The 57,671-nt window shown below is 48.4% G+C and carries 58 protein-coding genes, 1 riboswitch and 1 other annotated feature (2 of these 60 only partly in view); of the genes, 53 read left to right on the top strand and 5 right to left on the bottom strand.

The features are described 5' to 3' along the window. The 6 genes from M3202_RS06105 to M3202_RS06080 form a co-directional block, all read left to right on the top strand. Positions 1-242 carry the 3' portion of a class I SAM-dependent methyltransferase gene (locus M3202_RS06105; protein WP_251222455.1) on the top strand. 529 nt of this gene lie to the left of the window's left edge, so only the last 242 of its 771 coding nucleotides appear in the window; its start codon lies off the left edge, out of view; its stop codon occupies positions 240-242. 144 nt (positions 243-386) lie between these two features. Beyond that, entirely contained in the window at positions 387-1,880 is a 1,494-nt protein-coding gene (locus M3202_RS06100) for a spore germination protein (RefSeq protein WP_251222454.1), read from the top strand. Beyond that, the gene (locus tag M3202_RS06095) at positions 1,873-3,006 is read left to right on the top strand and encodes a GerAB/ArcD/ProY family transporter (protein WP_251222453.1); all 1,134 of its coding nucleotides are present in this window, start codon (positions 1,873-1,875) and stop codon (positions 3,004-3,006) included. Before M3202_RS06100 ends, M3202_RS06095 begins: the two co-directional genes overlap by 8 nt. Continuing rightward, positions 2,984-4,084: a Ger(x)C family spore germination protein gene (locus M3202_RS06090; protein WP_251222452.1), complete on the top strand. Its 1,101-nt coding sequence runs from the start codon at positions 2,984-2,986 to the stop codon at positions 4,082-4,084. The genes M3202_RS06095 and M3202_RS06090 overlap by 23 nt, the downstream gene beginning before the upstream one ends. Positions 4,085-4,200: 116 nt before the next feature. Continuing rightward, positions 4,201-5,115: a peptidoglycan DD-metalloendopeptidase family protein gene (locus M3202_RS06085; RefSeq protein ID WP_251222451.1), complete on the top strand. Its 915-nt coding sequence runs from the start codon at positions 4,201-4,203 to the stop codon at positions 5,113-5,115. An 85-nt stretch (positions 5,116-5,200) separates the two neighbouring features. Further along, positions 5,201-5,575, top strand: coding sequence for a hypothetical protein (locus tag M3202_RS06080; RefSeq protein ID WP_251222450.1), 375 nt, complete (start codon positions 5,201-5,203; stop codon positions 5,573-5,575). 173 nt (positions 5,576-5,748) lie between these two features. Here M3202_RS06080 and serA read toward each other — a convergent pair whose 3' ends face one another. Further along, positions 5,749-7,371, bottom strand: a complete 1,623-nt coding sequence (gene serA, locus M3202_RS06075) for a phosphoglycerate dehydrogenase (protein ID WP_251222449.1) — start codon at positions 7,369-7,371, stop codon at positions 5,749-5,751. Positions 7,372-7,465: 94 nt separating this feature from the next. Then, positions 7,466-7,691: a binding site (T-box leader), on the bottom strand. Positions 7,692-7,882: 191 nt separating this feature from the next. Here serA and M3202_RS06070 point away from each other — a divergent pair. Beyond that, positions 7,883-8,935, top strand: a complete 1,053-nt coding sequence (locus tag M3202_RS06070; protein WP_251222448.1) for a M14 family metallopeptidase — start codon at positions 7,883-7,885, stop codon at positions 8,933-8,935. Between the two features lie 123 nt (positions 8,936-9,058). On the opposite strand, the gene M3202_RS06065 is transcribed toward M3202_RS06070, so the two are convergent. Next, a complete protein-coding gene (locus tag M3202_RS06065) occupies positions 9,059-9,307 on the bottom strand; it encodes a ferredoxin (protein ID WP_251222447.1) in 249 nt (82 codons plus the stop codon). 230 nt (positions 9,308-9,537) lie between these two features. Here M3202_RS06065 and M3202_RS06060 point away from each other — a divergent pair, with 230 nt between their 5' ends. The 5 genes from M3202_RS06060 to M3202_RS06040 are packed head-to-tail and all read left to right on the top strand — an operon-like array spanning position 9,538 to position 13,448. After that, positions 9,538-10,596, top strand: a complete 1,059-nt coding sequence (locus M3202_RS06060) for a YpbB family protein (protein WP_251222446.1) — start codon at positions 9,538-9,540, stop codon at positions 10,594-10,596. Continuing rightward, positions 10,586-12,085, top strand: a complete 1,500-nt coding sequence (locus tag M3202_RS06055) for a RecQ family ATP-dependent DNA helicase (RefSeq protein WP_251222445.1) — start codon at positions 10,586-10,588, stop codon at positions 12,083-12,085. The genes M3202_RS06060 and M3202_RS06055 overlap by 11 nt, the downstream gene beginning before the upstream one ends. Positions 12,086-12,138: 53 nt before the next feature. Beyond that, entirely contained in the window at positions 12,139-12,738 is a 600-nt protein-coding gene (locus M3202_RS06050; RefSeq protein WP_251222444.1) for a CPBP family intramembrane glutamic endopeptidase, read from the top strand. Position 12,739: 1 nt separating this feature from the next. Continuing rightward, the gene (locus M3202_RS06045) at positions 12,740-12,955 is read left to right on the top strand and encodes a hypothetical protein (protein ID WP_251222443.1); all 216 of its coding nucleotides are present in this window, start codon (positions 12,740-12,742) and stop codon (positions 12,953-12,955) included. 52 nt (positions 12,956-13,007) lie between these two features. Then, entirely contained in the window at positions 13,008-13,448 is a 441-nt protein-coding gene (locus M3202_RS06040; RefSeq protein WP_251222442.1) for a DUF2663 family protein, read from the top strand. Between the two features lie 186 nt (positions 13,449-13,634). Here M3202_RS06040 and M3202_RS06035 read toward each other — a convergent pair whose 3' ends face one another. Beyond that, positions 13,635-13,868, bottom strand: a complete 234-nt coding sequence (locus tag M3202_RS06035) for a hypothetical protein (RefSeq protein ID WP_251222441.1) — start codon at positions 13,866-13,868, stop codon at positions 13,635-13,637. Between the two features lie 467 nt (positions 13,869-14,335). Between M3202_RS06035 and M3202_RS06030 the strand changes: the two genes are divergently transcribed. The 9 genes from M3202_RS06030 to M3202_RS05990 all read left to right on the top strand — a co-directional run bounded on the left by M3202_RS06030 (position 14,336) and on the right by M3202_RS05990 (position 22,926). Further along, complete coding sequence (locus M3202_RS06030) at positions 14,336-15,559, top strand: M20 family metallopeptidase (RefSeq protein WP_251222440.1); 1,224 nt, start codon at positions 14,336-14,338, stop codon at positions 15,557-15,559. A gap of 362 nt (positions 15,560-15,921) precedes the next feature. Beyond that, complete coding sequence (locus M3202_RS06025) at positions 15,922-16,452, top strand: RNA polymerase sigma factor (protein ID WP_251222439.1); 531 nt, start codon at positions 15,922-15,924, stop codon at positions 16,450-16,452. Then, positions 16,449-17,399 (top strand): hypothetical protein, encoded by a 951-nt coding sequence (locus M3202_RS06020; protein WP_251222438.1) that lies wholly within the window; start codon positions 16,449-16,451, stop codon positions 17,397-17,399. The genes M3202_RS06025 and M3202_RS06020 overlap by 4 nt, the downstream gene beginning before the upstream one ends. 252 nt (positions 17,400-17,651) lie before the next feature. Next, positions 17,652-18,047, top strand: a complete 396-nt coding sequence (locus M3202_RS06015; protein ID WP_251222437.1) for a hypothetical protein — start codon at positions 17,652-17,654, stop codon at positions 18,045-18,047. A 23-nt stretch (positions 18,048-18,070) separates the two neighbouring features. Continuing rightward, on the top strand, positions 18,071-18,835 hold the full coding sequence (locus M3202_RS06010; RefSeq protein ID WP_251222436.1) for a metallophosphoesterase: 765 nt from the start codon (positions 18,071-18,073) through the stop codon (positions 18,833-18,835). Positions 18,836-19,024: 189 nt separating this feature from the next. Continuing rightward, positions 19,025-19,921, top strand: coding sequence for a MerR family transcriptional regulator (locus M3202_RS06005; RefSeq protein ID WP_251222435.1), 897 nt, complete (start codon positions 19,025-19,027; stop codon positions 19,919-19,921). Positions 19,922-20,043: 122 nt separating this feature from the next. Continuing rightward, complete coding sequence (locus M3202_RS06000; RefSeq protein WP_251222434.1) at positions 20,044-20,655, top strand: genetic competence negative regulator; 612 nt, start codon at positions 20,044-20,046, stop codon at positions 20,653-20,655. 126 nt (positions 20,656-20,781) lie between these two features. Further along, positions 20,782-21,699 (top strand): D-alanine--D-alanine ligase family protein, encoded by a 918-nt coding sequence (locus tag M3202_RS05995; RefSeq protein WP_251222433.1) that lies wholly within the window; start codon positions 20,782-20,784, stop codon positions 21,697-21,699. 255 nt (positions 21,700-21,954) lie between these two features. Beyond that, positions 21,955-22,926 carry a YpdA family putative bacillithiol disulfide reductase gene (locus M3202_RS05990; RefSeq protein WP_251222432.1) on the top strand — a complete coding sequence of 324 codons (972 nt, stop codon included), beginning with the start codon at positions 21,955-21,957 and terminating at the stop codon, positions 22,924-22,926. A gap of 143 nt (positions 22,927-23,069) precedes the next feature. Here the strand turns inward: M3202_RS05990 and M3202_RS05985 are convergent, their stop codons facing one another. Further along, positions 23,070-24,035 carry an asparaginase gene (locus M3202_RS05985; RefSeq protein ID WP_251222431.1) on the bottom strand — a complete coding sequence of 322 codons (966 nt, stop codon included), beginning with the start codon at positions 24,033-24,035 and terminating at the stop codon, positions 23,070-23,072. A 284-nt stretch (positions 24,036-24,319) separates the two neighbouring features. Here M3202_RS05985 and prsW point away from each other — a divergent pair, with 284 nt between their 5' ends. The 15 genes from prsW to fni all read left to right on the top strand — a co-directional run bounded on the left by prsW (position 24,320) and on the right by fni (position 42,557). Next, positions 24,320-24,967, top strand: coding sequence for a glutamic-type intramembrane protease PrsW (gene prsW / locus M3202_RS05980; RefSeq protein WP_251222430.1), 648 nt, complete (start codon positions 24,320-24,322; stop codon positions 24,965-24,967). Positions 24,968-24,988: 21 nt separating this feature from the next. Beyond that, the gene (locus M3202_RS05975; protein WP_251222429.1) at positions 24,989-25,150 is read left to right on the top strand and encodes a hypothetical protein; all 162 of its coding nucleotides are present in this window, start codon (positions 24,989-24,991) and stop codon (positions 25,148-25,150) included. A gap of 83 nt (positions 25,151-25,233) precedes the next feature. Then, positions 25,234-25,339: riboswitch (SAM riboswitch) on the top strand. Between the two features lie 89 nt (positions 25,340-25,428). Next, positions 25,429-26,541, top strand: a complete 1,113-nt coding sequence (locus tag M3202_RS05970; protein ID WP_251222428.1) for a methionine biosynthesis PLP-dependent protein — start codon at positions 25,429-25,431, stop codon at positions 26,539-26,541. A gap of 16 nt (positions 26,542-26,557) precedes the next feature. Next, positions 26,558-28,396, top strand: coding sequence for a bifunctional homocysteine S-methyltransferase/methylenetetrahydrofolate reductase (locus tag M3202_RS05965; RefSeq protein WP_251222427.1), 1,839 nt, complete (start codon positions 26,558-26,560; stop codon positions 28,394-28,396). 28 nt (positions 28,397-28,424) lie between these two features. Next, entirely contained in the window at positions 28,425-31,877 is a 3,453-nt protein-coding gene (gene metH, locus M3202_RS05960) for a methionine synthase (RefSeq protein ID WP_251222426.1), read from the top strand. A 168-nt stretch (positions 31,878-32,045) separates the two neighbouring features. Beyond that, on the top strand, positions 32,046-34,001 hold the full coding sequence (locus tag M3202_RS05955; RefSeq protein WP_251222425.1) for an aconitate hydratase: 1,956 nt from the start codon (positions 32,046-32,048) through the stop codon (positions 33,999-34,001). 15 nt (positions 34,002-34,016) lie between these two features. Then, the gene (locus tag M3202_RS05950) at positions 34,017-34,190 is read left to right on the top strand and encodes a hypothetical protein (RefSeq protein WP_251222424.1); all 174 of its coding nucleotides are present in this window, start codon (positions 34,017-34,019) and stop codon (positions 34,188-34,190) included. 211 nt (positions 34,191-34,401) lie between these two features. Further along, a complete protein-coding gene (locus M3202_RS05945) occupies positions 34,402-35,322 on the top strand; it encodes a VanW family protein (RefSeq protein WP_251222423.1) in 921 nt (306 codons plus the stop codon). Positions 35,323-35,532: 210 nt separating this feature from the next. Next, on the top strand, positions 35,533-36,510 hold the full coding sequence (gene sleB / locus M3202_RS05940) for a spore cortex-lytic enzyme (RefSeq protein WP_432805964.1): 978 nt from the start codon (positions 35,533-35,535) through the stop codon (positions 36,508-36,510). A 20-nt stretch (positions 36,511-36,530) separates the two neighbouring features. Then, entirely contained in the window at positions 36,531-37,880 is a 1,350-nt protein-coding gene (ypeB, locus tag M3202_RS05935; RefSeq protein ID WP_251222422.1) for a germination protein YpeB, read from the top strand. A gap of 310 nt (positions 37,881-38,190) precedes the next feature. Next, positions 38,191-38,862, top strand: coding sequence for a flagellar brake protein (locus M3202_RS05930; protein ID WP_251222421.1), 672 nt, complete (start codon positions 38,191-38,193; stop codon positions 38,860-38,862). Positions 38,863-39,002: 140 nt separating this feature from the next. After that, a complete protein-coding gene (gene cmk, locus M3202_RS05925) occupies positions 39,003-39,677 on the top strand; it encodes a (d)CMP kinase (protein ID WP_251222420.1) in 675 nt (224 codons plus the stop codon). A 1-nt stretch (position 39,678) separates the two neighbouring features. Beyond that, positions 39,679-40,260, top strand: coding sequence for a lysophospholipid acyltransferase family protein (locus tag M3202_RS05920; RefSeq protein ID WP_251222419.1), 582 nt, complete (start codon positions 39,679-39,681; stop codon positions 40,258-40,260). 99 nt (positions 40,261-40,359) lie between these two features. After that, positions 40,360-41,508, top strand: coding sequence for a 30S ribosomal protein S1 (gene rpsA, locus M3202_RS05915; protein WP_251222418.1), 1,149 nt, complete (start codon positions 40,360-40,362; stop codon positions 41,506-41,508). 14 nt (positions 41,509-41,522) lie between these two features. Continuing rightward, positions 41,523-42,557, top strand: coding sequence for a type 2 isopentenyl-diphosphate Delta-isomerase (fni, locus tag M3202_RS05910; RefSeq protein WP_251222417.1), 1,035 nt, complete (start codon positions 41,523-41,525; stop codon positions 42,555-42,557). 170 nt (positions 42,558-42,727) lie between these two features. Here fni and M3202_RS05905 read toward each other — a convergent pair whose 3' ends face one another. Continuing rightward, positions 42,728-42,862, bottom strand: a complete 135-nt coding sequence (locus M3202_RS05905; protein ID WP_251222416.1) for a YpzI family protein — start codon at positions 42,860-42,862, stop codon at positions 42,728-42,730. A 106-nt stretch (positions 42,863-42,968) separates the two neighbouring features. Here M3202_RS05905 and M3202_RS05900 point away from each other — a divergent pair, with 106 nt between their 5' ends. The 17 genes from M3202_RS05900 to aroC form a co-directional block, all read left to right on the top strand. Further along, positions 42,969-43,580, top strand: a complete 612-nt coding sequence (locus M3202_RS05900) for a YphA family membrane protein (protein WP_251222415.1) — start codon at positions 42,969-42,971, stop codon at positions 43,578-43,580. A 129-nt stretch (positions 43,581-43,709) separates the two neighbouring features. Then, positions 43,710-45,023, top strand: a complete 1,314-nt coding sequence (gene der, locus M3202_RS05895) for a ribosome biogenesis GTPase Der (RefSeq protein WP_251222414.1) — start codon at positions 43,710-43,712, stop codon at positions 45,021-45,023. 116 nt (positions 45,024-45,139) lie between these two features. Further along, on the top strand, positions 45,140-45,769 hold the full coding sequence (plsY, locus tag M3202_RS05890; protein ID WP_390188838.1) for a glycerol-3-phosphate 1-O-acyltransferase PlsY: 630 nt from the start codon (positions 45,140-45,142) through the stop codon (positions 45,767-45,769). Between the two features lie 19 nt (positions 45,770-45,788). Further along, the gene (locus M3202_RS05885) at positions 45,789-46,838 is read left to right on the top strand and encodes an NAD(P)H-dependent glycerol-3-phosphate dehydrogenase (protein WP_251222413.1); all 1,050 of its coding nucleotides are present in this window, start codon (positions 45,789-45,791) and stop codon (positions 46,836-46,838) included. A gap of 92 nt (positions 46,839-46,930) precedes the next feature. Continuing rightward, the gene (locus M3202_RS05880) at positions 46,931-47,197 is read left to right on the top strand and encodes a stage VI sporulation protein F (RefSeq protein ID WP_251222412.1); all 267 of its coding nucleotides are present in this window, start codon (positions 46,931-46,933) and stop codon (positions 47,195-47,197) included. Between the two features lie 239 nt (positions 47,198-47,436). Then, positions 47,437-47,640 (top strand): DUF2768 domain-containing protein, encoded by a 204-nt coding sequence (locus tag M3202_RS05875; RefSeq protein ID WP_251222411.1) that lies wholly within the window; start codon positions 47,437-47,439, stop codon positions 47,638-47,640. A 19-nt stretch (positions 47,641-47,659) separates the two neighbouring features. Next, on the top strand, positions 47,660-48,388 hold the full coding sequence (locus tag M3202_RS05870; RefSeq protein WP_251222410.1) for a YphF family lipoprotein: 729 nt from the start codon (positions 47,660-47,662) through the stop codon (positions 48,386-48,388). A gap of 232 nt (positions 48,389-48,620) precedes the next feature. Continuing rightward, positions 48,621-50,099 carry a stage IV sporulation protein A gene (gene spoIVA / locus M3202_RS05865; RefSeq protein WP_251193928.1) on the top strand — a complete coding sequence of 493 codons (1,479 nt, stop codon included), beginning with the start codon at positions 48,621-48,623 and terminating at the stop codon, positions 50,097-50,099. 408 nt (positions 50,100-50,507) lie between these two features. After that, positions 50,508-50,726, top strand: coding sequence for a trp RNA-binding attenuation protein MtrB (gene mtrB / locus M3202_RS05860; protein ID WP_251222409.1), 219 nt, complete (start codon positions 50,508-50,510; stop codon positions 50,724-50,726). A 112-nt stretch (positions 50,727-50,838) separates the two neighbouring features. Continuing rightward, positions 50,839-51,627 (top strand): heptaprenyl diphosphate synthase component 1, encoded by a 789-nt coding sequence (locus M3202_RS05855; RefSeq protein ID WP_251222408.1) that lies wholly within the window; start codon positions 50,839-50,841, stop codon positions 51,625-51,627. A gap of 5 nt (positions 51,628-51,632) precedes the next feature. Continuing rightward, the gene (menG, locus tag M3202_RS05850) at positions 51,633-52,343 is read left to right on the top strand and encodes a demethylmenaquinone methyltransferase (RefSeq protein ID WP_251222407.1); all 711 of its coding nucleotides are present in this window, start codon (positions 51,633-51,635) and stop codon (positions 52,341-52,343) included. Between the two features lie 27 nt (positions 52,344-52,370). Beyond that, the gene (locus tag M3202_RS05845) at positions 52,371-53,234 is read left to right on the top strand and encodes a UbiA-like polyprenyltransferase (protein WP_251222406.1); all 864 of its coding nucleotides are present in this window, start codon (positions 52,371-52,373) and stop codon (positions 53,232-53,234) included. Positions 53,235-53,310: 76 nt separating this feature from the next. After that, on the top strand, positions 53,311-54,183 hold the full coding sequence (locus M3202_RS05840) for a menaquinone biosynthesis protein (protein WP_251222405.1): 873 nt from the start codon (positions 53,311-53,313) through the stop codon (positions 54,181-54,183). Between the two features lie 70 nt (positions 54,184-54,253). Further along, positions 54,254-55,225, top strand: coding sequence for a heptaprenyl diphosphate synthase component II (hepT, locus tag M3202_RS05835; RefSeq protein ID WP_251222404.1), 972 nt, complete (start codon positions 54,254-54,256; stop codon positions 55,223-55,225). A 165-nt stretch (positions 55,226-55,390) separates the two neighbouring features. Continuing rightward, positions 55,391-55,834, top strand: a complete 444-nt coding sequence (gene ndk / locus M3202_RS05830; protein ID WP_251222403.1) for a nucleoside-diphosphate kinase — start codon at positions 55,391-55,393, stop codon at positions 55,832-55,834. Between the two features lie 168 nt (positions 55,835-56,002). Beyond that, a complete protein-coding gene (locus M3202_RS05825; protein ID WP_285890222.1) occupies positions 56,003-56,791 on the top strand; it encodes a CheR family methyltransferase in 789 nt (262 codons plus the stop codon). A gap of 225 nt (positions 56,792-57,016) precedes the next feature. Then, a protein-coding gene (aroC, locus tag M3202_RS05820; protein ID WP_251222401.1) for a chorismate synthase crosses the window boundary here: on the top strand, positions 57,017-57,671 show its 5' portion. 518 nt of this gene lie beyond the right edge of the window; the window shows 655 of its 1,173 coding nt (coding positions 1-655); it begins with the start codon at positions 57,017-57,019; its stop codon lies beyond the right edge, outside the window.

The following is a 57,671-nucleotide window of genomic DNA, read 5'->3' as shown; positions in this document are numbered from 1 at the left end:
AGGAGGCTGGCTTTTTCGTTACGTTCGCCGAGCATATTGACCGGCCTACTCCGCTCGAAGGAGAGGAGGGACTACGCAACTGGCTTGTGATGTTTGCCGCTTCCTTTTTTGAAGGAATTGAGGAAGGGCTAAGGCAGGAGATTGTAAAAGCAGTTGAACAAAATTTGCGGGCGACGCTTTATCAGGAAACAGGCTGGGTCGCTGATTACAAGCGAATCCGGGTGATTGGAAAGAAGCAATAAAAAATGGAGGCTCGGGGAAAAGGTTGTTATTTACCTTTCCCCGAGCCTCTTTATGTTTTTCCTGGAAACAAAGGTGAATGATGATACATAATTCCACGAGCTGTATTTCATACTACATAACAGGAAATGACAGGAGGTGAGAGAATGCTTGGAAAATGGCTGATGCATAAAGTGAAACATCGGGAAGATGAAACGATCCCAAGCATTCTCGAGTTATTTCGGCAGTCGAGTGACTTTGTCGAGTATGATTTTGAGCTGGAGTCAGCCTGTTACAAAATCGCTTATTTCCGGACGATGGTTGACTCGGATCGCCTGAATCGCGACATCTTGGCCTATTTGCCAAAAGCGAAAAAACAAAGCTTGGATGCGCTGCTTGAAGCAGTTCCGATTACTGATAAACAGCTTGTATATTCAGGAAACGAATTACGGAATAAGGCGATGGCCGGTTTTGTCATTCTCTATGAAAAAGACAATCCCTCCGCTTGTGGTGTCATTGAAGTATCGATGGAATCTGATCGGCAGGTTTCTCCTCCTGAAAATGAATTTAGTGTTGCCGGTCCACGAGAGTCCTTTATTGAATCACTGGACACGAATATCAATTTAATCCGGAAAAGGCTGCCTTTGCCGCAATTGGAAGTAAAAGAAATGAAGATTGGGAAAATCACCCAAACGCGTGTCTGCCTTCTTTATATTCAGGGTCTGGTCGACCAGGATAATTTGCAAACGATGCAGCAAAGGCTCGAAAAAGTAGAATTTGATCAGGTGATTGACAGCAGTTCCCTTGCGCAAATGATTACCGATAATACGATGTCGATGTTTCCCCAGCTGATCAATACTGAAAGACCGGAAAGGGTCGCGGCGGTTCTGGCGGAAGGGAAAGTAGCGTTTATGTGTGACGGGTCGCCGGAGGCTGTTTTCGGTCCGACGACTTTAATTGAGTTTTTTTCGTCATTGGAGGACTATTTCCTCCCATGGCAGATTGCTTCCGCCGTCCGGCTGCTACGCTTTGTGGCGGTAGCTTTTTCGATTTTGGCGACGCCGATTTATGTCGCCGTGCTAACCTATCATTATGAACTCATTCCACGTGATTTACTGGCAACGATTATTGCCTCGCGCAGTAATCTGCCGTTTCCTCCTATAATTGAAGCGGTATTTCTTGAGCTGACCATTGAGCTGTTACGAGAAGCCGGGGCGCGGTTGCCGACTAAAGTCGGACAAACGATCGGTATCGTTGGCGGAATTGTGATTGGGCAGGCGTCGGTGGAAGCGGGGCTGACAAGTAATATTTTATTAATCATCGTCGCGCTGGCGGCATTAGCTTCCTTTACGACGCCTGTCTATCAAATGGGCAATACGATCCGTCTGATCCGCTTTCCGTTTATTATTGCCGCAGCCATTGCCGGCGGAGTCGGCGTCGTCGTTTGCGGCCTCTATACACTTGTTCATCTGCTTCATCTTACATCGCTCGGAAGACCGTATTTGGCTCCGCTCTTTCCGCCACGGTTTAAAGATTGGAAGGATGCTTTTATCCGGCTGCCTTTCAGCTGGATGTCCTCGCGACCGGTTTATTTAAGACCGCGTGATAAAGGCCGCTTTAATTTCAGCAGAGCGACGAGGAAGGAAGATATCGATGAGTAAAGGGTCGACAATTGGTGATAAACCGATAAAAGAGCAATATTTAGTATCTGGATTTTTAGTGCTGTTTTTGATTCACAGCACGCAAATTGGCGTCGGTGTGCTAAGCTTTCAGCGCTCGGTTGTAAAGTCAGCCGGTTATGACGGCTGGATCTCTGTCCTGCTTGCCGGTGTCGTCGTCTCGCTCATTATCAGTTGTATGTATATCCTCCTTAAAAGGGCGAATGGGGATATAATTACGATTCATCGGCAAATTTTCGGAAAGTGGATCGGAAATGGCTTCAGCATCCTTGTCGGCGTTTATTTTATGGCGCTGGCGATCCTTGTCTTGAGGTCGTATATCGAAATCGTTCAAGTGTGGATATTTCCTGATCTGCCGACCTGGGTTGCCCTTTCTTTCGCTATGTTGTTTTTTTATTATGTGGTCGCAGGAGGGTTCAGAACCGTCGTCGGTTTGGCCTTTTTAGGAGTCGTGATTCCTTCTCTTTTATTCCCGTTGCTTCTTTTGCCGCTTGAATATGCGCATTTTCTCAATATCCTTCCAATCTGGAAGCATACTTTCACGGAAATTGCGTTAGGCGCGCGTGATACGACGCTGAGCTTTCTCGGATTTGAGCTGTTGCTCATGTACTATCCATTTTTAAAGCAAAACGAATTTACGCAAAAATGGGCTCAACTGGGAGCGATCTTGACGACGGTCACCTATACGATCATTATGGTTGTCAGTTTGGTCTTTTACAGTGAAGAACAGCTTAACCGGACGATTTGGGCAACGCTGACCTTATTTAAGGTGATTGAGCTTCCCTTTCTTGAACGATTTGAATATATCGGCATCTCTATTTGGCTGATTTTAATCACGCCTAATATTGCGCTAAGCTTATGGGCGGCAAGCAGATGTGCGAAGCGGGTTTTTCATATGAATCAACGACTTGCTTTAGTGCTGGCGCTTATCATCGTTGCAGCTGCGATCGCCTTTTTGCCGACGAGACAGGAAATCAACCTTTTTAACGAATGGATGGGAACCGTTGGCTTTTATTTTTGCTTTCTTTATATCCCGCTTTTAGTACTTCTTCAAACGATCGTCTTGAAAGTAAGGAGGAATAAACATGGCCAAACGATGGATGTCTAGCGTCTGTTTGGCAGTACTTTTCCTAACGGGCTGCTTACAAACAAATGTGATTGACGAAGTCTCCCTCATCCGCTCAGCCGCCTATGATCTCGATGATGAACAACAGCTGAAAATCACGGTCAGTTTTCCGACTTTTATTGAGCAAGGGGGGAAAAACGTGCTTGAAAAGGGGATTATTGAGGCCAGTGGGGATACGGCAAAAGGAACGAAAGTCATGTTAAATAAGCGGGCCCAGCGGCCATTGGTGCTTGGCCAAATCAGGGTCATTTTATTTAGCCGGGAGCTGGCTGAACAAGGGATTGAGGATTTAGTCGATTCCCTCTACCGTGATCCGTCGGTAGGAAATCGGATTTTGCTGGCGGTTGTTGATGGTCGGGCCGAGGAGGTTCTGAAGACCGAGTTGGGCTCAGGGGAGCAGGCCGGTGTTTTTCTGTCCGATTTGTTGCGGCAAAATATGGAGCAGAATATGATCCCTTCGACTAATTTGCACAACTTTTTATTCAGCTTTTATAGTGATGCGCGTGATCCGTATCTCCCACTTATTAAAAAAGCCGGAGATACTGTCCGTGTCGCAGGAACGGCATTATTTAAGGCCGATGTCGTCCATACGACTTTATCGGGTGATGATTCTTTCTTGCTTAAACTGCTCACGACTCCGGCCCGGCAGGCGACGCAGCAGTTTACGCTTAATGGAGAAGGAGCAACTAGTCATGTCGTAATTGAGAAACTGAATAGTGAATTAAAAAAAGAAGTAGAGAAAACGGAGACGGGGCCTATCTTTCGCTATAATATGACAATCGACGGGGAAATCATTGATTATACAGGAGAGATGAATTTGGATGAACCTGGGGTTGTGAAGGAGGTGCAGGAAAAAATAGAAGAGGAAATCACGAGGCGGCTGACAGATATGCTATACCAATTTCGCGATGAAGGAATTGACCCGGTCGGCGTCGGCGAGCTTTACCGCAGCACGACACGTGACTGGCGTCCGGAAGAATGGGAAAACAGCATTTATCCAGCGGCGACCTTCGAATTGGATATTGAGTTAAACGTAATCCAGTCTGGGGCGATTGAATAAATCAGGAATATTTTTTAACGGATTTCCATATGATACTGATATCTGTGAATAAATCAAATAGACCAGCTTCGCTTTAAAGGGAAAGACTGGTTGTGATATCGGAATGGGAGGACGTTATGGTTGATTTAATAAAACGAGTCTGCATTGCGCTTGCCTTAGCTGCTTTTATTAGCATGTTATTTATTACATCGACAACTTCATTTGCGGCAGAATACGAATCAGGTTTCAGCGATGACCTCATTTGGCCAACGGTTGGCGAAGTGACGGATTCTTTTGGGACAAGGGAGGGCAAGCATTATGGGATTGATATTGCCGCCCCCGAGGGCACGCCGGTAGTGTCAGTAGCGAGCGGGACGGTTTCCCGCTCCTATGTTTCTCATACATATGGACAAGTCGTGTTTATCGAGCATGATAATGGCTTGGAAACGGTATACGCGCATCTACACGAACGCATCGTCGATGAAGGAGAGCAGGTAGAAGAGGGAGAAAAAATCGGTTCCGTCGGCAATACGGGCCGCTCGTCCGGCAACCATTTGCATTTTGAGGTTCATCACGGCAGCTGGAATCCGGAAAAGTCAGATTCGATTGACCCGCTTCATGTACTTTCAACGGACACTGGTGCGATGTATGCGGCGATTGGCGGCGTCTTTGAAGAGGAAGAGGAAAGAAAAACAGTGGCGACGCTAAGCATCCAGTCGGAACATACAGCCCGGGGAGAACAGGTGAATGATGAAACAGCAGTCTATGTCGAGGTGGAGTCCGGAGATACACTATGGGGAATTGCGTCTGATTTTAAGGTGACCGTAGAGCATTTGCAGCAGTGGAACGAGCTTGAGACCGATTTGATTACTGTCGGTTCGGTGCTCGTTGTATACCCTGAACGGGTCGATGGTGCTCATGTCATTGAGCAGGGAGAGACGCTCTCGGCGATTGCCGCCAAATACGAGCTGACGGCGGAGCAAATCATTGAACTGAATCAGCTTTCTTCCGATCTTATTTATCCGGGGCAGCTTCTGACAATTAAAGAATGAGAGGCGGAGCAGTCTATAATTCGCCTGTGAAATATGGTAAAATAGGAGGTAGCTCGACGGGTACGTAGAACGGGGAAATGGTGAAATGAACATAGATATCGAGCTGTTTCAATGGCTCAACCGACAAACGGATTTGAATAGCTCCCAAATTGATTTAGTCGATGGGTTTGTTTTCATGCTGCGTAAAATCAAGCAGCATGGTTCTATTCGTATGGTCGGAAACAGAGAGTTTCATTCCCGCTTTTGGCGCTCTCATGACCGGGCGTTCGGCTATCAACTTATGAAGAAGAAAGGCAGGCAGCAACGGGCCCACCTCTATCAATTTTATTGCGACATCGCCTTTGAGGAAGCGCTGCTCAAAACGGATGGAACGATCGTCACGCTGACCGAAGCCGGCGAGGCTTATTTGCGTCAGAGCAAGGACAAGCAGCTCGACCTGCTGTTTTCGTATATATGGTAGGAATGAGGCTGTGACAAAAGGTTGTTTTTTAAACCTTTTGTCACAGCCTTTAAGCAATGAGCGGAACCGCCACGATCTTTTAAAGCCCGTTGTGAGTGGGTTTCTCACAACGGGCTTGTGGCGTGTGAAGCCATTGCCAGTAGGTCCAAAGCTAGCTTTGTCTCAAGCTCTTTTTAACATTCAATCTTATCGGCGATGTGGATGTCCTCCATTTTGAGAAGGGCGTCGATGACCGTGTCATCGACGAGCTTATCGACAGCGACCATCATAATCGCTTCTCCGCCTTCTTCTTTCCGGCCAACTTGCATCGTCGCGATGTTGACATTATGCTCAGCAAGCAATTGTCCCATACGGCCGATGACGCCTGGACGGTCATTGTGCTGGATGTAGATGAGGTGTCCTTCCGGAATGAAATCAACTGTGAATCCGTTGACGTTGACAATTCTTGGACCGTATTCCTTCACGTATGTTCCTTTAATTTCAAACGTACGGTTTTCGCCGCGGACAACAGCGTGAATCATATTGGAATAGCCGTACGTTTTGTTTAAGTGCTTCTCGCCGAAACTGATGCCGCGTTCTTTGGCGATCAGGCTCGCATTGACATCATTGACCGCAGCGTCAACACGCGGCTGGAGAAAGCCGGCCATCAAGCTTCTTGTCGTAATCGACGTTTCCAGCTCTGTTACCGTTCCGCCGTAAAACACATCGATTTCCTGAACAGGAGTCATCATGACCTGTGACAGGATGTTCCCCATTTTCTTTGTTAATTCATAGAATGGTTTCACCTTTTCGTACACTTCCTTGGAAAGTGTCGGTAAATTAATAGAGTTGCTCGCTGGCTCGCCTTGAAGGAAATGGAGCACTTCTTCGGACACTTGGGCAGCGACATTGAGCTGCGCTTCTTTCGTAGAAGCAGCGATATGCGGAGTGGCAATCACTTTTTCAAATGATAGCAGCTCCTGATCGGCAACCGGCTCTTCTTCAAATACGTCAAGCGCCGCACCGGCAATATGACCGTTATTTAAGTAGTGTTTTAACGCTTCCTGATCGATAATTCCTCCGCGGGCACAGTTAATGAGAAAAACGCCCGGCTTTGTTTTGGCGATGTTTTTCATCCCGAGTAAGCCTTTTGTTTCTTTTGTCAGCGGTGTATGAACCGTAATAATATCAGCGTTTTCAAGGACTTCATCAAGCGAAGCTGTCTCGACGCCAACCTTTTGCGCGCGCTCTTGCGTTAAGAACGGGTCGAAGACGAGCAAGGACATTTCAAATGCTTTTGCCCGTTGAGCGAGCTGTGTGCCAATCCGGCCAAAACCGATAATTCCAAGCGTTTTTCCTCTAAGCTCGAAGCCCTGGAACGCTTTGCGGTTCCATTCTCCGGCTTTGATGGAAGCATTGGCTTGCGGAATGTTTCGCATGACGGCCATCATCATCGCAAATGTGTGCTCCGCAGTTGAAATCGTATTCCCGTCCGGTGCGTTCACGACGACAACCCCGCGTTTCGTTGCAGCATCGAGGTCGATATTATCGACGCCGACCCCCGCTCTGGCAATGATTTTCAGCTTCGGCATCTTATCAAGCAGCTCACCTGTCACAGTTGTTGCACTGCGGACAAGTAGCGCGTCGAAGATCGATAAGTCTTCAACATCATTGACATTTTTCTCGACACAGCGGACCTGGTCACTTTCCAGTAAAGGCAGAAGCCCTTCCTTGCTCATGCTGTCTGAGACAAGAATGTTAAATTGTCCCTCTTTTGCTGCAGTTTCAGGATGATCAATGACAACTTGCTTGTTCATACTCTCTACACTCCTTTAAAAATCTGTTTTCTTTACTATGCGTAAAAATGAAAGCGGTATAACAAAAAAACCTTCTGCCCACACGACGGGAGTCGTGAGGGGCGGAAGGTTCAAACCGCGGTGCCACCCTCATTCATGCGCAACGCGTGCGCATCTCAGGGAGAGATACTCTCCAAGATAACGGATTTATCCGAATACATCTACTGACCTTCAATGTATGAACTCCGAAGGGCTCTGGAGGATGAAGCCAAACTAGTTCACAGCACCCACTAGCTCTCTGAATTGGCTTTTCATGCTCCCATCTTCATCATCGTTTTTCTAATGTGTAATTGTTCGTGAATAATAGTATTAATTGTTTGATAATTTATCATATCAAATGGCTTCTGTCAATCAGAAAATGACGAACAAAAGAAAAGATTTTTTCGTTTTTCTTCGTGAATAGCGTGATTGACGATAATTTTGTATCAAAAGAAGTCCGTTATCATATATATCGACTAGAGGAGGGGAGGCTTTGAAACATGTCGTAGGACCGGGAGAGACAGTGGCCATCATTGCGGCCAGCTATCAGATTCGGCCAATTGATCTGATCATGCTCAATCCGATCATTTACGCGGAAAACAGTTATGTTCCTCGCGGAGTCGAGCTTACACTTCCGCAAGAGGCGAAGTATTGCCCAGACACGTTCATTGATGACGTAAGGACAGAGTTTGGCCACGAACAGCTGGTGGCATTGCTGCCTGTCTGGAAAGAAAAAGGGATTCGCAGTGAAATCATTGGCTATTCGGTCATGAAAAAACCGATTTACGCATTTTTTATCGGCAGCGGGAAGAAGAACGTTTTTTATTCGGGAGGCTGGCATGCGAACGAGTGGCATACAGCAAAGCTGCTGGCTCGTTTCCTCGACCGGCTTGCCTCATACAAGCAAAAAAAAGAAGCATGGTTTGAGTACGACATCGAAGCGATATTGCAGCAAGTGACACTTGTCGTCGTTCCACTCGTCAACCCGGATGGTGTTGAGCTTGTGTTGCAGGGAATTTCCCCTGAGCATCCTTATTATCAGGACGTGCTTGCCATCAACAAAGGGATGACCAGGTTCGATCACTGGTCGAGCAATATTCGCGGCGTCGATTTGAATCATCAATGGCCGGCGGAGTGGGAAAGAGAAGCGGGTGAAAGTCCCCAGGAGCCTTGGCCGCGTCATTACAGCGGGCAGGCTCCATTAACCGAGCCGGAAGCACTTGCGGTGTATGAATTAACTCTTCGTGAGTCGTTCTCTCATGTGCTTGCCTTCCATTCCCAGGGTCAGGTGATCTATTGGGGCTATCGCGGCTATGAGCCGCCTGAGAGCAAAGAAATGGTGACGCGCCTTTCTCTTGCCAGCTCTTACACGCCGGTTCACACAGCAGACAGCGACGGCGGTTTTAAGGACTGGTTTATTCAGGAAACTGGAAGGCCGGGCTTTACAGTGGAGGTCGGGAGCGGCATCAATCCATTACCGCCAGGGGCCTTTGCCGAAATATGGGCAAATAATGTCAAGCTCGCACTTGAGGGTCTGCAGCTTTAAACGCAAGTGGCTGGGCAAAATTTTGCCCAGCCACGATCTTTTTCTCGCAACGGGCTTGTGGCAGTTTTGTCTCAAAAAGCAAAAGCCGATGAATCAAGATCATCGGCTTTCCATTAAATGGGCCTATTCAAATTTAAGCGCATCGCCGTCAAATGACTCGTCGGCAACTTTAATTGAATCCGTCGGGCAGCCCTCTTGAGCATCAATCATATCTTCCTCAAGCTCCTCAGGCACTTCAGCTGTCCCTTGATTATCATCAAGAATAACGAAGGCAATTCCTTCATCATCATAATCATAAATATCTGGAGCAGCCGCGCCGCACGCACCGCATGCAATACATGTGTCTTTATCGACAATTGTATATTTAGCCATGGTTAAACCTCCAATTCCACTCTCTTTTCTATTGTTTAATGTCGCATCTTCTGATTTATTGTAAAACGGAATGAGAAACATTTCAACCAATTCAACTGAACAGTGCCATTATTTTTTTCAACTTTCTTCTTTCTTACACGTCCACTCAGACGATTTTCCACCCCATTAAACGTGGAATTTGCTAAAATAAACAAAAGAGCTAGTTTTTCGCAGGAAAAGGTGGGAGGCGAATGAACGCCCAGCAAGCATTCATTTGTATCATTATAAGCGCCTATGAGGCAGACCGTTCGATTTATGGCGTTTACCATATCGTAAAAGGCAAGAAATCTTCTCAAACCATTCAAGACGCAGCCTTGTTTTCCCTGTTGCCTTATTTTGGCCTGCTGCCGGCGTTAACACGGGCTGAACTGGAGCAGGCTGTACGGGAACTTCATCAGCTGAAATGGCTGGAAAAAGTCGGCGAGGACCGCTTCGTCTTAACGGGACAAGGTCAGGCGGCACTTGACGCTTTTCTACAGCTTCATCCGGTTATGAAGGAGCTAAACGGCTGGGAGTACCATACGTTGACGGAGACGGCCTGGCTCAGGCTGCGCTTGTATATTCAATCGTTAACCCATCTCGTCGCCAGGACGCCATCCTTTTATCCGCTGACGCACGAGCCTGACATCCAGCGCTGGGTGAAAAACATGCTGCCGCCGTCTGATAAAAGGGAGACCGTTCACCGTGAGCTGTATGCGGAGTTAGTATCCTTTTTAAAAACCTGCCGGCAGGAGCAGGCCTTTGTTTTTGTCCATCAATTATCAGGGGAAAAACGGGCTGGAATGACAAAGCAGCAGCTCGCATCCGCACTCGGCTGGCATCCGTCCACGGTTCACCTTTATCATATGGCGACCTTGCATCAGATGTTCAACACAACAGCGAAACAGCCGGAGCGTTACCGCCGCTTAGCGATGTTTGCCGCTGATCTGAAGCAGGAGGTCGTGCTGACGGCATCGACGAAGCAGACAATGGAGCTGCTTGCTGAAGGCTATTCACTTGAGGAGATCAGCCGTATTAGAAAGTTAAAGCAAAATACGATCGAAGACCACATCGTCGAAATCGCCTGGCATCATAGCGCCTTTTCGATCCGGCCCTTTGTCCGTCAGGAATGGGAGCAGCAAATCATTGAGGTGGCGGAGCAGCTTGGGACGAGCCGTCTGCGCGAGCTGAAGGACAGATTGCCGCAGGAGGTCAGCTATTTTATGATCCGGCTGGTGATGGCCAAAAGGAAGGTGAGTCATGGAGCTTGAACGAGCATTACAAACTTTTTTCGGCTATTCGACTTTCCGAAGCGGACAAAAGGACGTTATCGAAGCATTGAGGCAAGGGCAGGATGTGATCGCTACATTGCCAACCGGTACCGGGAAATCGGTTTGTTACCAGCTGCCAGCTTTATTGGCGGAGGGGATCACCGTGGTCATTTCTCCGCTTCTGTCGTTAATGGAGGATCAAGTGCAGCAGCTGCGCACGGAAGGAATCAGGGCGGTTACGGCGTTAAACAGCTTTATGAACTGGAAGGAGCGGGAAAGCGTCCTGCGAAAGCTGTCCGAGTATAAGATGGTTTATCTTTCACCGGAAATGCTGCAAATGGCTCATGTCCAACAGCGTTTACGCGAAGTGGGAATCGCCTATTTCGTCGTCGATGAGGCCCATTGTATTTCGCAATGGGGACATGATTTCAGACCGGATTATTTGCGGCTCGGCACGTTGAAGGACGAGCTTGGCTGTCCGCCGTGTCTGGCGGTGACAGCGACGGCGACAGAAGCGGTGATTGAGGATATGGAGAAAAGCCTGCAACTAAGGGAGCCGGTGCTTCTGCGCTACCCGTCCGATCGTCCGGTGATTTCCTACCGGGTCGAAACGTACCGCACGACGGAGGAAAAGCTCGACAGACTGAAAGAGCTTGTCAGAAAGCTTAGAGGCCCGGGGATGATTTATTTTTCCAGCCGGCTCTGGACGGAAAGATGCGCTCGTCTTTTGCAGGAGGAAGGAATCGGGCGAGTGACGTTTTATCATGGCGGCTTGTCGACAGAGGACCGACTTTTAATTCAGGAGCAGTTTATGAACGGACAAATTGACGTCATCTGCTGCACAAGCGCCTTCGGAATGGGGATTAACAAGAAAGATATTCGCTATGTGCTGCACTTTCATTATCCAGCCGACATGGAGTCCTATGTTCAGGAAATCGGCCGTGCGGCACGCGACGGCAAGCCGAGTCTTGCGCTTTTACTCTATAGTGAAGAAGATAAAGGAAGAGTAAGGCTGTTAACCGACAGACTGGCACTTGAAGAGTCCGGCTTAAAGGACGCCTTACGCTCGATCAGCGGTGGTGCTGAGCTGACAAGAGAGCTGGAAGAGCAGTTTCGTGCGCGGACGGGCGGCGAGGAAGCAATCTGGAGGCTGACGCGCTATTTTTTGCAGGAAGAGGGTGCCTTGAACGGCGAGCGGATTGAGCCTTTTTCCGCCGGACGGATGTATGAACGGATTCAGACAGCCCATGAACAGCATTTGAAGCAGAAACAGCATAAGCTGTCGGCTTTTGAGGCATGGCTTGCGGGTACGGGATGCCGCCGTGAAGCATTACTCGCTTATTTTTCAGAAAAAATAGGCGAACGGCCTGAGCAATGCTGTGATCAGTGCGGGGCGAATGTCGAAGCTTTCTTTAGTGAATCACAGCGAATGTCCGTACCGTTAAAAAGATGGGAAGAAGCACTTGAACAGCTTTTTTTTGAACAGTAGGGGCGGTCTGATGGGCTGCACGCCGCTTCGGGACTGCCCGGGAAAGGGAAACGATGACATCACAAAAAGAAATTCTTGCATCATTAACAGATAAACAGCTGCTTATCCAGGTATATGTTACACAGGGGCTATTGCTCGGTTTGTCCTTCGTCATCGGATTTTTTGTTTTTGACAACTGGGAAGCGTTTTGGGCGTTATTTCAAAATGAGCTGTTTCCTATTGTACTCATTGGCGGCGGCTTGGCCCTGGCTGTCATCATGCTTGATGTTATGCTTGAAAGGCTGCTCCCCGCCGAATGGGTCGATGATGGCGGGCTGAATGAACGGCTTTTCCGAAGCTTAACGACGCCGCGGCTCCTGCTCGTTTGTGCGACTGTCGCCGTGGCCGAAGAAATCTTTTTTCGCGGCGTGCTGCAAACAGCGTTCGGTCTCGTTGCCGCCAGCCTGCTGTTTGCCGTCGTCCATGTCCGCTATTTGCCGAAGCCATGGTTATTTGGCCAGGTGATTGCTGTTAGCTTTTTACTTGGTCTAACCTTTGAATGGACAGGGAATCTTCTCATCACGATTTTTGCCCATTTTCTGATTGATGTCGTAGTAGGGATGTTAATTCGCGCTCGTGCTCAAAAGGACATGAGAGAGGTAAAGGAGGTATAAGATGTCAAGGAAGGTAAATGATCAGGCGGACGGACTCCGTCAGCAAATGAAAAAGCACGAAAGCGAGACGGCTTCCCTTCCACCGCGTTCCGAAGTCCATAAAAACAGACCGAAGCCGATCAAGCTGAAACTCTCATTCCCATTAGTGCGCTTGCTATTGATCTTGTTTTTTATCATTGTCGTCCTCGTCCTGTCCATCCCTTACTGGCTGCAATAGCCGCTTCTATGATCGCTTTGTCCCTCATAGAATGAAGAGGGGGTGAAAAAAGATGAAAAGCAGGCTGGAGGGGGAAAGAGAGGGCATTCAAGTATTGATGAATGAACTCGTCGCGCGGAAGCAAAAATGGGAAGGCGTTGAAAAGGCAAAATCAAGATGGTCGCTGTTTTTGCTCGGCTGCCTCGCGCTGCTTGTTTTTGCCGTCTACCGCTTATTTATCGAAAGCGGAGCTGCTTCCTCGACCCGGCTGATCTCTGTCCTGACGACGGACCCTTTTTTTATCGGGGCCGCGGGCCTTTGCGCGATCGGCTATTGGCAACTCCGCTTTTTCAGCAAAAAGGAGGATAAAGCGGAAAAGGAGTACGAAGAACTGCGGCTTGATATTATCGCCCGCAGCCCTGAGCTGTGGGAGGATGATCGCTCCTGGAAAAAGCGCGAGCAAACATATGCCTTTATGAAACGTGTCCACGGAGTCAATTTGTACCACAAGTGACGGGCTTGCCTCGAAAAGGGGAAAGGCCGGTGAGATAATGCTTAAGGAGCTTGAGACATGGCAATGGCTTCACACGCAACAAAGCCCGTTGTGAGAAACCCACTCACAACGGGCTTTAAAAGATCGTGGCGGTTCCGCTTCATTGCTTAGAGAGACAAAAACAACCTTTTTTCCCAGACTCCTTTGTCAGCACGAGGCAGGGGCCGGCTGTGCCGGCTGTCCGAAGAACAGGTAGCTGGATCGACAAAACGGGGAACCGTGTATATGGATGAGTTGCTCATTGTATGCTTCAATTTGTCCAAAGGCGACTGTTTTTCCTTGCTGGGAGTCAAATACCTCGACAGGAATCCCTAAACGGTAATTAAATGATACGTCTTGGTCGGTTACGAGCGATTTGTTCGTCAGTTTCGTCAGAATCACGTGAATCACTCCTTCATGTTTGTTCATAATCACCCTTGAATGTAAACGTTTCCTTTTCTCTGTTACTTTCAGTATACTGACTATTCCCTAAATATTCAATCAATTTGTTTGTTTTTCTGACGTGTTAAAATTCTTTGTTTTGTCACATTATTACGGTAGCTAAGGTGATAACTGTGTTAGGATAAAATAAGAAAATGTGATAATGGAGTAAGGAGTGGATATTCATGACAGGAGTTCAATTACTTGCGATCCTCGGCTTTGGATTTTTAGCGATGATTTTAGCTGTGAGCATGGCTATTTACATGCTTAAAGTTTCAGATGAAGCTGAATAAAAAAAGAATGTTTTACCGGTTGTCTAAGACTATTTCATGCTGATCGAAAGCAGATGAAATAGTCTTTTTTGTTACCCTGTTTTCAATTTTCTGTTAGAAAGGTACAATAAAAAAAAGAGGAAGGGGAGACGAACGATGCTTAACCGTTTACTTGCAAGAATGGAAGAGCTTTACCCGGAGATGATCGAGCTGCGCCGGCTGCTTCATGCTGAACCTGAATTGTCATTTGAGGAAGTGAAAACGCCGACGATGATCGCCGATTATTTAGAGCGGCTCGGTGTTGAGGTGAAAAGAGGGGTCGGCGGACGAGGTGTAGTCGGTTACATAAAGGGTGGTAAGCCGGGAAAGACCGTGGCGCTGCGGGCTGATTTTGATGCTTTGCCAATTATGGAAGAAACCGGTCTGCCATTTGCATCGAAAAACCCCGGTGTGATGCACGCCTGTGGCCATGACGGTCATACGGCGACGCTGTTGGTCGTCGCCAAGGCTTTGATGGAAATACGCGCCGAGCTGCCCGGGACAGTCGTGCTGATTCATCAGTTTGCGGAAGAGCTGGCGCCGGGCGGCGCAATTGCGATGATCGAGGACGGCTGCCTGGAGGGGGTTGACGCGATTTACGGCACGCATCTGTGGACGCCGATTCCAGTAGGGGAGATCGGCTATAGAGAAGGTGCGATCATGGCCGCGGCCGACCGCTTTGATGTGACGATTCTCGGTCGCGGCGGTCATGGGGCGAGTCCGCATGAAACGGTTGATTCCATCGCTGTTGCTTCAGCAGTCGTCGGGCAGCTTCAGCATATCGTCAGCCGCAATGTCGATCCGCTCAAGTCGGCAGTGATCAGCGTCGGGTCATTTCAAGCGGGCGGCGCCTTTAATGTAATCGCCGATCAGGCGGAATTGGTCGGAACGGTGCGCACGTTTGATCCAGACGTGCAGGAGCTGTTAATCAAAAGAATCGAAGAAGTGATTCAGGGCACTTGCGCAGCAATGGGAGCGAGCTATACGTATTCGTATAAAAAAGGCTATCCGGCCGTCATTAATGATGCTGTGGAAACAGAGCGCTTTGTCAGCAGCGCGCAAGCCGTACATCCAGCAAAGGACATCGTCGAGATTGAACCGGTGATGGGTGGAGAAGATTTTGCCTATTATTTGCAGCATGTGCCGGGCAGTTTCTTTTTTACCGGAGCGGGAAATGAAGCAAAAGGTTTAACGTATCCGCATCATCATCCTAAATTTGATTTTGATGAAAGGGCGATGGTCATTGCCGCCAAAGGCTTAGTGAGCGCTGCCCTCCACTTTTTACAGGAAGCCAAAGCGGAGCAGCCTGTTAGCGGGCAGGATGTCCTCAAAAAAAGATAGGTCCGGGATCTAACAGAGCTGTTTCCCTCATGCGGTATAATGGCAGCAGAGATACAGGGAACATTTTTTATCACTTGTCCGAATATTCGTGCAGGTAGAAGGTTTTGGTCTCCCCTCTGTTTCCGTTTATGACCGAGAGCGAATGTCAGAGATGTTTCAAAAGGAAACTAATCGCCTTTTGAAACATCTCTTCTTAATTTTTAAAAAAAGACGGCTCTGCGGCGTGTCTTATTGCCAAATGAAGGTAAAAAGCCGGAATGAAACCTTTTATCAACATCGGGCGTTACATAAGCATCATGATAAAAGCAAGCTTGCTGGAGAGATAGAGAGACAGGTGTACACCGAAATCGGAGGTCTTGAAGATGGAAGAACAATTAGTTTTGCGCGCAAAGCAAGGAGATGATGAAGCCTTTAGCCAGCTGATTGAACAGCATTTAAAAACAGTGGAAAAATTCGCCTATCAACTTGGTGTTCATCATATGCATGTTGAAGACGTCACGCAGGAAGTGTTTATAAAAGTCTACCGTTTTTTAAATAAGCATAACCGTGGAAAGTTTACAACATGGCTTTATTCAATCACCCTGAATGTCGTCAGGGATTTCTACCGTAGCGAACAGCGTCAAAAAAGAAAAACGCAGGCGCTGAAGCAAATGGCTCCGGAAAGCACGTATGTGGAGCCGTTTTTTGACGAAGAATCAAAGGTGTTGCATGATTTTATTCAATCATTAGATGAGAAATACAAAATTCCGATCATTCTTCATTATTTTCATGATTTGCCTTATCAGGAAATCGCTGAGGTGCTCAATGTAACAGAGGGAGCTGTGAAAACGAGGATGCTGCGAGCAAAGAAGCAGTTGAAAGGAAAGTTTGAAAAAGTAGGTGAGCAGCTATGAATGATCAACAATTAAAAGAGATGATGGATAAACTGAAGGGGCAGTATGATCAGCTGCCGCAAAAATCGTCATCTTCCCATATAATGGCGCAAATTGAAAAGGAAAAACGCCCGCGGTGGGGCCGCTTTTTTCATCGTTGGCAGGCGGTGGCGATGATTGTCCTAGCGCTTGGTCTCGGCAGTGTGCTGACGATCAGTCAGCTTGGAAATTTCAGCTCGGAAGCACCAAGTGACTCAAGTGGAGACGAGGCTGAGCTAGCCGTGATGCCGGATGCCGAAAGTGGACAAAGTGAGGAAGAGGTTACCATATTCAACGATGCTCCGGAAATCAACGAATTCGCAACGGATGAACCGGCGATGGATTCCCGGGAAGCAGTACCGAATGAGAATGAGGATGCTGCTGAATCGACGGATGCCGGGGGCGAGACTGAGGTCATTGAATCGAGTGAGCGGTTCGAGGAAGTAATTATGATGGAAGGGATGGAGGAAACGATCCTCCTTAAGGAAGTGCAAAGTCCGGAACTGAACTTTACGACAAGGGTTAATGAACAGTATGTCGTTGAGCAAATGGCTTCTGAAGAAGGCCAGACGTTGCAGTTTTTTACAAACTTTGCCGGAGAGCCGGCAACGACGCCTTTCTTTACGCTGACAGAAGAGCAGATCGACGCCGCTTCGCCTGAAGAGCTGGAGGCTTCATTGCGTGAGCGCTTTGAAGCCGCCGGCTGGACGGAGAGCGAAGAGGGATGGCCGCTTTCTTCTCATGAGACAGAGCTGACATTTGCTGCCGAACTAAGCTTTGAAACGGAAGGGGCGACGCTTGAAACCGCGATTATTGAGGATGAGGGCGTTTATTACCGCCTCACTGCGGAGATAAACATAAGCGGTGACGGCGGGGAAAGAGTGTTTCGTGATATCGGCGTCCTGCTGAAATACGCTGAATTTGAATAAGCCGGTTTGAGCAAACGCGTCACCCGGGGTGTGCCAAAAGGAAAACCAACCTTTGCGGCGCACCCTGTTTTGCTGGAAACTGCTGAAAAAGTACGATTTCCACTTTTTTAGCAGTGTTACAAAAAAAGGACGTTTTTCAGTGGCCTCGTTTTGCTGCCGGCTGTCGGCTAGCTTGAAAATGTAAGGGAAAGAAGGGACTGTTGTCCATTTCCGCGCATATGTATGATAGAAAAAGGGGATGTCGCTGTGAGGATGGCAGTCTGGGTATATATAAGGATACTGCTGTTAGTAACCGCTTATGGCGGAGTTGCAGCTGCTGCGAGTCTTTTTCCCCGTTCGCCGATATGGGAGCTTTCGGCTTTTATCGGAGAAGTGTTGTTTTCTCCATTTAAGCTGCTGGCGGCCTGTCTGCTATTTATCGCCGGGTTTCTCGCGTATTCATTTTTTATTCGCGACTTGATCAGCAGCTACGTTCCGCATTATACAAAGAGACCGGGAAAACGTCCGACGCTCGTGTTTGGCTGCGCCGCATTAGTAACGTTTGTCCCTCTCTTTCTGAGTCATCGTTTTCTCGCATGTTTCGCGCTTTTTCTTGCTCTCTGGTATGGTATAATGGATGTCGGTTTTATGAGAAAACGCTGGAAATAGGAAGCTAAGGAGTACTGCATAGGATGAACATCTTCATTTACCTTATGGTGGCGGCAGGAGCCGTCCTTGTTTTTTATATGATTACGGAGGCTTTTCGGACGCGGGTTCGTCATCATCAGCTGTCATTCGGGCAACTGCCGGCAGCCTTTGACGGCTTCCGGCTGTTTTTTATTAGCGATATTCATCGCCGTCGCCTGCCTGATCCGCTCATTGAAACGATCCGGGGAAACGTCGATCTTGTGATTATTGGCGGCGATTTATGTGAAAAAGGAGTGCCGCTTGCCCGGATTGAGGATAATTTGCGCCGGCTCGCCTCACTCGGACCGTGCGTCTTTGTCTGGGGCAATAACGACGAAGAAGTCGGAGCGCAGCAGCTGCGCCGGTTGCTTGCGCGTCATCACGTGATCGAGCTTGTCAATTCATGTAAGGTCATTACGCGCGGAGCGGATCAGCTGTTTATCGGTGGGGTGGATGACATTGGACACAAGCGGGACGACCTCAGTCAAGTTAACGCCCAGAGCGAGGAAGGCTTTGCGGTTCTTGTCAGTCACTACCCCGATATCGTCGATGTTTTGCCGCACGATCACCCCTTTTCTCTCATCCTGAGCGGGCACACGCATGGGGGACAAATCAGAATCTTTGGCTGGGGACTGGAGGAGAAGGGACAAATGAAGCACAGGCCCGGTTATGTGCATCTCATCAGCAATGGCTTTGGCACCTCGACCCTCCCGCTTCGATTGGCTGCTCCCGCTGAAACCCATCTGATCCAGCTTCGGCGGGCAAAATAGCGTTGTATAAAGGAGTTGTACAAAGTTTACACAAGTTGTATCATTCGCTATACTGGGGAGTAAGTAGATGAACGTGTAAAGCCCAAAGATCAGGCGCGTTATGTACATTTGAATGTGACGGGCCTGAGTTGCGGCTTCATGAGCGCGAAAATGAGACGTTTTTTCGTTACTCAGCAGGAGGAGAAGGATATGACCTCGAAAGAAGGGAAATATAATATTAAAGCGATTTCGACGATGTTAGGAATTCAAGCGGGTACTCTCCGGGCCTGGGAGCGCCGCTACCGGATTGTTAAGCCAATCCGCAATGCAGCGGGACATCGCCTGTATTCTGATGAACATGTCGCAATTCTGCGCTGGTTACTTGATAAAGTAAATAAAGGGTTTACGATTGGACAAGCTGTCGGCCTGTTAGAAAAAGATCACGCTGTTTCACTGAATTCCCAGCAGGAAGCACGCTATGAAGATTATGCGGCGAGGCTTGGCGACGACATGTTAACAGCGCTGCTTGCTTTTCGGGAAAGGGAAGCCCATGATTTGTTAAATCAGGCTTTCAGTATGTTCAGTGTCGATAAAGTAACGGTCGACATTTTAGGCGCCCTGCTTATAAAGGTTGGGGAGTTGCGGAAAAATGAGGAGATTTCACTTGCCGGTGAGCAGTTTGTCACGACTTTTTTACGGACGAAAATTGGCATGATTCTTCACAGCTTTCCGGTTGATGGCTTTTTACCAAGGGTCGTTACTGTCTGCGGACCTGATGAAGCCGATGAATGGGGCTTGATGAGCTATAAGCTGTTTCTGCGGCAGAAAGGGTTTGAAGTCATCTGCTTAGGCAAGAAAATTCCGGCTGACGATGTCGAACAGGTCATCAAGGAAGTGGAGGCACGGATGTTCTTTACATCCTGTATGAAGGATGGAAATCTTCCCGATGTGATGGACTTGATAAGACGGCTTAGTGAAGCGTACCCACAGCTGATCATTGGTGCTGGCGGCAAGGCGATCGAGCAGCACGGCCCGGCAGAAAAATACCGGGTAGGGTCGACAAGGCCGGAGTGGGAAAGCTGGCTGCAAAAACAGCTCAGGGGATAGAAAAAAATGGTCTTCCTGTTTACGAACCTTCTTTTCTGTCTTCTCATATCGTATAGTAAGACTTTTCTACGGATGAATCCGCTTAAGCATGTAGGGAGTTCAGGGACAAAGGAGGGGGAAACATGCGTCTTGAACGCTTGGCATCTAATAAATTCAAGGTGTTTTTAACATATGACGATTTAAAGGAACGGGGCATATCAAAGGAAGATTTGTGGCAGGATGTGCCAAAGGTTCATGATTTGTTTCGCGATATGATGCTTGAAGCAGATGATGAGCTTGGTTTTAAAGTAGACGGCCCGGTGGCTGTTGAAGTATATGCTATGCCGGCGCAAGGCATGGTGATCATTGTGACAAAGGGCCTGCCTGATGATCACTATGGACTTGATTACGATGAAGGGTATATTGAAATGCAGGTCACGCTTGATGAGACGGAAGAGATCTTTTATGAATTTCAGGATATAGAAGATGTGATTGATCTCGCGGCGCGGCTGTACGCCTTTGGCGCGATAGGTGGCACGCTCTACTCGTTTGAGAACCGCTATTATTTGAGCTTCGAGGAGTACGACCTCGATGAGATTGAAGAGGAAGCATTTGTCGCCCTTTTGTCTGAATACGGAAATCCTGCGACCGTTTCTTCCTTCCGCGTAGCCGAATATGGCAAAGTGATTGCAGAGCACGAAGCGATTTTACAGCTGTATATGAATTTCATTGGAGGAAAAAGGACTGATCAATGATAGAATCAGTCTTTTTTTGCCGTTTTCTTGAAAAAAGATTATGATACAATAGCCTAGACTAGTTCCACTTAGAGAAATGGGCGAATAAACTAGTGATACATAATGTTGGCGAGAGGTGAGCACGGAATGAAGATAGCAGTATTATACGGGGGGATTTCAGCAGAGCGGGAAGTGTCCTTATCTTCAGGTAAAGGAATTATAAAAGCATTGGAGCAGCGGGGACATGATGTCGTTGGCATTGATTTTCATCCTGAACGGCTTGAGGAACTGCTAAAGCTGGATGTGGATATGGTATATATTGGCCTGCATGGCCGCTATGGGGAGGATGGCAAGATCCAGGCATTGCTTGATATGCTTAATTTGCGCTATGTCGGTTCGGGCGTCCAGGGATCGGCTCTGGCGATGGATAAAGCGCGGGCGAAGCTGTTTTTCGCGCAAAACGGCACACGGACGGCGAAGGAGCAGGTTCTTTACCGCCATTCGTACGAGCGCGGGCAGGTAGAGATTTCACTGCCATTTCCGTTGGTTGTCAAGCCGAATCAGGAAGGGTCGACAATCGGGATTACGTTTGCGGAAGATAAGGAGCAGCTTCTGGACGGAATTGATGAAGCGTTTAAGCTTGATGAAACAGTATTGATTGAGGAGTTTGTTTCCGGGCGAGAGGTAACGGTGGCGGTAATGGGAAATCGCGGTCAGGAAAAAGCGCTGCCGGTTGTTGAAATTGTCCCGAAAAATAAATACTATGACTACGAAGCGAAGTATGCTGCCGGAATGAGTGAGCATATCGTTCCAGCGAGATTGACTGATGAGTATACGGAATATGTGAAAAAACATGCCGTGCTTGCCCATCAGTCGCTCGGCTGCGATATTTATTCCCGCGTTGATTTTATCGTGCCCGAGGATGGAACAGAGCCGGTCATTTTGGAGGTCAACACCCTTCCCGGCATGACGCCGACAAGCTTATATCCGGATGCCGCGAAGGCGATCGGGCTGTCATATGAAGAGATGATCGAGGAGCTTGTTACGCTTTCCTTGAAAAAATAAAATGGCTTTTTTAACCGATGTAGCGTCTTTCGCGCATCCTTGGACTTGTCCCGAAAAGGTAAATTCGGCCTAGTGGGACAGGTCTTTTCATTCGTGGCTCGCGAAACACAGCGGTGGCAGCATGCTTTCGTTCGTTTCGTAAAGAATAAAAGGGAGATGAAGCGGCAGAAGCATCTCGTTTCCGTCGGTTGTTGTAAATTGGTATACTAAAAAAGAACTCAAGTAAGCGTGGCAGTGTAAAAAAGAGGTGGAAAAATGAACGATGAAGATGTGATCATAGTCGGGGGAGGGCCATGCGGCCTGGCGGCAGCGATTGCCTGCAAGGAGCGCGGTCTACATCCGTTAGTGATCGAGAAGGATCATGTCGTGAGCGCGATCTATCGCTATCCGACGCACCAAACCTTTTTCAGCACGAGTGAGAAGCTGGAAATTGGCGGGGTTCCATTTGTGATTGAAGGGAGAAAGCCGAAACGGAACCAGGCGCTCGTCTATTATCGTGAGGTCGTCAAGCGGAAGGAGCTGCGAATTCATGCCTATGAGCGCGTCGAGGCAGTTGCGCGTCAGGAAGATGGTACATTTATCGTGCAAACGACTAAAAATAACTATCGCACTCCGTATGTCATTATCGCGACAGGCTATTATGACTCGCCGAATATGATGGGAGTGCCCGGTGAAGAACAGGATCATGTCTTTCACTACTTTAAGGAGGCTCATCCGTTTTTCGATCACGATGTCGTCGTCATTGGCGGCAAGAACTCAGCCGTTGATGCGACGCTGGAGCTGGAAAAGGCCGGTGCGCGAGTGACGAATCTGTATCGTGGCAGCGATTATTCGTCAAGTGTGAAGCCGTGGATTTTACCGGAATTTGAATCGCTTGTCAGACACGAGAAAATTAAGATGGAATTCAATGCCGAAGTAAAACGGATTACAAAAGACGAAGTGATCTACCAGGTCGGGCAGACGACAAAGCGCGTCCGGGCTCAATTTGTTTTCGCGATGACCGGCTACCATCCCGACCATTCGTTTTTGCGGAAAATGGGGGTCGAGGTCGATTCGGATACAGGCCGTCCTCTGTTTGCCGAAGAGACGATGGAAACGAATGTCTCTGGGTTGTTTATCGCTGGGGTGATTGCTGCAGGCAATAATGCGAACGAAATCTTTATTGAAAACGGCCGTTTTCACGGAGAGGCGATTGCCGAGGCGATTGTCAGCCGCCGGCAGCAATAGGCTGGACCGTTCCCAAAAGCAAGGATTGAACATAAATCAGGCAAAAAAGATGGCTTACACAGGGGAAGAGACCTGGTATGCCATCTTTTTTTAAAAGATAAAAATAGCCGGAAGGTTCGATGAAGACCGCTACGCGCTTTTCTTTATTGGAGAAAATAGGATTGGAGAAGCTCACGGTCATCTGTTTTCTCTAGCGTGACCATCAGCTTTAATCGCGCCTTTTGCCCATTTAACCCGTTTGTGAAAATAACGCCGAGCTCGCGCAATTCACGCCCGCCTCCTTCGTAGGCGTAGTTGTCCTGCACGACGCCGCTGAAGCAGCGGGAGACAAGCACAATCGGGATGTTGCGTTTGATGAGCTCTTTGAGTGCCGGGACAATCGCCGGGGGAACATTGCCTTGGCCGAATGCTTCAATGACAAGGCCGTCGGCGTCTGATTGCATCGCCAAATCGATGATGTCGCGGTCCATACCGGTGTATACCTTTAAAAGGATGACTTTTTTTGTCAGCCTGGAAACGGGGTACGATTCCCTTTTCGTGACAGTATGGTGAAAAAAGATGTCGCGCTTTGTGACGATGCCGAGCGGGCCATATTGCGGACTTTGAAAGGTCGCGATATTGCTGGCGTGCGTCTTGGTGACATTTTTAGCACTGTGAATCTCATCGTTCATGACGACGAGGACGCCTTTGCCACGCGCTTCGTCACACGTCGCCACGCGAACGGCGGTGATCAGGTTATGTGGCCCGTCGGCTCCTAATTCATTGCTTGAACGCATCGCTCCAGTAATGACGACGGGAAGCTGCCAATTAACTAATAGATCGAGCATATAGGCCGTCTCCTCAAGCGTGTCCGTTCCATGTGTGACGACAATGCCGTCAAGGCCGTCACGTTCCGTTCTTTCCCGCAGCCGTTCAGCGAGGTCGACCATTAAAGCGGGAGTCATATGAGGCGAAGGCAGATTGAGAAAATCATCGACCGTAACCGAGGCAATGCTTGCTAGCGATTCAATCGTGGAATATAATGGATGTATTGCTGTTGGAATCGTTCCTTGCTCTTCTTCCTTCATCGCAATAGTACCACCAGTATGTAAAACAAGAATTTTTTTCAATTTAAGCACCTCTATTTCTTTCCAAGTGAATGAAGGCGGGAAATGCCGAAAGTGTGCCCCTGCACTACCGAACAAAGAAATGATGCAGCTCGTGAAACAGACTTCTGCTTTCCGCGGAAACGATCTCTGTATCAGGAGTAGTGGCGTCCTCTCTAATTTGTCCGGATCGTCGTGTAGTTGAACTACTTTTGCCCCAGCCTCTATTATGATAACATACGATCTTAAAAGTATCCTCTAAGATCCTGCTGGCATAACGAAAGGATATAGAGAAAAGGGAGGATAACGTGTTTGCGATTGTGACGGCAGCGATGGCACCTGGCATGGCATTGTTGTCTTATTTCTATTTACGAAACCACTACAGTTCCTATACAAGCGCCTTTGTTTTTCGGACGTTTCTGATTGGTGTATTGCTTGTTTTCCCCGTAATGGTGCTGCAATATGCTTTTATTGAGGAACAGTTCTTTGAAAATCTGCTTGTCCAGTCGGTCGTGCTCTATGGGGTAATCGAGGAATTTTTCAAATGGTTTTTATTGTATTTCTTTGCCTATCAGCATGCCGATTTTAAGCGGAGATATGACGGGATTGTCTTTGGCGTTGCCCTGTCGCTCGGATTCGCCAGTCTGGAAAACGTCCTCTACCTGCTGGCAAACGGCTTGGAAACAGCGATTGGCAGAGCGCTTCTTCCGGTCTCCAGTCATGCGTTATTTGGTGTACTGATGGGGTATTATATGGGTAGGGCGAAGCTGGAGCGGGCCTCGAAAGCCAAGCATTTGACTTTGGCCTTGTTTTTTCCTATTCTCTTACACAGTATCTATGACAGCATTCTGCTGTTGTTCGACACCTATTTTATTATCGGGATGCTTCCATTTATGCTCTTGTTATGGTGGCTTGCTTTAACGAAGGTGAAACGTGCCCATCAATTGGACCAATAGAAAGTAAGAAAGGTGGTTATTATGTCTGAAGGACGTTATCGCGTTGTCATTCGCTGTCCGGTCTGTGGAGAAAAATATATTCTCAGAGGAAGACGAACCGAGTCAGGCGAGTATGAAACCGGTTTTAAGCGCTGTGTATGTGGGAATGCGGAGCATTTGCATATTGACGCAACACCGGAATGAATACTTCAGGAAAAAAATTTCACTTGCAAAATGGTTTGAATTGTTGTAATTTTGATTAAACGAAAAACTCATTTACATACGATTTCTTATCAAGAGAGACGGAGGGACTGGCCCGACGATGTCTCAGCAACCAGCCATTCATGGTCAGGTGCTAATTCCATCAGGTCGCGATGATCTGAAAGATAAGAAGAAGCGAATTCATAACCAAACACCTTCTTCTTAATGGAATTTAAGAAGTGGGTGTTTTTTCATAATTTGGTAAAGGTGGAGGTATACAGATGAATCGAGACAAGCTTGAGACATTGCTAGTACAGATCGGAAACCGCTCAGAAGACCGGACAGGAACGATTAATACGCCTGTTTATTTTTCAACGGCGTATCGTCATACAGGAATCGGAGAGTCGACAGGCTATGATTATGCCAGAACAGGAAATCCGACAAGGGAAGTCGTAGAAAAGGCGATTGCCGCCCTTGAGGAAGGAGATCGCGGATTTGCCTGTAGTTCAGGGATGGCGGCGATTCAGACGGTATTTTCCCTGTTCGCCCAGGGAGATGAGATTTTGGCCTCTCAGGATCTTTACGGGGGAACGTATCGTTTATTTGAACAGGGCTGGAATCGCTGGGGACTGTCATTTGCTTACGGTGATCCGCGAAACCTAGAGCATTTCGAGTCATTAATCAATGAGCGGACGAAGGCGCTTTTCATCGAGACACCGACGAATCCGTTAATGCAGGAAGCCGATATTGCCGCCTTGGCGGAAATCGCCAAGAAGCATCAATTGCTGCTGATTGTCGATAATACATTTTATACACCGCTGCTTCAGCAGCCGCTCGTCAAAGGAGCCGACATTGTCATCCATAGCGCCTCGAAATATTTAGGCGGGCATAATGATGTGATTGCCGGTCTCGTGGCAGCTAAAGGCACGGAGCTCTGTGAAAAGATCGCTTATTACCATAACGGCATTGGGGCGACTCTGTCGGCGTTTGACTCCTGGCTGCTCATCCGCGGAATGAAGACACTCGCTTTGCGGATGGAAAAGCATGAGGAGAATGCGAAGGCCGTTGTCGCTTTTCTTGAAGAGCATGAAGCGGTAACGGATGTTCTGTATCCAGGCAAAGGCGGTATGCTTTCCTTCCGAATTAAAAAGGAAGCATGGGTCAACCCGTTTTTGCAGCAGCTGAAACTGATTTCCTTTGCGGAGAGCCTTGGTGGAGTGGAGAGTCTGATGACGTATCCGGCGACGCAGACGCATATGGATATTCCCGAGGACATTCGGATTGCCAATGGCGTCTGTAACCGGCTGTTGCGCTTTTCGGTCGGAATTGAGCGCAGCGAGGATTTAATAAAAGACCTGGAGCAAGCTTTTCACTTTGTGACATCAAAGGAATAGAAAGGAGGGACCCGTAATGAAGCTGTTGGAACGATTAGCAAATGAGGTCCTTGTAGGAGACGGGGCAATGGGCACCCTCCTGTATGAGCAGGGGGTTGATCAATGCTTTGAAGAAGTCAATCTCAGTAATCCCGATAAGATCATCGCGGTCCACAAGCAGTATGTAGAGGCTGGAGCCGATGTGATTCAAACAAATACATATGCGGCCAATTCCTTAAAGCTCGAAAAATACGGCCTGGAAAATCAGGTTCAGCTCATCAACGAGGCAGCTGTTGCATTAGCGAAGCAGGCTGCGGACGGACGGACCTTTGTCGTCGGCACAATTGGCGGGGTGCGCCGCTTTCAGCTGGAGGAATGGTCGCTTCAGGAAATCGAAGAGTCGTTTAACGAGCAAATGAAGTACCTTCTGCAAGGAGGCGTCGACGGCCTGTTACTTGAAACATTTTATGACCTTGAAGAAGCAAAAATGGCTACAACCCTGGCGAGAAAGTGGACGAATTTGCCGATCATTGTTAACCTTTCATTAGGAGAAATCGGCGTGATGAATGGCGGGATCCCGGTCGCGGATGCTTTTCGTGAGCTGATTGCAGCCGGAGCGAATGTCGTCGGCTTAAATTGCCGGATGGGGCCTTTCCATATGCTGCGTTCATTTGAATCGATTCCGCTGCCGGAGAACGGCTATCTGTCAGCGTACCCGAATGCGAGTCTGCCCGATTATCGCGACGGGCGCGTTTTTTATCAGTCGAATGCGGACTATTTCAAGGCGATGGGGGAGAAGTTCGTCAAGGAGGGGGTCCGCTTATTGGGCGGCTGCTGCGGAACGACACCCGAACATATCACAGCATTCAAAGAGGTGAAGGAACGGTTCGCACCGATTACGGAGAAAAAAGTCCGTTCGATTATCCGTGTGGAAAAGCGGATCGAGCTGCCGCCGGAGCATACGCCGCTGCCTGAGCTTGTGAAGCAGCGCAAGTCGGTGATCGTCGAGCTTGACCCGCCGAAAAAGCTTAATACGGACCGATTTATCGAAGGAGCGAAAAAGCTTCATCAGGCCAGCGTCGATGCGGTGACGATGGCCGATAATTCACTCGCTTCCCCGCGTGTCGACAACCTGGCACTCGGAGCGATGCTGAAAGGGCAGATCGGCGCTCGTCCACTCGTTCATGTTACATGCCGCGACCGCAATTTAATCGGGCTGCAATCACACTTAATGGGGCTTCACGCCTTAGGAATTGATGATCTGCTGGCGGTGACGGGCGACCCGACGAAAATAGGAGATTTTCCGGGGGCGACTTCGGTGTATGACGTAACTTCCTTTCAATTAATTTCCTTTATTAAGCAATTGAACGAAGGAATTTCTTTCTCAGGAAAAGAGCTCGGACAGAAGTCAACCTTCTCTGTCGGGGCAGCCTTTAATCCGAATGTCCGGCATTTGGACAAAGCGGTGCAGCGGATGGAGAAAAAAGTCGAGAGCGGCGCCGATTATTTTATGACGCAGCCGATTTACAGTGAAGCGCAAATTGAAGCGGTGTACGAGGCGACAAAGCATATCGAACAGCCGCTTTACATCGGGATCATGCCGTTAACCGGAACAAGGAATGCTGAATTTCTTCACAATGAAGTACCCGGTATAAAATTAACCGATGAAATCCGGAGCGCGATGGAGCGGTGCGGTGATGACCGTCAGCGGGCGGCGGAAGAAGGGATACGGATTGCCAAGTCGTTAATTGACACGGCGCTAACATTCTTTAACGGCATTTATTTGATAACGCCATTTTTACGGTATGAGATGACCGTTGAACTGACTGATTATATTCAAGCGAAGACGAAGGCAGCATCCATTAAAAATCAGTAGCAGGGATCAGGAGAAAGGACTAAAGCGTATGACGAAGTCTTTATTTGAACAACAATTGGAACGAAAAATATTAGTACTTGACGGGGCGATGGGAACGATGCTCCAGCAGGCTAATTTAAGCGCGGAAGATTTTGGCGGCGAAGAATATGAAGGCTGTAACGAATACTTGAACGAAACAGCGCCCGAAGTCATTGAGAAGATTCACCGTGACTATTTGCAGGCCGGAGCTGATATTATCGAAACGAACACATTCGGTTCGACCAATATCGTCCTTGATGATTACGATCTCGGTCATAAGGCAGAAGAGCTGAGCCGCGTCTCAGCTGAAATTGCCCGCAGAGTCGCTGACGAGTTTTCAACACCGGAATGGCCACGCTTTGTCGCCGGGGCGATGGGTCCGACGACGAAATCACTTTCGGTGACGGGCGGTGTTACGTTCGAGCAGCTGATTGAATCCTATTATGAACAGGCTCGTGGCTTAATTCTCGGCGGAGTCGATGTGATGCTGCTCGAAACGAGTCAGGATATGCGCAACGTCAAGGCGGCTTATATCGGAATTGAGCAAGCTTTCACCGAGCTTGATAAAAAGCTGCCGATCATCGTTTCAGGAACGATCGAGCCGATGGGCACGACGCTTGCCGGTCAAAACATCGAAGCGTTTTATTTATCGCTTGAGCATATGAAGCCGACCGTCGTCGGCTTAAACTGTGCGACGGGACCGGAATTTATGCGCGACCATATTCGCTCTCTGTCGGAGTTGGCGACAACCTATGTCAGCTGCTACCCAAATGCCGGCCTGCCTGATGAGGAAGGGCATTATCATGAATCGCCCGACTCGCTTGCGACAAAGCTTTCGGCTTTTGCGGAAAAGGGCTGGCTCAATATCGTCGGCGGCTGCTGTGGAACGACGCCTGAGCATATTGCGGCAATGGTCGAAGCAACGAAGGACTTTGCCCCACGCGTGATTAAGGAGAAACATCCACATGCTGTTTCAGGCATTGAACCGTTAATTTATGAGGAAAGCATGCGTCCGTTGTTCGTCGGCGAACGGACGAATGTCATTGGTTCACGGAAGTTCAAGCGTCTGATCGCGGAAGGGAAATTTGAAGAAGCGTCGGAAATCGCCCGGGCCCAGGTGAAGCGCGGCGCCCACGTCATTGACGTCTGTCTCGCTGACCCGGACCGTGAAGAGCTTGAGGATATGGAACAGTTTTTAAGCTATGTAATCAATAAAGTGAAAGTGCCATTGATGATTGATTCAACGGATGAGAACGTCATTGAAAAAGCGTTGACGTATTCTCAGGGGAAAGCGATCATCAATTCGATCAACCTGGAGGACGGGGAAGAACGGTTCGAAAAAGTAATTCCGATTGTCAAACGCTACGGGGCGGCGGTGGTCGTCGGGACGATTGACGAGAAAGGGATGGCCGTCAGCGCGGAACGCAAGCTCGAGGTCGCGAAACGCTCGCATGACCTGCTCGTAAACAAATACGGCTTAAAGCCGGAGGATATCATTTTTGATCCGCTCGTCTTCCCGGTTGGAACCGGTGATGAGCAGTATATCGGCTCCGCCAATGCGACGGTCGAAGGCATCCGCCTGATTAAAGAAGCGTTGCCGGACTGTTTGACGATTCTCGGTGTGAGCAACGTTTCGTTCGGCTTGCCGCCGGTCGGCCGCGAAGTGCTGAATGCTGTTTATTTGTATGAATGCACCCAGGCCGGGCTGGACTATGCGATCGTCAATACCGAGAAGCTTGAACGCTATGCCTCGATTTCAGATAACGAAAAAGAAATGTCGCGCAAGCTGTTATTTGAAACAACAGATGAGACGCTCGCTGAATTTACCGCTTTTTACCGCGGGAAAAAAGCAGAGAAGAAAGTCGAGCTTTCCACGCTTAGTCTTGAGGAGCGGCTCGCTTCCTATATCGTTGAAGGGACAAAGGAAGGACTGACGAAGGACCTCGATGAAGCGCTGGCGAAGTACGATGACCCGCTTGATATTATTAACGGGCCGCTGATGACCGGGATGGATGAAGTGGGCCGCCTGTTCAACAATAACGAACTGATCGTCGCCGAAGTGCTGCAAAGCGCTGAGGTGATGAAAGCGTCTGTTGCTCATTTGGAACCGTTCATGGAGAAAAAGGAAGATGATAACGGCAAAGGAAAAATCATTTTGGCGACCGTAAAAGGTGACGTCCATGATATCGGAAAAAATCTCGTGGAGATCATCTTAAGCAACAACGGCTTCAAAATCGTCAACCTCGGCATTAAAGTGACGTCGACTGAACTGATTGAGGCGATTAAAAAGGAAAAGCCGGATGCGGTCGGTTTGTCCGGGCTGCTCGTCAAATCCGCGCAGCAGATGGTGCTGACGGCGCAGGATTTGCGCCAGCAGAAAATCTCGATTCCGATTTTGGTCGGGGGAGCAGCATTGACGCGCAAATTCACCGATACGAAGATCGCCGCCGAATACGATGGAATGGTTCTTTACGCCAAGGACGCGATGAACGGGCTGGAAATCGCCAACCGTCTCGCCAATCCGGACGAGCGGACCCGTCTGGCGGAAGAACTGGCGGAAGCACGGGCGAAAAAGGACGCGGTTCGGAAAGAAAGAACACGAGGAGAACCGGATGATCCGGCAAAGGCTCCGGTGCGCTCCGAGGTGAAAACGGATGGTCCGATTTTTACGCCGACGGACCTCGATACTCATATTTTACGCGATTACAAGCTCTCTCATCTAGAGCCTTATATTAATATGCAAATGTTGCTCGGCCGCCATCTCGGCTTACAAGGCAAAGTGAGCCGTCTGCTCGCCGAGAAAGACGAACGGGCCGTTCAGCTGAAGGAAAAGGTTGATCAGTTTTTACAGCGGGCCAAGGCAGAACAGATTATTTCCGCGCACGGCATGTACCGCTTTTTCCCGGCACAGGCCGACGGCAACGATGTTCTGATTTATGATCCGGAAGATACGTCCACGGTGCTTGAGCGCTTCAGCTTCCCGCGTCAGCGCCAGAAGCCGTACCTTTGCTTGGCTGATTTTCTACGCCCGGTAGAAAGCGGTGAAATGGATTATGTCGGCTTCCTCGCTGTCACCGCCGGTCACGGTGTCCGTGAATTAGCGGAGAAAGCAAAGGAAGAGGGCGACTATTTGGAAAGTCACCTAATGCAGGCCGCGGCTTTGGAAATCGCTGAAGGCTTTGCTGAGCGTCTCCATCAGCAAATGCGCGACCGTTGGGGCTTTCCGGATTCGGCGGACATGACGATGGAGGAGCGCTTCTCCGCCAAATATCAGGGTGTGCGCGTCTCCTTCGGCTACCCGGCCTGTCCGAATCTTGAGGATCAGGAGAAGCTGTTTGCCTTGCTGAAGCCGGAAAAAATCGGCGTCCAGCTGACGGAAGGCTTCATGATGGAACCCGAAGCATCGGTGACCGCGATGGTCTTCTCCCATCCGGAAGGGCGTTATTTTAACGTGCTGGCTTAAAAAGAAAAGAGCTTTCTATTTTCGGAGTTTGAGTAAAAAGGTAAACGAACCTTGTTACTCAAACTCCTTTTTGCTTCCTTAAAAAAGAATTTCCCGCCTGGAGCATACATTTTCCCTTTTCAAAACAGACTAAGTGAAGCTGGATTTGTACAAAGGGGGACGAACGTAATGGCGTTTAATGTGACGCAAAAGCTGATTGATGGCCATCTTTTGTCTGGTGAAATGACGCCGGGCACAGAAATTGGCTTGAAAATTGATCAAACGTTGACGCAGGATGCGACTGGAACAATGGTGATGCTCGAATTGGAAGCGATGGGGCTCGACTATGCCAAAACCGAAGCGTCGGCGCAGTATGTCGATCATAACTTGATTCAAGTAGATAGCAAAAATCCGGACGACCACTTGTTTTTGGAAAGCGCGACGCGGCGGTTTGGCTTGTATTACAGCCGACCGGGAAATGGAGTCAGCCATCCGGTTCATATGCAAAGGCTGGCGAAACCGGGAAAAACATTGCTCGGCTCCGACAGCCATACATGCGCAAATGGCTGCATGGGGATGCTGGCGATGGGGGCGGGAGGCATTGACGTTGCGATGGCGATTGCCGGAGAACCGTTTTATGTCAAAATGCCGCAAGTGTGGGGCATTGAACTGAAAGGCAGGCTGCCTGACTGGGTCAGCGCCAAAGATGTGATTCTCGAGCTGCTTCGCCGTCATGATGTAAAAGGCGGAGTCGGCTATGTCATCGAATATTTCGGTGACGGATTAAAGCATTTAAGCGCGATGGACCGTCATGTCATCGCCAATATGGGAGCCGAGCTTGGGGCGACAGGGACCGTCTTTCCATCGGATGACGAAATCAAACGTTACTTGAAGCAACAAAACCGTGAAGAAGATTGGATCGAATTGAAAGCGGACAGAGGGGCTTCCTATGACCGGTATGAAGAAATCAATATATCGGAGCTGGAGCCGTTGGTCGCCAAACCATCGAGCCCGGGGAATGTCGTCGCCGTCCGGGATATCGCTGGGGAACCGATTTATCAATCGTATATCGGCTCTTCCGCCAATCCGGGCTATCGTGATTTTGCGATTGCGGCAGAAATTGTAAAAGGAAAACAGGTCGCCAATGGCGTTTCCTATGATATCAATCCGAGCTCGCGCCAAATTTTAACCGATTTAGTGGAAGAGGGGCATATCGCCAGCTTGCTTCAGGCAGGGGCGAGGCTGCACCAGGCTGGGTGCAACGGTTGTATCGGCATGGGACAGGCGCCCGCCTCAGGAAGAAACAGTCTAAGAACAACGCCGCGCAATTTTCCTGGACGGTCGGGAACGAGAGAGGACAGCGTCTTTTTATGCAGCCCGGAAACCGCCGCCGCCTCGGCGCTGACAGGCAAAATCACCGATCCGCGCACGCTGGAGATGGATTATCCGAAAATAAAAGAGCCAAGGAAGCCGACGGTTGATGAGAGCTTGTTATCGGTTCCATTACCACTTGAACAGGCACGGGAAGTGGAATTATATAAAGGGCCGAATATTGCCTCGATTCCGGAAATGAACGAGCTCCCTGATACATTGGAAATGCCGATTTTGCTGAAAATGGGCGACAATATTTCAACAGACGAGATTTTGGCCGGCGGTGCTCGCGTATTGCCGTTTCGCAGCAACCTGCCTGAAATCAGCAAATTCGTGTTTGAAATTGTCGATGAGACGTATTATGAGCGGGCGCGGAAAACGGTGGAACAAGGCGGGCACGCGATTATCGGCGGCTTTAACTACGGTCAGGGCTCAAGCCGTGAGCACGCGGCGCTTGCGCCGCGGTATTTGGGATTGCGGGTCGCCCTCGTCAAGGATTTTGCGCGGATTCATTGGCAGAACCTGGTCAATTTCGGCATTTTGCCGCTCACTTTTGTTAATGAAGCGGATTACGATAAGCTGAAGCAGGGCGATATCCTGACGATTACAGATGTAAAGAATAAGATTCAACAAGGAAATGAATTTAGCATTAGTCTAAATGGCGAAAAAGAAAGCATCAAAGTGAGGCATGCGCTGTCAGCAAGGCAAATTGACATGATGATCAAAGGTGGATTAATCAACTGGGTGAAAGCGCAGCAAAAGGTTACCACGTAAGAAAGGGTGAAACAAATGGTCGACCGCAACCATGTTTGCAAAGCATGTGAAGGAACAGGAATGCTCGCTGATGATGAAGAATGGCAATATACATGCACAGTATGCGGTGGTGAGGGATATGTTCAGCAGGAGCATCCTGCCTCTTCCATCGTGCTAAACGTTGATGAAAACAACCGGATTTTGGATTGAGGGAAAAACAGAGAAGCTCGATTTGCACAAAGTGCAGCTCGGGTTTTTCTTTTTTGCGGTGAAAATGATGTGAGACAAGCTGTGAAAATATGAAAAATAGTAAAAAAGTTCGCAAAAAAGATGAACTCAGGGTCTAAATCACTATTGGTTCTTTCATAAGGATGTAATAAAATGGTACTTATAATGACACCACGATAGGGAGAATGAACAGTTGAAAAAAGTACTATTATTATGTGTGATTTTAATCGGGGCGAGCGGATGTGCGGGGGCGACGGTCAATGGAAGTGAGCAAATCGCTGCTGAGGCAAATAAAAAAGCGGTAAACCTCTATATAAAAGAGCTGGAAGAAAGAGAAATTGACTTGATTAACCCGCTCAAACAGGAGGTATTAATGACGATCAGAAAAAGCGATTTTGCTGATTCTGAAGAGACTCTGCGTGAGTGGGTGAAGGAATTGGCCCGGGGCCCGAACGGCTTTGATCAGCGCATGAAAGCGGCCAAGGTTCGCGATGATGGAACGTTTGTGCCAGGTGTTCCTCAAGTTGTATTAAAAGAAGAGGAATTAGTGGAAAAAATCAAGCAAGCCAGTTATTTTACCCGGCAGCTCGAAATTCCGATTGAAGTAACCTATATTAACGTCACGGAAGAAGATGTCGCCGGCCTCGATGAAGTCGAGATCGGCCGTTATGCGACAAAGTTTACTTCTTCAATTAGCGGACGTGTCGATAATATCGAGCTTTCAGCGAAGAGCATTTACGGCGTCGTCCTCGGACCGGGAGACATCTTTTCGTTTAACCGGATTGTCGGGGAACGTACAAAAGCGCGCGGCTATAAAGAAGCGAATGTCATTGTTGATGGCGACTTCGTCAATGGACTCGGTGGCGGAATTTGCCAAACATCAACGACATTATATAATGTCGCGTTGGATGCCGGAATGGAAATCATTGAGCGCAATCCGCATTCGCTGCCTGTTTCGTATGTGCCGGAAGGAAGAGATGCGATGGTTAACTGGGGTACATCCGATTTGCGCTTTCGCAACAGCTTTGACTATCCGGTTTTGATTCAAATGAAAGTCGACCGGGAGAAAAGCGAGCTGATCGCGATCATCAAAACGGCGCAACGTTATTTATAACTAAGTACGGCTGCATGGCGCAGGATCAACTTGTATAGAAATGAAGCCTCAAAGAAGCTGGAGATCAAGCTTTTTTGAGGCCTTTTTTTCTGTCTCGTCAAAAGAATGGTATAAAAAGAAGGCTGGAACAAACACTATTTGTATCAATCATGACCAAAAAAAGGCGTGTCATGAAACAGATAACAAAGCATAAGGAGGGAATGATTCATCATGAAGCGGGATCTGTTTACATGGAGAATGGTATGTATTGTCGTACTCGTTGCGATTGGTTTAGTAGGGCATGCCAGCCCGGGGTTTGCTTTTTCAAACCAGATCATTCAGCAAGGAGCGACAGGTGATGATGTGGTCGAGCTGCAGGCGCGGCTCCAGTATATTGGATTTTACAATGGAAAAATTGACGGTGTATTTGGATGGAGCACCTATTGGGCTGTCCGTAATTATCAATATGAATTCGGACTCGACATCGATGGGCTTGTCGGACCAGAAATGAAAAATATGCTGGAACGGTCGACCGATTATGATGAAGCATTTGTGCAGAAGGCGCTGCAGGAGGGACGTAAATTTACCCATTACGGTCAAACGCCAAAGCATATTCAAAAAGGAGCAAAAGGCAGCGAGAAAAAAGGCCAACCCCGGCAGCCGCAGGGCGGAGGCGGACAGGCTGAAGCGCCACAAGGCGGTGGACAGACAGGTGGTACTCCTGGTACAGGAGGAACGCCAGAACAAGGTGGACAGCAGGAGCCGCCAGCGGAACCAGTGCCGGAGGAAGAAGCACCGGAACAACAAGACAATGATGTCAATATTGAGAAAGCGACAAATGTTCCGCCAGGCTATTCCGATAATGACATTCAATTGATGGCCAATGCCGTATACGGCGAGGCGCGCGGTGAGCCGTATGTCGGCCAGGTAGCCGTAGCGGCTGTCATTATCAACCGGGTGAACAGTCCCACGTTCCCGAACACGGTCAGCGGAGTTATTTTTGAACCGCGAGCCTTTACGGCAGTCGCTGACGGTCAAATTTGGCTGACGCCAAATGAAACGGCAAGAAGAGCAGTGCTTGATGCATTAAATGGTCAAGACCCAACCGGAAATGCGCTTTATTATTTCAACCCTGATACCGCAACATCCGGCTGGATCTGGACACGCCCACAAATTAAGCGAATTGGAAAACATATTTTCTGTCATTAAATTAGTGGAGGTGAAGGATCATGTTGAGAAATATCATCATTGGACTATTAGGTGTTGCTGTTGTCGGCCTTGGGTACTGGGGCTTCCAGGAACAGGGGCAAAAGCAGACCTTAATGATCACAGCGGAAAACAATTATCAGCGTGCATTTCACGAGCTGGCTTTTCATCTTGATCAAATTGAAGATCAGCTCGGGTCAACATTGGCGATGAATACGAGACGTCAGCTGACGCCGGCGTTAGCCGAAGTGTGGCGGGTGACGAGTTTGGCGCAGGAAGAAATCGGGCAGCTTCCGCTGAACTCGATTGATCTCGGGCAGACGGAGGAATTTCTGTACAAGCTTGGCCGCTTCAGCTATCAAACATCAATACGTGACCTTGAAAAGGAGCCGCTGACTGACAAAGAGTATGATACATTGACGCATCTTTATCAGCACTCGAAGGATATCCGTTCGGAATTGCGGAAATCTCAGGCGGAGATGCTTGCCAACCGTCATCAATGGCTCGATCTTGAAAAAGAGCTGGAAGCAAGCCAGGAACCTGGCGATAACACGATTGTCAATAATCTTGAAGTGATGAATAAATCAGTCCAAGGCTTCAGTGAAACAGAATGGGGCGCAGGTCTTGCTGCGATTGACGATCTGAATGGGGAACTGAAAAAGGCCCTTACCGGAAAGGAAATCTCGAAGCAGGAAGCAGAAAAAATTGCGCGCCAGTATCTTGAAATGAGCCCGGATGTGCCCGTGCATGTATCGGATACCGGAGATGGGCTTGAATATCCAGCTTATACGATCGTGATCGACGATCCAGAGCATGAAACGAATTATTATATGGATATGAGTGTAAAAGGTGGGGAGCCGATCTGGTTTTTGCAGGACAGACAAATCGAGGAACAGCGGCTCAGCCTGAATGAAGCGGTTGAAAAAGGAAAAGCCTTCCTGAAGCGGACCGGCAAGGAAGGGATGCAGCTGATCGACAGCAAGCAATATGATTCGATCGGGATGCTTGAATTCGCCTACGTCGAAGGGAATGTCCGCGTCTATCCGGATACGGTTACGCTTGAAGTAGCGCTTGATGACGGCGATATTCTCGGCTATGAAGCCAAGGATTACTTGCTGAACCATAAAGAGCGCAATATCCCGGAACCTGCGATTACGAAAGCGGAGGCCGAGGAGCGTCTTAATCCAAGGCTTGAAGTAATGGAAAGTCATGTAGCGTTAATTGAAAATGAGCTGAAAGATGAAGTTTTGTGCTATGAGTTTTTCGGTGTCATTGACCAGGACACATACCGGATCTTTATTAATGCCGAGGATGGCCAGGAAGAAAAGGTCGAACGCCTTGACGGAACCGAGCCTGTGTATCAATTTTCATAAAATCAGACCGGAGACAAAGAGCTAGTGGCAATGGCTTCACACGCCCGTTGTGAGAAACCCACTCACAACGGGCTTTAAAAGATCGTGGCGGTTCCACTCACAGCCTCTTTTGCATTTTTCGTATGGTTCAGTGCCATGCCGCGGTTTTTTCAGATCAACGCCCGCCTGCGGAAAGCGTGCCCCCCTCCCGGCAGCGAGGTCGAAGAGCCAAACCCTGACTATTAACAAAGAAGAAGCATATCGTGCTTCTTCTTTTTCCTTGTTCATGCGATAATGGAGAAAGAAGGATATCAAAAAGGAGGAGTGCTGCTTGATTAATATTGGCTCGACGATCTTTTTGGAACGAAAAGATTGCAATGAGGAGGAGGTGGAGACAAAATTTCACTGCCGGCTTATTGATCGCGATGATAATTTGTTAATTGTTGATGAACTGTTAAGCGAGCTGACGAACACGGCGAGTATTTTCAAAACCGGTACAGCATTTGATGCCTGGTTCATCGGGCGGGATGAAGCGAAATATGTGTTTGAAACAGAACTTGTTGGCAGAAGAAAAGGGAATATTTCGATGTTTTGCCTCAAAGATCCGGGGAAGGCAGGTTATAAGCGGATTCAGCGCAGAAATTATGCCCGTGTCGAAGCGGCGGTTAATGTGGCGCTGCACTTTCAGGCGGACAGCAAGAAGCGCTTTGTCTCCGTAACAGCCGATCTTAGCGGCGGCGGCTGTGCAATCGACATTCCAAAGGGCAAGTCGCTTCCGGAAGAAGGAGAGGTCAGTCTCTGGTTCGTGTTGCCGATGCAATCAGGCGAAATCGATTATGTAAAGGGGCCGGCGAAGATCGTCCGAGTTTTTACGCCCCAGCCCGGAGCGCCTGAACGAGTTTCTTTGCAATTTACCGAGATGGACGACGCCGAACGACAGAAAATCATCCGCTATTGCTTTGAAAAGCAATTGAACATGCGCCGTCAGAAAAAAGAAGAATAGAAGCTTGTGGTCACGCTTTTTTTCAGACCTTTCGTTAGACCGTCATCGCTTCTTGTGATAAGATAGTAGTGAAAACGCTCTAAGCTCCCTTTATTCTTTTGAAAAAGGTGTTTGGTTGAATGGTATGAGGTGTATTGTCAATGGATGAGAAATTGAAAATAGCAATTGATGGACCTGCGGGCGCAGGAAAGAGTACGGTTGCAAAGCTTGTTGCTGAGCAGTTATCCTTTTTATATATCGATACGGGAGCGATGTACCGTGCTCTGACCTGGGCAGCGATCGCAGCACAAATTGATCTAAACGACGGGGAGCGGCTGAGGCAGCTGCTGGATGAAACGACGATTCGTCTCTCAAATGAGGATAACAAATTAAACGTATATTTGAATGAAGCTGATGTTACGCAGCAAATACGGCAGAATGACGTTACAGCCCATGTCTCGCTGGTGGCAAGTCATGAATTGGTGCGTAAGGAAATGGTCGAGCGTCAGCGTCAGCTTGCGCAGCAAGGACGAGCCGTTCTGGATGGCCGGGATATCGGGACATACGTGCTGCCGGACGCCCAGATAAAAGTCTTTTTAACTGCTTCAGTGGAAGAACGAGCGCGGCGGCGATTTGAAGAGCAGCAGGCGAAAGGGATGGAATCCAGCCTTGAACAGCTGAAAGAAGAGATTGCCAGGCGCGATAATCTTGATTCGACAAGAGCGTTCGCGCCGCTGAAGAAAGCGGATGACGCCGTAGAGATTGACTCCACGAACCTTTCGATTGAAGAGGTGGCCGCAAAGATTATTGAGCTGGTAAAGGAGAGAACACGATAAGATGGGCTTATATCAGTTGGGTCAATTTGTTAGCAGATGCTTCCTTTCCAGCTCTTACAAAGTTGAAATCGTCGGCAAGGAGAATATCCCGTCGGAAGGGGGAGTTCTGCTTTGCGCCAATCATATCAGCAATTTCGATCCGCCACTGCTCGGGGCCTATATTGACAGACAAATCCATTATATGGCCAAACAGGAATTGTTTGAAAAACCGGTATTAAAGGGGCTGCTGCCGAAGCTTGGCGCCTTTCCTGTAAAAAGAGGAATGAGTGATAAGCAGGCATTGCGGCGGGCGATGAACCTGCTGAAAGACGGCGAAATGATCGGGCTTTTTCCGGAAGGAACGAGAAGTAAGGATGGCGTGCTTGGAAAAGGCATGGCAGGCGCCGGCTTCTTTGCGTTACGAACCGAGGCGACCGTTATTCCTTGCGCGATCATCGGCCCGTATGAACGCAAGAAACGATTAAAGCTGGTCTATGGCAAACCGATCGATTTTGCCGCTTATCGTGAGGAAAAGCGCTCTGCCGAGGAGGCAACCGCCTATATTATGGAGCATATCGGACAGTTAATGGAAGAGCATAAGTAGAGAAACCGTTCGTAAAATTTCTTTCGCAAGCGTGAAAGATTTTTAATATATTAGCGAGATCCGCGACTAGACTGCGGGTATTGAAGGAGGCAAAAGCCAATGGTCGAAGAAATGAACAATGAAGTGACAGGAATGAAGTCCTTCGAGGTAGGTGAAGTAGTAACTGGTAAGGTAACAAAAGTCGAGGATAAACAAGCGTTTGTCGATGTCGGCTTTAAGGTGGATGGCATTGTTCCAATCAGTGAATTATCGAGCTTGCATGTCGAGAAGGTCAGTGACGTTCTTTCAGTTGACGATGAGCTCGAATTAAAAGTCCTTAAAGTCGAGGATGACGAGCTGATCCTTTCGAAGCGTGCTGTGCAGGCTGAGAAAGCATGGGAAGAGCTTCAGGCAGCATTTGAGTCTGGTAAGATTATTGAAGCGGAAGTAGCCGAGGTCGTAAAAGGCGGTCTTGTCGTTGACCTAGGAGTGCGTGGATTTATTCCTGCTTCCCTGGTAGAAAGACATTTTGTCGAGGATTTCTCTGATTATAAAGGTCGTACGCTTCGTCTGCAAATTGCAGAATTGGATCAAGAGAACAACAAATTGATTTTATCACAGCGCGCTGTGCTTGATATGGAAGAAGAAGAAAAGAAGAAAGATGTTCTTCAATCTCTTAAAGCCGGTGATGTTGTGGAAGGAACTGTTCAGCGTCTAACGGATTTCGGTGCGTTCGTTGACGTCGGTGGAGTCGATGGTCTTGTACATATCTCGCAATTGGCCCACCATCGTGTGGAAAAGCCGTCTGATGTTGTTCAGGAAGGCGATAAAGTCAATGTAAAAATTCTCTCCGTCGATCCGGATAGCGAACGGATTTCGCTTTCAATTAAAGAAACGCTTCCGGGGCCGTGGGAGCAGATTGCGGGTCAGATCAAACCTGGCGATGTGATTGAAGGAACGGTCCGCCGCCTCGTTACATTCGGCGCGTTTGTTGAAGTGGCCCCTGGTGTCGAAGGACTTGTTCACATTTCGCAAATTGCCAACCGTCACATCGGTTCTCCTTCCGAGGTGCTGACAGAAGGCGAGACGGTTCAGGTGAAGGTGCTTGATATTAATCTTGAAGATAAGCGGATTTCGCTCAGCATCCGTGAACTGCTTGAGGATGAAGGCGAAAACGACTATCAGTCTTATGAAGCGAAGGATGATGAGCCAAGCGGATTCTCATTGGGAGATATGATTGGCGACCAGTTAAAGAAATATAAAAATTAATTACAGGTGATGAGATGAGCAGCAGAGCGAGCAGGAAACTTGATCATTTAAACCATGCGCTTGTAACCGGGCAGGCCCGCACTCATGGATTTGAGGATATTCGGTTTGTCCATAACAGCATTCCTGAGCAGCATGTCGATGCCATTTCTCTCACATCGCAAATCGGTGAACTTACGTTAAGTTCACCGATTTTTATCAATGCGATGACAGGGGGCGGAGGACTGCGGACGGAAGAGATCAACCGTCAATTGGCGGAAGTCGCCGCGGAAACAGGAGTCGGCATGGCTGTCGGCTCGCAAATGGCGGCGTTACGAGAAGCGGGACAGCAGCAAAGCTATCGAATTGTTCGTCAAGCTCACCCGCATGGCCTAGTCTTTGCCAACCTCGGCAGCGAGGCTACGGTTGACCAGGCGAAAAAAGCGGTTGAAATGATTGAGGCGGATGCTCTGCAAATTCATGTCAACGTGATTCAGGAGCTTGTCATGCCGGAGGGAGATCGTGATTTCCGCGGTACGTGGCAACGAATTACGGCGATTGTCGAGGCTCTTGATATTCCTGTGATTGTCAAAGAAGTCGGCTTTGGCATGAGTAAGGAAACCGTCGCCCGTCTCGCCGATTGCGGGGTGGCGGCCGTCGATATCGGCGGCTTTGGCGGGACGAACTTTTCGAAAATCGAAAATGAGCGACGTGAGCGCAGATTAGCGTATTTTGATGAATGGGGCATTTCCACTACTTGTTCCCTGCTTGAAGCGAGGGAGGCAAAGGGCGACATCGCCGTGATTGCTTCAGGCGGGATCCAGACCGCCCTTGAGATGGCGAAGTCACTGGCGCTCGGTGCTGCGGCATGCGGCTTTGCCGGTCACTTCCTCCGCGTGTTAACCGAGTCAGGACAGGATGCTCTGATTGCAGAAATTCGTACATTGCAGGAGGACTTGCGCTTTTTGCTGGCAGCCCTTGATGCAGAAAGTCCGCTGCAGCTGCGGGATACCCCGTTAGTAATCAGCGGGAAAACCTTTCATTGGGCGGTGCAGCGTAGTTTAACGATTTAATCCGTAGCGGCTGCAACGTTAAAAAAGCCAGCTGGAGGTGATTTTGTTCCAGCTGACGGCCAAGAGCCATCCTTTTATTCGCGCAAAGGGAGGCAAAAGAGAAAACCAACCTTTTAGACTTCGCATAGAGCTTGAGGAAGGGGAAAACCAGCCCTTTCCTCAAGCTTTTTTTATCGGCGCTGGTTCTGTCTGGCGTCTTCCGGTGATTCAAGCTTTGCTGCACCAGGGTAATCCAGGCTTTGATCGCGGTCGGATTCCACTCGTTTCGCCTGCCTGTTTTTCTTCTCCTGCCGGTCTTTTCCCATTGGCTCGCCTCCTTTTTTGATTAGCTTGCCCAACGCGGCGGGTGAATTATGCAGAAAGGGTTAAAACAAGCTGAATCCGGCGATAATGGGGGAGGAGGTGAGAGCAGTGGACGGAGTTTTTATTTATTGGTTTGGCTGGCTATTGTGGATTGTGATTACGTTTTTTCAGAAAAAAACAACGAAACGGCTCGTAAATGCGGCGTTGCTTTTGCTGGTGCTTGCTTGCCTGCCGTTGACATTTTCGGTTGCGGGGATGTCGGTATCCGTGGTCTTTGCGGCGATGATTGCTTATGTATGTTGGCAAATGAGAAGCTTTTCCTGGCGGACGATTTTCTTCTTTCTCGTCGTTTCCTGGACAATTGCAGCAGCCTACGGAGCGTTCCGTCTGATGCTGATTTTTGATCCGGTGATCGAGCTGCTCGATACGCGCTGGATGAGTGCCGGTATTGCGTTTTTATTGGCTTGTTTGTTCGTCCGTCATATTCCGCGCAGCTGTCTGCTGGCGGTGTCCGGCCTGCTGCAAGGGGAGTTTGTTTTTCATTTCGTGTTACAGCAGTTTTTTCACTTGCAGGAAGTGACGGGAAGTCTTTACTTTTTTGACATTGTCGCCATCACTGTCTTTTTTTATGGCATTCTGCTGACCGTAAAAGGAGTCATGCGTCTTGTGCAGGAGATGACGATCAGACGGCCTTTTTCTTCACTTGAAAAAACATCGTAGAGAGGTCGACAAGTTCCAGTAAATCAAGTAATATAAAAAGGTTATGATGGAGAAAATCTGGACTGAAGGGGATTTTTTCTAGGGAGTAGCGTCTCCTGTAGTATCGGAAAGCAGAAAGGGTGTAACACGATGACAAAGCCGGTAGTTGCAATCGTCGGCCGTCCAAATGTGGGGAAATCAACGATTTTTAACCGGATCGTTGGTGAGCGGGTGGCGATTGTTGAAGATATGCCTGGAGTGACGAGAGATCGCTTATACGGCAAAGGAGAATGGTTGAACCGGGAATTTAATATTATTGACACAGGAGGAATCGAGCTTGGTGACGAGCCGCTGCTGATTCAGATGCGCGAGCAGGCGGAAGTCGCGATCCAGGAAGCGGACGTCATTATTTTTATCGTGAACGGGCGCGAAGGCATTACAGCTGCGGATCAGGAAGTGGCGAAGCTGTTATTCCGCTCAGACAAGCCGGTCGTGCTTGGCGTCAATAAGGTTGACAACCCGGAGATGCAGCAGGAGCTGTATGAATTTTATTCGTTGGGCATCGGCGATCCTTTCCCGATTTCGGGCTCACATGGTCTCGGGCTTGGTGATTTGCTCGATGAAGTGATCAAGCATTTTCCTGAGGAAGAAGGCGATCCGTACAATGAGAATACGATCAGAATCGCTTTAATCGGCCGTCCGAATGTCGGCAAATCCTCGCTCGTCAATGCGATGCTCGGAGAAGAGCGGGTCATTGTCAGCAATATTCCAGGAACGACGCGCGACGCGATTGACACGCCTTTTACAAAAGACGGGCAGGAATATGTGTTAATTGATACGGCCGGGATGAGGAAGCGCGGCAAAGTCTATGAAAATACAGAAAAATACAGCGTCCTCCGTTCATTGAAAGCGATTGAACGTTCCAATGTCGTCCTTGTTGTGATCAATGCCGAAGAGGGTTTGATTGAGCAGGATAAAAAAATTGCCGGCTATGCCCATGAGGCGGGACGGGCTGTTATTTTAGTCGTCAATAAATGGGACGCGGTTGAAAAAGACGATAAAACGATGCGGAATTTTGAGCAAAAGCTGCGGGACGAATTCCTGTTTTTGAGCTATGCGCCGATTTTATTCGTTTCGGCGAAAACGAAGCAGCGTCTGCAGCACGTACTGCCAATGGTGAAGAAGGTTTCGGAGAATCATCATCTGCGCGTGCCGACAAATGTGCTTAACGATTTGATTATGGATGCGGTGGCGATGAACCCGACGCCGACAGATAAAGGGAAACGGCTGCGGATTAACTATGTGACGCAGGTCGCTGTTGAACCGCCGACGTTCGTCTTTTTTGTCAACGAGCCGGAATTGATGCACTTTTCGTATCAGCGTTATTTGGAAAACCGTTTGCGAGATACATTTGAATTTGAAGGAACGCCGATTAAAATTTTTGCACGAAAGAAAAATCTCTAAGCAGACAATTAGGGGAAGCAGCAGTGGAGATGTCCGCTGCTCGATCTGCTCCACTCGGACGATCACGGCAGCGTACAAAACCATTGGCCCGATATAAATGAAAGGGAGAGAATGGCGTGGGAGACGGATTTATCGTTATTGCTCTTATTTTTATTATTGTAAGTGGTTATTTATTAGGCTCGATCAGTTTCAGTTACATCATCGCCAAAAAAATAAAGAAAGTCGATATTCGCCAGCACGGCAGCGGCAATGCCGGAGCGACGAATACGTTGCGCGTGCTTGGGGTCGGCCCGGCGGTTGCCGTCCTCGCTTTGGATATTGTAAAGGGAATCGCGGCGGTCTGGCTCGGCATTTTGCTCGCTCCTGATCAGTCCGGTCTATTTCCGGCTTTGGCTGGACTGGCGGCGATTCTTGGCCATAACTGGCCTGTTTATTACGGGTTCAGGGGAGGTAAAGGAGTAGCGACGACAATTGGTGTCCTGGCTACACTTGTCTTCTTCCCGGCTTTGTTTGCCGGCTTGCTGGCGATCGCCAGTATTTTCATCACTCGGTTTGTCTCGCTCGGTTCTTTATTATTTACAGTATTAACACCAGTGCTGACATACGTCCTTATTCATACTTATGATTATCCTATTCTATATGTCTATTTAACAGTGATTGTCGCCATTTTATCGCTTTGGCGTCACCGGACAAATCTGGCACGCCTTATCAATGGAACAGAGAGTAAGCTGGGCAAGAAAGCATAAGAATAGAGGAGGGGTTATAATGGGAACGATTTCCGTACTGGGAGCAGGAAGCTGGGGCACCGCACTGGCGATGGTCCTGGCTGACAACGGACACGCGGTGCGTCTGTGGGCGAGGCGGAAAGAACAAATTGAGGAAATCAATCAGCGTCACACGAACGAATCCTACTTGCCAGGTGTGACGCTTTCTGAGACGATTGTTGGCTGCGCCTCGATGGAACAGGCTGTGGAGGATACAGATGCAATTCTGCTCGTCGTGCCGACAAAGGCGATGCGGGAGACGGTTGCCGAGCTGCGAAAGGTACTGAAAAAAAAGGTTGTGATGATCCATGCGAGCAAGGGGATCGAACCAGGCACGCATAAGCGGATTTCGGAGATGATTGAAGAGGAAATGGGAGGCACCGAGCTGCTTGAAGCAGTCGTTGTGCTGTCGGGACCGAGTCATGCCGAAGAGGTGAGTCAGAGACAGCCGACGACGGTAACCGTTTCGTCCAAATGTCATCAGGCAGCCGAGTTCGCCCAGGATTTGTTTATGAATCAGCGTTTTCGCGTTTATACGAACCCTGATTTAATTGGCGTTGAAATTGGCGGGGCGCTGAAAAACATTATCGCCCTTGTTTGCGGCTTAACGCAAGGTCTCGGAATGGGAGATAATCCAAAAGCGGCGATTATGACACGCGGGCTGGCGGAAATCGCCCGTCTTGGCGTGAAGCTTGGGGCCAATCCATTAACCTTTGCCGGGCTGTCCGGTTTAGGCGACTTAATCGTGACATGCACGAGCATTCATTCGCGTAATTTTCGCGCCGGTAAGCTGATTGGCGAAGGAAAAACACTCGATGAGGTGCTCGATTCGATGGGAATGGTCGTCGAGGGAATTCAGACGACGAAGGCTACTCATGAGCTCGCCGTAGAATGCGGTGTCGATATGCCGATTACCGCTTCGCTCCATGCGGTCTTATTCGATGGTGTACAGCCAAAGGATGCGGCCGAAGGGTTGATGGGTCGGGTGAAAAAGCATGAGGTTGAACAGCTGCACACTGACATCGTCGATGCGGCGTATCGTCAGAGCTAAATAACCAGATTTCCCCCTTCCTGGGCGATTAAGGCACCACCTCCCTTCAGCCTGCATACGATATGGTGATTACGAATGAGGGAGGGTGCCGCATGTTTCAGAAAAATGACCCATCTATTATGGATCAAATTCAAAAAAAGACGAGTGTTAAGCCAGATGAACTCCTCAAGCTTGCCAACTCGGTCAGCCAGGCCAATCTTCAGGACGAAGCAACTGTAAGGCAGTTAATTGCCCAAGTCGCAAAGCTTGCAAATAAACCTGTTTCAAAGGAAAAAGAAGACCAGATTGTGAATGCGATTATTAACAACAACATGCCAACTGACTTTGCTTCTCTTGCGAAGATGTTCAATAAAAAATAACGGCTGGATAGGCTGCTGACGAAGCACACTAGCGGTTAGTGCATATAGTAGTAACGAACGAACATTACAATAGGGCTGTTCATTTGAAGGGTTTCGTCAAAACCGGAGAAGTGTGCCCCCGCTTCTCCGGTTTTTGCTATTTTCAAGCAACGACGTTTTTGTGACTGATTGTGGTGAGGATTCCATTCTTTTTTCCTGATATGCTATAATACGAGTGATCGTCAGAAGGAGTGATAGAATTGTCACAAGCATTAATGAATATGTGGATTTCTTTTTTTGCGTTGGCCTTAATGTTTATTTCAGCAGGGACGGCGATTTTCAGCCGTGAAAAGTTAAAAGGCTGGCTGCAAAAAACGGTGCTTGCTTTTTCGTTTGTTTGCCTGCTTATTTCCGGAATCATCGTCTTCCTGATTGTCATCGGCGGTCCAACAGCTACGATGTAGGGAGAGGAGACAAAATAAAATGAAACAAATCAGTTGTACAAGCCTTATTATGTTGCTCGGCTTGCTGCTTTCCGGCTGCATGTACCCGAGTGAGCAGCGCGCTGAAAATCAGATTCCGTACCCGGATCAGCTTCAGGCTGTTCAGCAGGCGATTGAGCGGTTTCAGACCGATACAGGCGTGCTGCCGATACGAACCTTTGATGAAACGACGTCTCAGTATCAGCGCTATGTCGTTGATTTTAATCAATTGGTCCCGCGCTATATGCAGGAGCCGCCGGGATCGGCATTTGAAAATGGCGGTGTCTTTCAGTATGTGCTGGTCAATGTTGAAGAGGCGCCTGAGGTGAAAGTGATTGATTTAACTACCCAGCGGGCGATCCAGCAGATGCAGCAGCGCATCAATGATTATATGCGTCAGCATACATACGCCCCGGTTGCGGAGATCCTTGATGTCGGCTTGTTTCAGCTTGATCATCAGGCGCTCGGCTACGACGAAGCACCCCATGTGAGAAGTCCGTATCATGAAACGCAGCTTCCGCTTTTGTTTACAAATGACGGGGAGATCATCATTGACTACCGGATTGACTTAAATATGATGCTTCAGGAGCATGGTCATTCCTTTGCCGAAGGGGAAGATATTCGTCCTTTGCTCTATGAACACAGTCCGTTTGTGCCGAACCGCAGCATCCCATATGTGCTTGATGAAAATGGCGAGCCGGCATACGCGATCACACTTGATAAAAATTAAGAGGAAAAATTGGTCTATTGCCCCTTTTTATTTGATATATATATCAAAGGAAGGGGCAATTGTTTTCTGAACGACCCCTTCTCGGTGACCGAAAAGAAATTCATCTTACTTTTCAGCTGTTTCTTGCTGACGATTGTCATAAACGTTGGACAACATCATAAACATGATAGTGTCCAAGGTTTACGGAAACGAAGATGGGTTTCACATCTTTACTTAATCGGGAGGGGATCAAGTGGAAAAGGTAGATATTTTTAAAGATATTGCCGAGCGAACCGGCGGCGATATTTATCTTGGGGTTGTGGGTGCTGTCCGGACGGGAAAATCAACCTTCATAAAGAAATTTATGGAGCTTGTTGTCTTGCCAAATATCGAAAATGAGTCGGATAAGGCGAGGGCACAGGATGAACTGCCGCAAAGTGCAGCCGGAAAAACAATTATGACGACAGAACCGAAATTTGTGCCGAACCAGGCTGTTTCGATTCATGTTGACGAAGGGCTTGATGTCAACATCCGTCTCGTCGATTGTGTCGGCTATGCGGTTCCGGGGGCGAAAGGCTACGAGGATGAGCATGGGCCGCGGATGATCAATACGCCGTGGTATGAAGAGCCGATTCCTTTCCAGGAAGCTGCTGAAATCGGGACGAGAAAAGTAATCCAGGAGCATTCAACGCTTGGAGTCGTCATTACGACAGATGGTTCGATTGGTGAAATCCCGCGCTATGATTATATCGAGTCAGAAGCGAGGGTTGTCGAGGAATTAAAAGAGGTCGGCAAGCCGTTCATCATGATCGTGAACAGCGTTCGTCCTCATCATCCAGATACAGAGAATTTGCGGCGCCAGCTTTCAGAAGAGCATGACATTCCGGTGCTGGCGATGAGCATTGAAAGCATGACCGATCAGGATATTAACAATGTCCTTCGTGAAGTGCTATTTGAATTTCCTGTGCATGAAGTCAATGTCAATCTTCCGAGCTGGGTAATGGTCTTAAAGGAAGAGCATTGGCTGCGCCAAAGCTATGAAGAGTCCGTGCGGGAAACGGTGAAGGATATTAAGCGGCTGCGCGATGTTGATCGGGTTGTCGGTCAGTTCACCGAATATGAATTTATCGATGATGCGCGCCTTGCCGGAATTGAAATGGGCCAGGGCATTGCTGAAATTGATTTATACGCTCCGGACGATCTGTATGATCAGGTGCTGAAGGAAGTCGTCGGCGTTGAAATCCGCGGGAAAGACCATCTGCTGCAGCTGATGCAGGAATTCTCCCATGCTAAATCTGAATATGATCAGGTGGCAGAGGCATTGCGGATGGTGAAGCAGACCGGATACGGCATTGCCGCGCCTGCCCTGTCTGATATGAGCCTCGATGAGCCGGAAATCATCCGCCAGGGGGCGCGCTTTGGAGTCAGGTTGAAGGCGGTTGCTCCTTCAATCCATATGATTAAAGTTGACGTCGAGTCAGAATTTGCGCCAATTATCGGAACGGAAAAGCAGAGCGAAGAGCTTGTCCGCTATTTGATGCAGGATTTTGAAGAAAATCCGCTCTCGATTTGGAATTCTGATATTTTCGGCCGGTCGCTCAATTCGATCGTCAGAGAGGGAATTTCCGCGAAGCTGTCGCTTATGCCAGAAAACGCCCGTTATAAGCTGAAAGAGACGTTGGAAAGAATCATTAATGAAGGTTCAGGCGGACTGATCGCCATTATCCTTTGATAGACAGAAGCCCGGGGAAAAAAGAAGCTGCCGAAAAAGTACGATTTTCACTTTTTCAGCAGCTTTTTCGGTATAAGGATTTATCACGATCCAGAGCTTCGAACCCGCTCCCGGGATCGGGGCATGCTACCGGCTCACCAGCTTCCCGCGGAAAGCGGAGTTATAGTTCAGAAGAGGCGGATTCCGCCTTTTCATTTGTTCGGATAGTTAGATAGAAAATACGTTTGAGCTTCCCTCGTTTTGTCTACGGTCTGAAAGGTTGTTTTCAACCTTTGCCCGGGCTTCGTTAATTTTTCAAGGCTGAACAAAGCAAAAACAGCCAAATCATGATAAACTAAAGAGAAAGTCGAATTTAGTGCCTGTCTTCCATCAGGGATGGGGAAGACAAACAAACAGGAGCGTGAGTCAATGAACAATCAAAATGAATTTTTTGTGATAAAAGCGAAGGAAAACGGGGTAAATGTCATCGGTCTGACGAGAGGCTCGGATACGCGCTTTCACCATTCAGAAAAGCTGGACAAGGGCGAAGTGATGATTGCCCAGTTTACCGAGCATACGTCAGCAGTAAAAGTCCGTGGCAAGGCGATTATTCAGACGAGTCATGGGACGATTGACACAGAGGAATAGCATTTATACACAGGAGAGGGAGTTTTGGTACCTTGTTTTGTGGAACATATGATATAATAGATGCGCGTTAATGATTTACAACAACGATTGTCGGAACTTGGGGGACGTAAAAATGGCAACAATCAGTCAGTTTAATGAGGTCGTAAAAGAGATCAACGAAAGCTTCTACAGCTTAATCAGGCATCCTTATTTACAAAAGTACATACATGAACCGGTTGTAGATGAAGATAAGGTTCGCTTTTTGTACGCTGGCCTTTATCGGCACCTGCCGGCTGAGGAAGCGAAAATGTTTACGATTTCATCTTTGCTTGTTCAGGCTGCGCTTGATGTTCACGAAGCGGTTACCCTCCATAAAGTAACGACAGATGCCGGCAGAAAGAACCGTCAGCTGACGATTCTTGCCGGGGATTATTATAGCAGTTTGTATTATTATCTTCTGGCCGAGAATAAGCATCTTCCGATGGTTCGCGTTTTCAGCCATTCGATTCAGGAAATCAATGAAAGCAAGATGAACCTGTACGGCTCTGATCAACTCAGCTATCACGAAGCGATGGAAAATATGGCGCTGATTGAATCATTATTAATGCAAAACATCGTAAAGCACTTCGGTGAGGATAAATGGGCGGCTGTCATGAAAGATTATTTCTATTTGAAGCGGCTTCTGTTTGAAAAAGTAGAGTGGCTGGAAGGAAAGACGTATCCGGTGATCCAGGCGATTTTTCAAGAGGCTGACGGACCGAAGGAAATGCTTGAGCTGATTGAAAGAAAAGTGGAGGATGTCAAGGATCGTTTATTGAAGAACAGCCGATTGCTACAAACATGCGCCGGCTTTGTAATTGAGCACGTCGACGCGCTGTTTGAGCAGGTGGCGTGGCAAGAAAAGGTAGCAGAAGAAGGGTGAGCCTGATGGGACAGTCAAAGGAAGAACGCGTTCATCAAGTATTTGAATCGATTTACAAAAAGTATGATGTGATGAATTCCGTGATCAGCTTTCAGCGTCATAAAGCGTGGCGCAAGGATACGATGAAACGGATGAATGTAAAAGAAGGGCAGTCCGCGCTTGATGTGTGCTGCGGGACGGCGGACTGGACGATTGCCCTCGCTGAGGCGGTCGGCAAGAGCGGGAAGGTCGAAGGGCTTGATTTTAGCGAAAATATGTTGAAAATCGGCGAAGAGAAGAGACAGGAGCGCAACCTCAGCCAAGTGACGCTCCGACATGGGAACGCGATGGAATTGCCTTATGACGATAATCAATTTGATTATGTCACGATCGGCTTTGGACTCCGGAATGTCCCGGACTATATGCAGGTGTTGCGGGAAATGCAGCGTGTCGTCAAACCAGGAGGTCTTGTCGTTTGCCTGGAAACGTCCCAGCCGACGATTCCTGTGTTTAAGCAGTTGTATTTTTTTTATTTCCGCCGAATCATGCCGCTGTTTGGCAAACTCTTCGCCAAAAGCTATCAGGAATATTCCTGGCTGCAGGAGTCGACGATGTCGTTTCCTGATCGGGACAAGCTTGCGGAGATGTTTAAAGAGGCCGGGTTGACGGGCATTGAGGTGAAGCCTTATTCAGGAGGCGTAGCCGCGATGCATGTAGGGAGAAAACCAGCCTTTTAATTTGGGGAAGAATTGGAGCAGATAGTTGTGATTAGAAAGTTAAGAATCATCCTTGAAATGATTAAATTTGAACATACTGTTTTTGCATTGCCGTTCGCCTATTTTGGCGCTGTTCTCGGTGCTTATATTGTGAATGGAGTGTGGCCGAGCCTGGCCCAATGGATTTGGATTACGGTGGCGATGGTCGGAGCAAGAAGTGCGGCGATGTCGTTAAATCGTGTTATCGACGAACAAATTGATAAGCATAATCCACGGACGGCTGGCAGGGCGATTCCTGCAGGCCTGATTTCAAAGGTGGAGGTGCTCTTTTTTATTGTCATTTCCTTTGTGCTGCTCTTTACGGCAGCTTTTCAGTTGAATCTCCTGGCGGTTTATTTGCTGCCGCTCGCCGTCTTTTTTCTTGTGATTTACTCCTATACGAAGCGCTTCACCTGGGCTTGTCATTTAATCTTAGGAATGACGATCGGAATTGCGCCGTTAGGTGGCTGGGTCGGAGCGACCGGCACACTGACCTGGGATGCCTTTATTCTCTTTATTGCGGTCGCCTTATGGACGGCCGGATTTGATGTGATTTATGCGACGCAGGATGCAGATTATGATCGTGAACACAAGCTGCATTCGATTCCGAGCCGCTTTGGCATTAAGCGGGCATTATTGCTTGCGCGTCTATTCCATGTCACAAGCTTTGCCGCTTTTTTGACCTTGTTTTTTATCACGCCGCTCGGCTGGTTGTACTTGATCGGGGTGATCATCGCCGGAGGCATTATGCTCTATGAGCATGCGATTGTTTCCGTTGACAATCTGACAAAAGTCAATGTCGCGTTTTTCACGATGAATGGAATTTTAAGTATCGTTATGTTTATTTTTACGATTGGAGATGTATGGCTATGAATGGATTAGAGAACGACATTCAGCGCAAAATAGCTGAAGGCGTGTCTCACTTGGAAAAAAGAGAAGGTGAAGGGAAATGAGTCTTGTTATCGGAGAAATTTCCTACACGAACATTTTACCTTTCTTTTATCATCTTGACCGGGAGAAGCTCAAGGAAGCCAATTGTCATTTTACACCGCAGGTACCGGCCCAGCTGAACAAAGCCATGGCTGCCGATCAAGTCGATATCGGCGGGATCTCTTCATTTGCTTATGCGGCCAATGCCGGTGCTTACACGTTACTGCCGAATCTTTCTGTGACGTCTTACGGCAATGTCAATTCAATCTTTTTGTTTTCGAAGCATCCGATTGAGCAGCTGGCCGCAAAAAAGATTGCCCTAACTTCGAGTTCTGCCACGTCTGTTCATTTGCTGAAAATTATTCTTGAGCATTTTTATTCACTGGACGTTCAGTATACGACGATGAAGCCGGATTTTACGGAGATGCTGCGCGAGCATGATGGCTGTCTGTTAATTGGAGATGATGCGATCCGGGCGAAGCGCGAGCTGCCGGACAATCTGTACAGCTATGATCTCGGGGAAATTTGGTACAAGCAGACAGGACTGCCGATGGTATACGCTGTATTTGCAGTCAGAAATGAAGCGATTAGCAAGCAGGCTGAGTTGGTAGGAACAGTCTATCAATCCTTTTTGGCGAGTAAGCAACTTAGTGAAGAACTGAACTATCAGCCGATGATCGCCGATATTGTGAAAACACACGGAGGCAGTGAGGATTTTTGGAATCTTTATTTTCAGCAGCTGTGCAATGACTTTGGCGAAACAGAGCAGCGCGGCTTGCTTTATTTCTACCGCTTAGCCTATCAGCTTGGCTATTTAAAGCATCCGGTTGACAAGCTGGTGATCTGGGATTCCGTTTTGATAAAGAAAATGCTTGCCAATAATGAAATGTAATGTTTCAATCAAAACGAGACGAATTTTTTCTATAGGCAGAAAGCCGCTGTAATGGAGTAAGGTGGATGATATGAAACTAACCGATATCTATATGAAATTTCAATCTGATATTGTCGTGATTGAACGGGAGCTGGAGGCGACCGTTCAGGCACGGCACCATGTATTACGACAAGCCTCGACCCACTTATTAAAAGCAGGCGGAAAACGAATCCGCCCTGTTTTTGTGCTGCTTTCAGCCAAATTCGGCACATACGATATTGATGTATTGAAGCATATTGCCGTTCCGCTTGAACTGATTCATATGGCCTCTCTCGTTCATGATGATGTCATTGACGATGCCGAGCTGCGTCGTGGAAAGAAAACGATCAAGTCCCAATGGGATAACCGTGTGGCGATGTATACAGGCGATTACATCTTCGCCAAAGCCGTTGAGACCTCAACCTTTTTTGATCACCCGGAAATCCATCAAATTTTATCGTATGCGATCGTTGAAATGTGCATTGGCGAGGTTGAGCAAATCCGTGATCAATATAATTGGCAGCAGAACTTCCGTATTTATTTACGGAGAATTAAGCGAAAAACCGCTTTGCTGATTGCCGTAAGCTGTAAATTAGGAGCGCTGGCGGCTGGAGCTGATCGCGATGTTCAGCGTCAGTTGTTCAAGTTCGGCTACAATGTCGGAATGTCGTTCCAGATCACCGATGATATTCTCGATTTTGTCGGCACGGAAGAACAATTGGGAAAGCCGGCTGGCGGTGATTTACGCCAAGGAAATGTGACGCTTCCGGCTTTGTATGCGATGCAGCATAACGAAGAGGTAAGAGCGATGATTGAGCAGGCGCTCTCGACGGACTACCCGGATCAGGCTGACATGGAGCCGATTCTCGAGGCAATTAAGAAGTCGGGTGGAATTGAGTATTCGCTTGAAATCAGCGACCGTTATTTGGAACGGGCGTACCATGCCCTTGAATCTCTTCCAGAGACGGAAGCAAAAACCTATCTCAGTGAAATCGCGGCTTACATCGGCAAACGGAAGTTTTAACAGCAGTGGGAGCAGAGGGAAATCAATGGCTTTCTTTCGTGATAAATCGGAGATAAAGCTCTATGCTTCGCGCGGGAGAGAACCCCATTGTCGTCGATGTAAAACTTTGCTATACTGAGAGAGGTTTTGAACACATAGAAGAATGGAAAAGGGAGCGAATGACGAATGGAACGTACATATTTAATGATTAAGCCTGATGGCGTACAGCGTAATTTAATTGGTGAAGTTGTTTCTCGATTTGAAAAGAAAGGCTTTACACTTGTCGGTGCCAAGCTGATGACGGTTTCAAAGGAAACAGCGGAAACTCACTATGCCGAGCACAAGGAGCGCCCGTTCTTCGGTGAGCTTGTTGATTTTATTACGTCCGGCCCGGTATTCGCCATGGTTTGGGAAGGCGAAAATGTCATTTCTACAGCGCGGACAATGATGGGCGCAACGAACCCTGCTGATGCGGCGCCGGGAACGATCCGCGGCGACTATGGTGTCCAAGTGGCGATGAACGTCATTCACGGTTCTGATTCACCTGAAAGCGCGGCGCGTGAAATCAGCATTTTCTTCACAGAAGAAGAGCTGAACAGCTATGATAAAACGATTAGCAAATGGGTGTAAGCGGATAAGCACCGTCTGCTAGAGATATCGTCTTGCAGAGAGGCTTCACACCTTGCTTCGGGGATGTTTCAACCGGTCGGATGCGATCTGTTGAAGCATCCCCTTTTTAAAATAAGTGGGGGGCTCCAGTTTTGTCCAGCGGATAAATGAGTAATGAGGGGAATGCAAATGAACGACGACTATCAGCAATTCGTGCTTCTGATTAAAGAAAAGACCGGGATTGATTTGTCGCTTTATAAAGAGGCGCAAATGAAGCGGAGGCTTACGTCATTGCGCGATAAAAAAGGCTTTCGCACCTTCCGTTCCTTTTATGAGGCCATTTGTCAGGACGAGAAGCTGTTTAATGAATTTTTAGAACGAATGACGATTAATGTGTCAGAATTTTACCGCAATGCAAAGCGGTGGGAGGTGCTCGAGCAGAAAATCCTGCCGCGGCTATTGCGGGAGAATCCACGGCTTAAATTGTGGAGCGCGGCGTGTTCCACTGGGGAGGAACCTTATACACTGGCGATGATCATGAGCAAGTTTAAGCCATTAAAAGACGTCTCGATTTTGGCGACGGATATTGATCAGGCAATTCTTGAGCGGGCGAAAGTAGGCCTGTATCCGGAACGATCATTAAAGGAAGCACCGACTGAGGCGATTCGCAGCTTCTTTCATAAAGAACCGATCGGCTACCGGGTGAAGCAGGAAATTAAAGATACGGTTTCGTTTAAGCAGCAAAATTTACTGGCCGACCGGTTCGATGATCAATATGACTTAATCATTTGCCGCAATGTGATGATTTACTTTACCGAGGAAGCGAAGCATGAGCTTTATCATAAATTCAGCCGTGCGCTGCGGCCCGGTGGCGTGCTGTTTGTCGGCAGTACCGAGCAGATTTTCAATCCGGCGGTTTATCAGTTTTGCTCGGAGGATACTTTTTTTTATCAAAAATGCAAGAAGGGCACATCATAAGCAGGAAAGAGGGAGTAGACGATACAATAGGTAATTAATATCGAAATGTTCGTATTTTTTTCGAGACAGCAATCTGAAAGCATGTTATAATTTAACGCATAAAAGCGATAAAGAAAGCTGTGAAAAAGAGGGGATACATAAACAGCGGCTTCAAAAAGAGACGCGGAGCCACCCCTAAGGCGATGAAAGATAACAGCTGAACGTGTAGGCATAGGAGGAATTTAGATGAGATACTTAACCGCTGGTGAATCACATGGTCCCCAGCTGACGACGATTATTGAAGGGGTTCCGGCCCAATTGGAGCTGGTGGCAGAAGATATTAATGTTGATCTTGCCCGTCGCCAAGGCGGCTATGGCCGTGGCAGAAGAATGCAAATTGAAAAGGACCGGGTACAGCTTTTGAGCGGTGTCAGACATGGGCGTACGACCGGAGCACCGATCGCCCTTGTCGTCGAGAATAAAGATTGGACGCACTGGACGAAAATTATGGGCGCCGAGCCGTTAAGCGGTGAAGAAGAGAAGGAAGTCAAACGCAAGATCACCCGGCCGCGTCCCGGGCATGCCGATTTGAACGGAGCGATTAAATACGGTCATCGCGATATGAGAAATGTGCTGGAGCGCTCTTCCGCCAGAGAAACAACCGTTCGGGTCGCAGCAGGGGCTGTCGCCAAGAAGATTCTCGCTGCCTTTGACATCGAGGTTGGAGGCCATGTGCTCGAAATTGGCGGAGTTAAGGCGGAACAGGTTGAGTATTCGTCTGTCGCCGACCTGCGCGAGCGCTCGGAGGCTTCTCAAGTCCGCTGTCTTGATGAGCAGGCGAGTCAGAAAATGATGGAAGCGATTGATCAAGCGAAAAGCGATGGGGATTCCATTGGCGGAA

The sequence above is a fragment of the Halalkalibacter oceani genome, from assembly GCF_023715605.1.
In the GTDB taxonomy this organism is placed as follows: domain Bacteria; phylum Bacillota; class Bacilli; order Bacillales; family Bacillaceae_D; genus Halalkalibacter; species Halalkalibacter oceani.
Note: the sequence above shows the minus strand (reverse complement) of the source record. Positions and strands in the feature narration are given on the sequence as shown.

Excerpts from the sequence above, each read along its gene's own strand:
- ypeB (WP_251222422.1), top strand. The coding sequence starts at position 36,531 with ATGTTGAGAAATATCATCATTGGACTATTAGGTGTTGCTGTTGTCGGC.
- M3202_RS06000 (WP_251222434.1), top strand. The coding sequence starts at position 20,044 with ATGCGTCTTGAACGCTTGGCATCTAATAAATTCAAGGTGTTTTTAACA.
- M3202_RS06010 (WP_251222436.1), top strand. The coding sequence starts at position 18,071 with ATGAACATCTTCATTTACCTTATGGTGGCGGCAGGAGCCGTCCTTGTT.
- M3202_RS05880 (WP_251222412.1), top strand. The coding sequence starts at position 46,931 with ATGTTTCAGAAAAATGACCCATCTATTATGGATCAAATTCAAAAAAAG.
- M3202_RS06060 (WP_251222446.1), top strand. The coding sequence starts at position 9,538 with ATGAACGCCCAGCAAGCATTCATTTGTATCATTATAAGCGCCTATGAG.
- rpsA (WP_251222418.1), top strand. The coding sequence starts at position 40,360 with ATGGTCGAAGAAATGAACAATGAAGTGACAGGAATGAAGTCCTTCGAG.
- sleB (WP_432805964.1), top strand. The coding sequence starts at position 35,533 with ATGAAGCGGGATCTGTTTACATGGAGAATGGTATGTATTGTCGTACTC.
- M3202_RS05950 (WP_251222424.1), top strand. The coding sequence starts at position 34,017 with ATGGTCGACCGCAACCATGTTTGCAAAGCATGTGAAGGAACAGGAATG.
- M3202_RS05990 (WP_251222432.1), top strand. The coding sequence starts at position 21,955 with ATGAACGATGAAGATGTGATCATAGTCGGGGGAGGGCCATGCGGCCTG.
- M3202_RS06055 (WP_251222445.1), top strand. The coding sequence starts at position 10,586 with ATGGAGCTTGAACGAGCATTACAAACTTTTTTCGGCTATTCGACTTTC.
- M3202_RS06015 (WP_251222437.1), top strand. The coding sequence starts at position 17,652 with ATGGCAGTCTGGGTATATATAAGGATACTGCTGTTAGTAACCGCTTAT.
- der (WP_251222414.1), top strand. The coding sequence starts at position 43,710 with ATGACAAAGCCGGTAGTTGCAATCGTCGGCCGTCCAAATGTGGGGAAA.
- M3202_RS05970 (WP_251222428.1), top strand. The coding sequence starts at position 25,429 with ATGAATCGAGACAAGCTTGAGACATTGCTAGTACAGATCGGAAACCGC.
- M3202_RS05825 (WP_285890222.1), top strand. The coding sequence starts at position 56,003 with ATGAACGACGACTATCAGCAATTCGTGCTTCTGATTAAAGAAAAGACC.
- M3202_RS05965 (WP_251222427.1), top strand. The coding sequence starts at position 26,558 with ATGAAGCTGTTGGAACGATTAGCAAATGAGGTCCTTGTAGGAGACGGG.
- M3202_RS05975 (WP_251222429.1), top strand. The coding sequence starts at position 24,989 with ATGTCTGAAGGACGTTATCGCGTTGTCATTCGCTGTCCGGTCTGTGGA.
- M3202_RS06090 (WP_251222452.1), top strand. The coding sequence starts at position 2,984 with ATGGCCAAACGATGGATGTCTAGCGTCTGTTTGGCAGTACTTTTCCTA.
- metH (WP_251222426.1), top strand. The coding sequence starts at position 28,425 with ATGACGAAGTCTTTATTTGAACAACAATTGGAACGAAAAATATTAGTA.
- M3202_RS05995 (WP_251222433.1), top strand. The coding sequence starts at position 20,782 with ATGAAGATAGCAGTATTATACGGGGGGATTTCAGCAGAGCGGGAAGTG.
- M3202_RS06030 (WP_251222440.1), top strand. The coding sequence starts at position 14,336 with ATGCTTAACCGTTTACTTGCAAGAATGGAAGAGCTTTACCCGGAGATG.
- M3202_RS06065 (WP_251222447.1), bottom strand. The coding sequence starts at position 9,307 with ATGGCTAAATATACAATTGTCGATAAAGACACATGTATTGCATGCGGT.
- M3202_RS06025 (WP_251222439.1), top strand. The coding sequence starts at position 15,922 with ATGGAAGAACAATTAGTTTTGCGCGCAAAGCAAGGAGATGATGAAGCC.
- M3202_RS05905 (WP_251222416.1), bottom strand. The coding sequence starts at position 42,862 with ATGGGAAAAGACCGGCAGGAGAAGAAAAACAGGCAGGCGAAACGAGTG.
- M3202_RS06100 (WP_251222454.1), top strand. The coding sequence starts at position 387 with ATGCTTGGAAAATGGCTGATGCATAAAGTGAAACATCGGGAAGATGAA.
- cmk (WP_251222420.1), top strand. The coding sequence starts at position 39,003 with ATGGATGAGAAATTGAAAATAGCAATTGATGGACCTGCGGGCGCAGGA.
- M3202_RS05855 (WP_251222408.1), top strand. The coding sequence starts at position 50,839 with ATGGCAACAATCAGTCAGTTTAATGAGGTCGTAAAAGAGATCAACGAA.
- M3202_RS06080 (WP_251222450.1), top strand. The coding sequence starts at position 5,201 with ATGAACATAGATATCGAGCTGTTTCAATGGCTCAACCGACAAACGGAT.
- M3202_RS06050 (WP_251222444.1), top strand. The coding sequence starts at position 12,139 with ATGACATCACAAAAAGAAATTCTTGCATCATTAACAGATAAACAGCTG.
- M3202_RS06095 (WP_251222453.1), top strand. The coding sequence starts at position 1,873 with ATGAGTAAAGGGTCGACAATTGGTGATAAACCGATAAAAGAGCAATAT.
- fni (WP_251222417.1), top strand. The coding sequence starts at position 41,523 with ATGAGCAGCAGAGCGAGCAGGAAACTTGATCATTTAAACCATGCGCTT.
- M3202_RS06005 (WP_251222435.1), top strand. The coding sequence starts at position 19,025 with ATGACCTCGAAAGAAGGGAAATATAATATTAAAGCGATTTCGACGATG.
- hepT (WP_251222404.1), top strand. The coding sequence starts at position 54,254 with ATGAAACTAACCGATATCTATATGAAATTTCAATCTGATATTGTCGTG.
- M3202_RS06045 (WP_251222443.1), top strand. The coding sequence starts at position 12,740 with ATGTCAAGGAAGGTAAATGATCAGGCGGACGGACTCCGTCAGCAAATG.
- M3202_RS05870 (WP_251222410.1), top strand. The coding sequence starts at position 47,660 with ATGAAACAAATCAGTTGTACAAGCCTTATTATGTTGCTCGGCTTGCTG.
- M3202_RS06020 (WP_251222438.1), top strand. The coding sequence starts at position 16,449 with ATGAATGATCAACAATTAAAAGAGATGATGGATAAACTGAAGGGGCAG.
- M3202_RS05955 (WP_251222425.1), top strand. The coding sequence starts at position 32,046 with ATGGCGTTTAATGTGACGCAAAAGCTGATTGATGGCCATCTTTTGTCT.
- menG (WP_251222407.1), top strand. The coding sequence starts at position 51,633 with ATGGGACAGTCAAAGGAAGAACGCGTTCATCAAGTATTTGAATCGATT.
- serA (WP_251222449.1), bottom strand. The coding sequence starts at position 7,371 with ATGAACAAGCAAGTTGTCATTGATCATCCTGAAACTGCAGCAAAAGAG.
- M3202_RS06040 (WP_251222442.1), top strand. The coding sequence starts at position 13,008 with ATGAAAAGCAGGCTGGAGGGGGAAAGAGAGGGCATTCAAGTATTGATG.
- M3202_RS05840 (WP_251222405.1), top strand. The coding sequence starts at position 53,311 with ATGAGTCTTGTTATCGGAGAAATTTCCTACACGAACATTTTACCTTTC.
- ndk (WP_251222403.1), top strand. The coding sequence starts at position 55,391 with ATGGAACGTACATATTTAATGATTAAGCCTGATGGCGTACAGCGTAAT.
- mtrB (WP_251222409.1), top strand. The coding sequence starts at position 50,508 with ATGAACAATCAAAATGAATTTTTTGTGATAAAAGCGAAGGAAAACGGG.
- M3202_RS06085 (WP_251222451.1), top strand. The coding sequence starts at position 4,201 with ATGGTTGATTTAATAAAACGAGTCTGCATTGCGCTTGCCTTAGCTGCT.
- M3202_RS05920 (WP_251222419.1), top strand. The coding sequence starts at position 39,679 with ATGGGCTTATATCAGTTGGGTCAATTTGTTAGCAGATGCTTCCTTTCC.
- M3202_RS05885 (WP_251222413.1), top strand. The coding sequence starts at position 45,789 with ATGGGAACGATTTCCGTACTGGGAGCAGGAAGCTGGGGCACCGCACTG.